Annotated in this window: 55 protein-coding genes (1 of these 55 running past the window's edge); 24 read left to right on the plus strand and 31 right to left on the minus strand. The window is 71.5% G+C overall.

Features of this window, described 5'->3' with window-relative positions:
* Nucleotides 1-126 precede the first annotated feature (126 nt).
* A complete protein-coding gene (locus tag AC069R_RS23470) occupies nucleotides 127-888 on the minus strand; it encodes a G1 family glutamic endopeptidase (protein WP_478768769.1) in 762 nt (253 codons plus the stop codon).
* A 208-nt stretch (nucleotides 889-1096) separates the two neighbouring features.
* Entirely contained in the window at nucleotides 1097-3055 is a 1959-nt protein-coding gene (locus AC069R_RS23475) for an AMP-dependent synthetase/ligase (protein ID WP_478768770.1), read from the minus strand.
* A 231-nt stretch (nucleotides 3056-3286) separates the two neighbouring features.
* On the opposite strand from AC069R_RS23475, the gene AC069R_RS23480 reads away from it, so the two are divergent.
* A complete protein-coding gene (locus tag AC069R_RS23480; protein ID WP_478768771.1) occupies nucleotides 3287-4138 on the plus strand; it encodes a MaoC family dehydratase in 852 nt (283 codons plus the stop codon).
* 58 nt (nucleotides 4139-4196) lie between these two features.
* Nucleotides 4197-5060, plus strand: coding sequence for a prolipoprotein diacylglyceryl transferase (lgt, locus tag AC069R_RS23485; protein ID WP_478768772.1), 864 nt, complete (start codon nucleotides 4197-4199; stop codon nucleotides 5058-5060).
* On the opposite strand, the gene AC069R_RS23490 is transcribed toward lgt, so the two are convergent.
* The 9 genes from AC069R_RS23490 to AC069R_RS23530 form a co-directional block, all read right to left on the minus strand.
* The gene (locus tag AC069R_RS23490; protein WP_478768773.1) at nucleotides 5047-5709 is read right to left on the minus strand and encodes a TetR/AcrR family transcriptional regulator; all 663 of its coding nucleotides are present in this window, start codon (nucleotides 5707-5709) and stop codon (nucleotides 5047-5049) included. The two genes, lgt and AC069R_RS23490, sit on opposite strands and share 14 nt — an antisense overlap.
* A gap of 80 nt (nucleotides 5710-5789) precedes the next feature.
* Nucleotides 5790-6089 (minus strand): DUF4229 domain-containing protein, encoded by a 300-nt coding sequence (locus tag AC069R_RS23495; RefSeq protein ID WP_478768774.1) that lies wholly within the window; start codon nucleotides 6087-6089, stop codon nucleotides 5790-5792.
* 91 nt (nucleotides 6090-6180) lie between these two features.
* Nucleotides 6181-6705, minus strand: a complete 525-nt coding sequence (locus tag AC069R_RS23500; protein ID WP_478768775.1) for an N-acetyltransferase family protein — start codon at nucleotides 6703-6705, stop codon at nucleotides 6181-6183.
* A gap of 16 nt (nucleotides 6706-6721) precedes the next feature.
* The gene (locus AC069R_RS23505; RefSeq protein ID WP_478768776.1) at nucleotides 6722-7372 is read right to left on the minus strand and encodes a UdgX family uracil-DNA binding protein; all 651 of its coding nucleotides are present in this window, start codon (nucleotides 7370-7372) and stop codon (nucleotides 6722-6724) included.
* Nucleotides 7373-7429: 57 nt separating this feature from the next.
* The gene (mqnE, locus tag AC069R_RS23510; protein ID WP_478768777.1) at nucleotides 7430-8593 is read right to left on the minus strand and encodes an aminofutalosine synthase MqnE; all 1164 of its coding nucleotides are present in this window, start codon (nucleotides 8591-8593) and stop codon (nucleotides 7430-7432) included.
* 38 nt (nucleotides 8594-8631) lie between these two features.
* Complete coding sequence (locus tag AC069R_RS23515; protein WP_397984626.1) at nucleotides 8632-9087, minus strand: Lrp/AsnC family transcriptional regulator; 456 nt, start codon at nucleotides 9085-9087, stop codon at nucleotides 8632-8634.
* A gap of 109 nt (nucleotides 9088-9196) precedes the next feature.
* The gene (locus AC069R_RS23520; protein WP_397984627.1) at nucleotides 9197-9844 is read right to left on the minus strand and encodes a UbiX family flavin prenyltransferase; all 648 of its coding nucleotides are present in this window, start codon (nucleotides 9842-9844) and stop codon (nucleotides 9197-9199) included.
* 97 nt (nucleotides 9845-9941) lie between these two features.
* Nucleotides 9942-10844 (minus strand): menaquinone biosynthesis prenyltransferase MqnP, encoded by a 903-nt coding sequence (mqnP, locus tag AC069R_RS23525; protein ID WP_478768778.1) that lies wholly within the window; start codon nucleotides 10842-10844, stop codon nucleotides 9942-9944.
* Nucleotides 10841-12292: a menaquinone biosynthesis decarboxylase gene (locus AC069R_RS23530; protein ID WP_478768779.1), complete on the minus strand. Its 1452-nt coding sequence runs from the start codon at nucleotides 12290-12292 to the stop codon at nucleotides 10841-10843. Before AC069R_RS23530 ends, mqnP begins: the two co-directional genes overlap by 4 nt.
* A gap of 92 nt (nucleotides 12293-12384) precedes the next feature.
* Here AC069R_RS23530 and AC069R_RS23535 point away from each other — a divergent pair, with 92 nt between their 5' ends.
* The 4 genes from AC069R_RS23535 (at nucleotide 12385) to AC069R_RS23550 (ending at nucleotide 18557) form a co-directional block, all read left to right on the plus strand.
* A complete protein-coding gene (locus tag AC069R_RS23535) occupies nucleotides 12385-12954 on the plus strand; it encodes a hypothetical protein (RefSeq protein WP_478768780.1) in 570 nt (189 codons plus the stop codon).
* Nucleotides 12955-13386: 432 nt separating this feature from the next.
* On the plus strand, nucleotides 13387-14793 hold the full coding sequence (locus AC069R_RS23540) for a condensation domain-containing protein (protein ID WP_478768781.1): 1407 nt from the start codon (nucleotides 13387-13389) through the stop codon (nucleotides 14791-14793).
* A 105-nt stretch (nucleotides 14794-14898) separates the two neighbouring features.
* Nucleotides 14899-16983 carry a hypothetical protein gene (locus tag AC069R_RS23545; RefSeq protein WP_478768782.1) on the plus strand — a complete coding sequence of 695 codons (2085 nt, stop codon included), beginning with the start codon at nucleotides 14899-14901 and terminating at the stop codon, nucleotides 16981-16983.
* Nucleotides 16984-16994: 11 nt separating this feature from the next.
* Nucleotides 16995-18557: an ABC transporter substrate-binding protein gene (locus AC069R_RS23550; RefSeq protein ID WP_478768783.1), complete on the plus strand. Its 1563-nt coding sequence runs from the start codon at nucleotides 16995-16997 to the stop codon at nucleotides 18555-18557.
* Nucleotides 18558-18570: 13 nt separating this feature from the next.
* On the opposite strand, the gene AC069R_RS23555 is transcribed toward AC069R_RS23550, so the two are convergent.
* The 8 genes from AC069R_RS23555 to hemL form a co-directional block, all read right to left on the minus strand.
* On the minus strand, nucleotides 18571-18987 hold the full coding sequence (locus AC069R_RS23555) for an SRPBCC family protein (RefSeq protein WP_478768784.1): 417 nt from the start codon (nucleotides 18985-18987) through the stop codon (nucleotides 18571-18573).
* Nucleotides 18988-19012: 25 nt separating this feature from the next.
* Complete coding sequence (ccsB, locus tag AC069R_RS23560; RefSeq protein ID WP_478768785.1) at nucleotides 19013-20110, minus strand: c-type cytochrome biogenesis protein CcsB; 1098 nt, start codon at nucleotides 20108-20110, stop codon at nucleotides 19013-19015.
* A complete protein-coding gene (gene resB, locus AC069R_RS23565; protein WP_478768786.1) occupies nucleotides 20107-21819 on the minus strand; it encodes a cytochrome c biogenesis protein ResB in 1713 nt (570 codons plus the stop codon). Before resB ends, ccsB begins: the two co-directional genes overlap by 4 nt.
* A 3-nt stretch (nucleotides 21820-21822) precedes the next feature.
* The gene (locus AC069R_RS23570) at nucleotides 21823-22584 is read right to left on the minus strand and encodes a cytochrome c biogenesis CcdA family protein (RefSeq protein WP_478768787.1); all 762 of its coding nucleotides are present in this window, start codon (nucleotides 22582-22584) and stop codon (nucleotides 21823-21825) included.
* Between the two features lies 1 nt (nucleotide 22585).
* Entirely contained in the window at nucleotides 22586-23176 is a 591-nt protein-coding gene (locus AC069R_RS23575) for a TlpA family protein disulfide reductase (protein WP_478768788.1), read from the minus strand.
* Nucleotides 23177-23293: 117 nt separating this feature from the next.
* Nucleotides 23294-24544, minus strand: coding sequence for a polysaccharide deacetylase family protein (locus AC069R_RS23580; protein ID WP_478768789.1), 1251 nt, complete (start codon nucleotides 24542-24544; stop codon nucleotides 23294-23296).
* 525 nt (nucleotides 24545-25069) lie between these two features.
* Nucleotides 25070-25726, minus strand: a complete 657-nt coding sequence (locus tag AC069R_RS23585) for a histidine phosphatase family protein (protein ID WP_397987210.1) — start codon at nucleotides 25724-25726, stop codon at nucleotides 25070-25072.
* Between the two features lie 53 nt (nucleotides 25727-25779).
* Nucleotides 25780-27096 carry a glutamate-1-semialdehyde 2,1-aminomutase gene (gene hemL, locus AC069R_RS23590; RefSeq protein WP_478768845.1) on the minus strand — a complete coding sequence of 439 codons (1317 nt, stop codon included), beginning with the start codon at nucleotides 27094-27096 and terminating at the stop codon, nucleotides 25780-25782.
* Between the two features lie 1373 nt (nucleotides 27097-28469).
* Between hemL and AC069R_RS23595 the strand changes: the two genes are divergently transcribed.
* From AC069R_RS23595 to AC069R_RS23620, 6 genes are all read left to right on the plus strand, one after another.
* A complete protein-coding gene (locus AC069R_RS23595) occupies nucleotides 28470-28907 on the plus strand; it encodes a hypothetical protein (RefSeq protein ID WP_046417215.1) in 438 nt (145 codons plus the stop codon).
* Nucleotides 28908-29468: 561 nt separating this feature from the next.
* On the plus strand, nucleotides 29469-29912 hold the full coding sequence (locus AC069R_RS23600; protein ID WP_478768846.1) for a hypothetical protein: 444 nt from the start codon (nucleotides 29469-29471) through the stop codon (nucleotides 29910-29912).
* Nucleotides 29909-30553 (plus strand): hypothetical protein, encoded by a 645-nt coding sequence (locus AC069R_RS23605; RefSeq protein ID WP_478768790.1) that lies wholly within the window; start codon nucleotides 29909-29911, stop codon nucleotides 30551-30553. The genes AC069R_RS23600 and AC069R_RS23605 overlap by 4 nt, the downstream gene beginning before the upstream one ends.
* Before the next feature lie 7 nt (nucleotides 30554-30560).
* On the plus strand, nucleotides 30561-32237 hold the full coding sequence (locus AC069R_RS23610; protein ID WP_478768791.1) for a cell envelope integrity TolA family protein: 1677 nt from the start codon (nucleotides 30561-30563) through the stop codon (nucleotides 32235-32237).
* A gap of 27 nt (nucleotides 32238-32264) precedes the next feature.
* A complete protein-coding gene (locus AC069R_RS23615; protein ID WP_478768792.1) occupies nucleotides 32265-32678 on the plus strand; it encodes a DUF4279 domain-containing protein in 414 nt (137 codons plus the stop codon).
* Between the two features lie 10 nt (nucleotides 32679-32688).
* Entirely contained in the window at nucleotides 32689-33138 is a 450-nt protein-coding gene (locus tag AC069R_RS23620) for a hypothetical protein (protein WP_478768793.1), read from the plus strand.
* 30 nt (nucleotides 33139-33168) lie between these two features.
* Here AC069R_RS23620 and AC069R_RS23625 read toward each other — a convergent pair whose 3' ends face one another.
* A complete protein-coding gene (locus AC069R_RS23625; RefSeq protein ID WP_478768794.1) occupies nucleotides 33169-33636 on the minus strand; it encodes a flavoprotein in 468 nt (155 codons plus the stop codon).
* Nucleotides 33637-33932: 296 nt separating this feature from the next.
* Here AC069R_RS23625 and AC069R_RS23630 point away from each other — a divergent pair, with 296 nt between their 5' ends.
* Nucleotides 33933-35054, plus strand: coding sequence for a serine/threonine-protein kinase (locus tag AC069R_RS23630; protein ID WP_478768795.1), 1122 nt, complete (start codon nucleotides 33933-33935; stop codon nucleotides 35052-35054).
* Between the two features lie 226 nt (nucleotides 35055-35280).
* Here the strand turns inward: AC069R_RS23630 and AC069R_RS23635 are convergent, their stop codons facing one another.
* Nucleotides 35281-35898: a peroxiredoxin-like family protein gene (locus AC069R_RS23635; RefSeq protein WP_478768796.1), complete on the minus strand. Its 618-nt coding sequence runs from the start codon at nucleotides 35896-35898 to the stop codon at nucleotides 35281-35283.
* A gap of 69 nt (nucleotides 35899-35967) precedes the next feature.
* Between AC069R_RS23635 and AC069R_RS23640 the strand changes: the two genes are divergently transcribed.
* Nucleotides 35968-36582: a TetR/AcrR family transcriptional regulator gene (locus tag AC069R_RS23640; protein ID WP_478768797.1), complete on the plus strand. Its 615-nt coding sequence runs from the start codon at nucleotides 35968-35970 to the stop codon at nucleotides 36580-36582.
* Nucleotides 36583-36592: 10 nt separating this feature from the next.
* On the opposite strand, the gene AC069R_RS23645 is transcribed toward AC069R_RS23640, so the two are convergent.
* Entirely contained in the window at nucleotides 36593-37360 is a 768-nt protein-coding gene (locus tag AC069R_RS23645) for an MBL fold metallo-hydrolase (RefSeq protein WP_478768798.1), read from the minus strand.
* Nucleotides 37361-37500: 140 nt separating this feature from the next.
* On the opposite strand from AC069R_RS23645, the gene AC069R_RS23650 reads away from it, so the two are divergent.
* The gene (locus AC069R_RS23650) at nucleotides 37501-38175 is read left to right on the plus strand and encodes an ABATE domain-containing protein (protein WP_478768799.1); all 675 of its coding nucleotides are present in this window, start codon (nucleotides 37501-37503) and stop codon (nucleotides 38173-38175) included.
* Nucleotides 38176-38299: 124 nt separating this feature from the next.
* On the opposite strand, the gene AC069R_RS23655 is transcribed toward AC069R_RS23650, so the two are convergent.
* A complete protein-coding gene (locus AC069R_RS23655) occupies nucleotides 38300-39130 on the minus strand; it encodes a M55 family metallopeptidase (protein ID WP_478768800.1) in 831 nt (276 codons plus the stop codon).
* A 98-nt stretch (nucleotides 39131-39228) separates the two neighbouring features.
* Between AC069R_RS23655 and AC069R_RS23660 the strand changes: the two genes are divergently transcribed.
* Nucleotides 39229-39504, plus strand: a complete 276-nt coding sequence (locus AC069R_RS23660; protein WP_397984647.1) for a hypothetical protein — start codon at nucleotides 39229-39231, stop codon at nucleotides 39502-39504.
* Between the two features lie 110 nt (nucleotides 39505-39614).
* On the plus strand, nucleotides 39615-41441 hold the full coding sequence (locus tag AC069R_RS23665) for a phosphatidylglycerol lysyltransferase domain-containing protein (protein WP_478768801.1): 1827 nt from the start codon (nucleotides 39615-39617) through the stop codon (nucleotides 41439-41441).
* 22 nt (nucleotides 41442-41463) lie between these two features.
* Here AC069R_RS23665 and AC069R_RS23670 read toward each other — a convergent pair whose 3' ends face one another.
* The 4 genes from AC069R_RS23670 to AC069R_RS23685 all read right to left on the minus strand — a co-directional run bounded on the left by AC069R_RS23670 (nucleotide 41464) and on the right by AC069R_RS23685 (nucleotide 45494).
* A complete protein-coding gene (locus tag AC069R_RS23670) occupies nucleotides 41464-42876 on the minus strand; it encodes a sensor histidine kinase (protein ID WP_478768802.1) in 1413 nt (470 codons plus the stop codon).
* On the minus strand, nucleotides 42877-43593 hold the full coding sequence (locus tag AC069R_RS23675) for a response regulator transcription factor (protein ID WP_397987214.1): 717 nt from the start codon (nucleotides 43591-43593) through the stop codon (nucleotides 42877-42879).
* Nucleotides 43594-43722: 129 nt separating this feature from the next.
* Nucleotides 43723-44388 carry an FMN reductase gene (locus AC069R_RS23680; protein WP_478768803.1) on the minus strand — a complete coding sequence of 222 codons (666 nt, stop codon included), beginning with the start codon at nucleotides 44386-44388 and terminating at the stop codon, nucleotides 43723-43725.
* Nucleotides 44385-45494: an LLM class flavin-dependent oxidoreductase gene (locus AC069R_RS23685; RefSeq protein ID WP_478768804.1), complete on the minus strand. Its 1110-nt coding sequence runs from the start codon at nucleotides 45492-45494 to the stop codon at nucleotides 44385-44387. The genes AC069R_RS23680 and AC069R_RS23685 overlap by 4 nt, the downstream gene beginning before the upstream one ends.
* A 105-nt stretch (nucleotides 45495-45599) precedes the next feature.
* Between AC069R_RS23685 and AC069R_RS23690 the strand changes: the two genes are divergently transcribed.
* From AC069R_RS23690 to AC069R_RS23700, 3 genes are read left to right on the plus strand one after another with little or no spacing between them, the layout of a single operon-like run.
* A complete protein-coding gene (locus AC069R_RS23690; RefSeq protein WP_478768805.1) occupies nucleotides 45600-45941 on the plus strand; it encodes a YnfA family protein in 342 nt (113 codons plus the stop codon).
* Between the two features lie 49 nt (nucleotides 45942-45990).
* Entirely contained in the window at nucleotides 45991-46767 is a 777-nt protein-coding gene (locus AC069R_RS23695) for an SDR family NAD(P)-dependent oxidoreductase (protein WP_478768806.1), read from the plus strand.
* On the plus strand, nucleotides 46767-46946 hold the full coding sequence (locus AC069R_RS23700) for a hypothetical protein (protein ID WP_478768807.1): 180 nt from the start codon (nucleotides 46767-46769) through the stop codon (nucleotides 46944-46946). The genes AC069R_RS23695 and AC069R_RS23700 overlap by 1 nt, the downstream gene beginning before the upstream one ends.
* Nucleotides 46947-46956: 10 nt before the next feature.
* Here the strand turns inward: AC069R_RS23700 and AC069R_RS23705 are convergent, their stop codons facing one another.
* The 3 genes from AC069R_RS23705 to AC069R_RS23715 all read right to left on the minus strand — a co-directional run bounded on the left by AC069R_RS23705 (nucleotide 46957) and on the right by AC069R_RS23715 (nucleotide 48915).
* Nucleotides 46957-47271 (minus strand): hypothetical protein, encoded by a 315-nt coding sequence (locus AC069R_RS23705; protein ID WP_478768808.1) that lies wholly within the window; start codon nucleotides 47269-47271, stop codon nucleotides 46957-46959.
* Complete coding sequence (locus AC069R_RS23710; RefSeq protein ID WP_478768809.1) at nucleotides 47259-47549, minus strand: hypothetical protein; 291 nt, start codon at nucleotides 47547-47549, stop codon at nucleotides 47259-47261. Before AC069R_RS23710 ends, AC069R_RS23705 begins: the two co-directional genes overlap by 13 nt.
* 172 nt (nucleotides 47550-47721) lie before the next feature.
* Nucleotides 47722-48915: an RtcB family protein gene (locus tag AC069R_RS23715; RefSeq protein ID WP_478768810.1), complete on the minus strand. Its 1194-nt coding sequence runs from the start codon at nucleotides 48913-48915 to the stop codon at nucleotides 47722-47724.
* A 271-nt stretch (nucleotides 48916-49186) separates the two neighbouring features.
* Between AC069R_RS23715 and AC069R_RS23720 the strand changes: the two genes are divergently transcribed.
* From AC069R_RS23720 to AC069R_RS23730, 3 genes are all read left to right on the plus strand, one after another.
* On the plus strand, nucleotides 49187-50005 hold the full coding sequence (locus AC069R_RS23720; protein WP_478768811.1) for a DUF3558 domain-containing protein: 819 nt from the start codon (nucleotides 49187-49189) through the stop codon (nucleotides 50003-50005).
* Between the two features lie 128 nt (nucleotides 50006-50133).
* Nucleotides 50134-50997: a DUF3558 domain-containing protein gene (locus AC069R_RS23725; protein ID WP_478768812.1), complete on the plus strand. Its 864-nt coding sequence runs from the start codon at nucleotides 50134-50136 to the stop codon at nucleotides 50995-50997.
* Nucleotides 50998-51115: 118 nt separating this feature from the next.
* Nucleotides 51116-52438, plus strand: a complete 1323-nt coding sequence (locus AC069R_RS23730) for a DUF2637 domain-containing protein (protein WP_478768813.1) — start codon at nucleotides 51116-51118, stop codon at nucleotides 52436-52438.
* Nucleotides 52439-52488: 50 nt separating this feature from the next.
* Here the strand turns inward: AC069R_RS23730 and lysS are convergent, their stop codons facing one another.
* A complete protein-coding gene (gene lysS / locus AC069R_RS23735) occupies nucleotides 52489-54228 on the minus strand; it encodes a lysine--tRNA ligase (RefSeq protein WP_478768814.1) in 1740 nt (579 codons plus the stop codon).
* 210 nt (nucleotides 54229-54438) lie between these two features.
* On the opposite strand from lysS, the gene argS reads away from it, so the two are divergent.
* Nucleotides 54439-55441, plus strand: partial view of an arginine--tRNA ligase gene (gene argS / locus AC069R_RS23740; RefSeq protein ID WP_478768847.1) — the 5' portion only. Its footprint extends 773 nt past the window's final position; the window shows 1003 of its 1776 coding nt (coding positions 1-1003); it begins with the start codon at nucleotides 54439-54441; the stop codon falls past the right edge of the window.

The raw sequence follows: 55441 nt of genomic DNA on the forward strand, positions 1-55441 counted from the left end.
CTCCCCCTCCCCCTCCCCCCCCCCCCCCTCCTCCCCCCCTCCCCCCCCCCCCCCCCCCCCCCCCCCCCCCCTCTGCCCCCCCCCCCCCCCCCCCCCCCCCCCCCCCCCGGTGGTGCGGGGTCCGGGTCAGCTGTGGTTGTAGGTGACCGAGAAGTTCTCGCCGCCGCTCAGCGCGGAGGTGGTCGCCTTGGTGGTGCTGCCCGAGGCCATGTCGATCTTGTCCGGCGAGTAGTTGCCGATCGCCTGGCCGTTGGCGGTGGCGCCGGTGAAGCTCGCGGTGCCGAAGTTCGACAGCGGCAGCACCCCGGTGGAGCTGGACGGCGCCTCGGCTATGACCTCGGCGGAGGCGTTGGACAGACCGCTCTGCGTCTTGGTGGTGGTCTTCGTCCAGCCCTTGGTGGTGTCCTTCAGGGTGAGCGTGTACGTCGAGCCGCTGCGGGTGATCGTGGAGGTGAAGTGGTCACCCGCGCTCACCGCGTTGCTGTAGTTGACGGGGTACGCCGGGTACATCTCGTACCAGGACGAGTACACCGCCCGGCCGCTGGAGCAGTCCGCCTCGGTGCCCGTCTGCTCCACGGAGTTGCTGCCGTCGCCGTCGATGCCGATCCAGAACGACGAGTACGTGGTCTTGCTGGTGCAGCTGACCGCCGGCTGCACCCAGCTCGCGGAGACGCTGGTGAACGTCGTACCGGTCGCCGCGTAGCCGGCCCAGTTGGAGCTGGTGCTGTTCCTGATGCCACCGACCAGGTGGTGGCTGGTGATGTGACCGCTGACCGGGGTCATGCGCAGCGCCGGCGCGGCGACGGCGGCCGCGGGGGAGGTCGCCAGTGCCGACAGGACGGCGGCGGCGACGGCTGTGGCTGCGGTGAGGCGGATCGTGGCAGACATGCTGCTCCTTATCGCGGGTCTCGCGGTGCAGACGTGACTGGCGGCCACCAGTGGGGGGAACGTGCGCCCGTGGTTGTCAGTGTGCAGTCAACACGCGTCCCGTTGTCACCCGGCATCCGGGTTTTCACAGCAAAGGTCCTGCCAAGAACCTTCTACAAAAGGAGTGTTGAAGGAGAAACCGACCAGGGGCACAGGGCGACGGCGCCGCTCACGACCCGTCGTACAGCGCCTCCACCTCCCGGCCGAAGTCCGCGAGGATCCGCGCGCGCCGGAGCTTCATGGAGGGCGTGAGATGGCCGGCCTCCTCCGTGAAGTCGACGGGCAGGACGGTGAAGCGGCGGATCGACTCGGGGCGGGAGACGAGCCGGTTGGCGTCGTCCACGGCGCGCTGGAGCACGGCCCGCAACTCGGGGTCGTCCGCGACCAGTTCGGGCGGCACCGGGTGCTTCCCGTTCATCCGCCGCCAGTGCACGATGCCCTCGGCGTCGAGGGTGAGCAGGGCCGCGACGTACGGGCGGTCGTCGCCGACCAGGATCACCTGGGAGATCAGCGGGTGCTGGCGCAGCCAGTTCTCCAGCGGGGCGGGGGCGACCGACTTGCCGCCGGAGGTGATGAGGAGTTCCTTCTTGCGGCCGGTGATGGTGAGGTAGCCGTCGTCGTCCAGCTCGCCCAAGTCCCCGGTGTGCAGCCAGCCTTCGCGGGTGGCGGGGACGACACCGCCGGCCGCCGGGTCCCAGTAGCCGCGCAGCACGTGGTCACCGGAGACGAGGATCTCCCCGTCCGCGGCGATCCGCACCCGCGTGCCGGGCAGCGGCCAGCCCACGGTGCCCAGCCGGGGTTTGAGCGGGGGCGTGACGGTCGTCGCGCCGGTGGTCTCCGTGAGGCCGTACCCCTCGTAGACCTCGATGCCCGCACCGGCGTAGAACGCGGCCAGGCGGCGCCCGAGCGGGGAGCCGCCGCAGATGACGTGCCTGACCCGGCCGCCCAGCGCCGCGCGGATACGGCGGTAGACGAGGGGGTCGTAGAAGCCGCGCTGGGTCTTCAGCGCGCGGCCGGGGCCGCCGCCGGTGCCGCTCTGGCGGGCCTGGACCGCCTCTCCGTAGCGCCGGGCGACAGCGGCGGCGCGGTCGAAGACCGTCCCCCGGCCGCTCGACTGGGCCTGTGCGCGGGCCGAGTTGAAGACCTTCTCCAGCATGTAGGGGATGGTCAGCAGGGCGGTGGGCCGGAAGGCGGCGAGGTCGGGCAGCAGGTCCGCGGCCTTGAGGCTGGGCGCGTGGCCGAGGCGGACGCGGGCGCGGAGGCAGGCGATGGCGACCATGCGCCCGAAGACGTGCGAGAGGGGGAGGAAGAGGAGGACGGACGGGTCGTCGTCGTGCTGCCGGAAGACGGGGTGGAGGAGTTCGATCGCGTTGTCCACCTCGGCGAAGAAGTTGCCGTGCGTCAGGGCGCAGCCCTTGGGGCGGCCGGTGGTGCCGGAGGTGTAGACGAGGGTGGCCAGCGTGTCGGGCCCGAGCATGCCGCGCCGCACCCCGGTCTCGCCCTCCGGCACCGGCGCCCCCGCGTCGGCCAGCCGCTCCACGTGCCCCTTCTCCATGACCCACAAGTGCCGCAGATCCGGCAGGTGTTGCAGCTCGGGACCGAGCGCGGCGGCCTGGGCGGCGGTCTCGGTCACCAGGGCGACGGCGCCGGAGTCGTGCAGGATCCACCGGGTCTGGAAGACGGAGGAGGTGGGGTAGACGGGGACGGTGACGAGGCCCGCGGCCCAGGCGGCGAAGTCGAGCAGCGTCCACTCGTACCTCGTACGCGCCATGATCGCGATCCGGTCGCCGGGCGCCAGCCCCTCCGCGATCAGCCCCTTGGCGACGGCCAGCACCTCCCCGGCGAACCGCGCGGCGGTGACGTCCGCCCAGCGGCCGTCTCCGAGCCTGCGGCCGAGCACCACCGCGTCCGGGTCCCCGGCGGCGTTGTCGAACGGCAGGTCGGCCAGCGACCCATGGGTCACCGGCGCCGCGACGGGCGGTACGACGGCCTCCCGTACGGCCCCGTCGAGGCGCCGGGTGTGGGGCGCGACGAGCAGCGGGCGGCCGTCGTAATCGACGGCGGGTACCGGGGGGTTGATGGGGTGGAGGGGGGACACGTGCGGCTCCTCGGGCGGGCGGCGAGGCATGCACCGGCGCCCGGAGCGCGCGGCGAACGAGCTGAGGTGCTACCGCCGGTCAGGCGAGTGATCGTACGGGCCCGTCGTGGGGGTTTCGTGCGGTTTCGGGGTTGGTCCGGGGACGGGGCTGTGCGGGGCTGTGGCAGCTTCTGTCGCAGCTTCCGGCACTGGCCCACCTCGGCTTACCTGCGGTAACTTTACCGCCGGGCAAGCGATCTGTTCCCGTCTCCGGGGGGTTTGATGCCGACCGTCCTCGACCGGCCACCGGCGCTGGGGCCGCTGCTGCTGGCCGGCGCGGTGCGCTCGCTGGGCAAGCGGCCGTCGGCGGGGGTGCCGTACCCGGACACGCGGCTGGTGCTGCGCGGGGTGCGCGCGGAGCCGGACCGGCTGGCGCGGTACGCCCGCCTGTGCGGCTTCCCCGCCGCCGGCACCCTCCCCCTCCCCTACCCCCACGTCCTCGCGTTCCCCCTGGCCATGCGGCTGCTCGGCGCGCGGGACTTCCCGCTCCCGCTGCCGGGGCTGGTGCACACCTCGATCACGCTCGCCCGGCACGCGCCGCTGCCCGCGCGGGAGTCGTACGAACTCACCGTGTACGTCTCGGGACTGGCCCCGCACCGGCGCGGGACGGAGGCGACGGTGGTGACGCGGGCGCGGCGGGAGGGGGAGTTGGTGTGGGAGTCGACGAGTACGTATCTGTGCCGGCACGGGACGGGGATGGACGGTACGCTCGCGGCCCTTCCAGGCCCTCCCCCTGCGGAGGCGGCTCCGCTCCCGGCCCTCGCCGAGTGGTCCCTGCCCGCGAACCTGGGCCGTGCCTACGCCGCCGTCTCGGGCGACCGCAACCCCATCCACCTCACCCGCCTCACCGCCCGCCCCTTCGGCTTCCGCCGCGCCATCGCGCACGGCATGTGGACGGCGGCGCGGTGCGTGGCGGAGCACGGGGACGCCGGGTCGGCACGGGTGGAGTTCCGGGCGCCGGTGCCGCTGCCGGGGGTGGTGCGGTACGGGGCGTCGGCGGAGGGCGACCGGTTCGAACTGCGGGGCGGGGACGGCCGGGTGCAGGTGTCGGGGACGGTCGGCGGGGTGCCGTAGAAGGGTGGAGGGCTGGTCGGGGCGGCCGGTAAGAGACGCCCCACGTACCCTCGTCCCCATGCTGCTAGCCGCCATCCCCTCCCCCTCGGTGAACGGTTTCCACCTCGGGCCCCTGTACATCCACTTCTACGGCCTGATGTACGTCGTGGGTATCGGTCTCGCCGTCCACCTGGGCCGGCGCCGCTGGCAGGCCGCGGGCGGCGACCCGGCGCTGGTGGAGGACGTCGCGATCTGGGGCGTGCCGTTCGGCATCCTCGGCGGCCGGATCTACTTCGACCTGACGACACCGGCGGCCATCCCCCCGCACTGGTGGGGCCCGGTAGCGGTGTGGGACGGCGGCCTGGGCATCTGGGGCGGCGTCGCCCTGGCCACGGCCGTCTGCGTGTGGCGGCTGCGGCGGGCCGGTGCCTCGGTCCCCGGCATGATGGACGCGCTGGCCCCCTGCCTGCTGATCGCGCAGGCCATCGGCCGGATCGGCAACTACTTCAACCAGGAGCTGTTCGGCGGCCCGACCAGCCTCCCCTGGGGCCTGGAGATCGACCCCGCGCACCGCCCCGCCGGCTACCTCCAGAACGCCACCTTCCACCCCACCTTCCTCTACGAACTGATCTGGGACCTGCTCCTCGCGGCCGTCCTGATCCGCCTGGGCCGCAGCGGCCGGGTCCGCCCCGGCGGCCTGTTCCCCCTGTACGTCACCGGTTACTCCGCCTTCCGCATCTTCGAGGAGTCGCTGCGCGTCGACTACTCGCAGTACTTCCTGGGCCTGCGCCTCAACTTCTACATCGCGTCTCTGACGGCCCTGGCCGGCCTGGTGTGGTTCGTCCTGCTGCAACGCCGCAGGGCGCCGCGGGAGGCGGACGCGGAGATCGCGGAGCCCGCGGAGACCGGGGAGACGGGGGAGACGGGGGTCAGGGCCGGCTGAGCGGTGCCACGCCCGGCGGGGCCCAGCGGTTGCCGGACATCAGGTTGCCCAGCCCGGACCAGGCGAAGTTCATCAACGTCTCGGAGGCCTGGGCGGCGGTGGCGGACGGGGTGGCGTTGGTCCAGTCGGCCAGGGATTCCGCCGAGCCGACCAGGGCGACGGCGAGGCCGGCGAGTTCGCGGGCCGGGAGGTCGCGGGAGTGCGGGGACTCCTGGGCGGCGGCCGCGATCAGGCGGGTGACGAACGCGGTCATCTCCGCGCGCAGGGCGTCGGCCTCGGCGGCGAACCCCGGACCGTGGGTGCGGGCCTGGAGGTGCAGGACGGTCCAGCCGTCGGGGTGCTCGGCGGTGTAGGCGAAGAACGCCCGGACGCCGTCCCAGAGTTGGCGGTCGGCGGGCGAGGAGGGGCGGACCGCCGCGCGCACGGCCCGCGTCAGGGCGGCGGCCTCGCGGCGGATGCACGCGGTGAAGAGGTCGTCCTTGGAGTGGAGGTAGAGGTACACCAGCGGCTTGGAGACGCCCGCGAGTTCGGCTATCTCGTCCATCGACGCGGCGGTGTACCCGTGCCGGGCGATGATCCGCACGGCGGCGTCGAGCATCTGCCGCTCGCGCTCCGCCCTCGGCATCCGTCTGGTCCTGCCGCCGCTCATGGGGGCAAGACTAGAGGGACGCCGGAACCGCGACCCGGCCTTTGACGATCTTGATATTCCTGGCAGCCGTCAACAGGTGGCTACGACGGCTGGCTCTGGGCCCGCGCGGCGTCGTCGGCGATGTCCTCCTGGCTGCGGTTCGCCTCCAGGTTCGCCTTCATGCGGTCGACCCGGCCGACGACCTTCATCGAGGCGCGGTCCCGCTCCTTGCGCAGCGCCACCCAGCTGATCGGCGCCGAGACGACCAGGGCGAGCAGGGCGATCCACAGGCCGTTGGAGTTGCCGAAGCCGCGCGGGAAGATGCCGGAGTAGACGGCTCCCCAGACGACCAAGAGGCAGCCCGCGAAGATACCGAGGCGCATCAGCGTGTAGCGGAGCATCTCAATCCACTCGTCCGATTCCAAAAGGGGTCATCGTCCAGTGAAGCACGCCGCGCGGGCGATCATGCAGCGGGGTCGGCGGGCCGGGCGGTCACCCGAGCGGCAGCAGCATGAAGATCTCGTCGCGGTCGTCGCCGGGGGCGACGCGGACGGCGCCGGGGACGCGGCCGACCTCCTTGTAGCCGCAGGAGCCGTAGAACCGCTCCAGCCCGTGGCCGCCCCGGCAGGACAGGCGGATCGCCTCGATGCCGGCGGTCGCGCGGGCCGCGTCCTCGGCGGCGGCCAGCAGGTCGCGGCCGTACCCCTTGCCCTGGTGGCGGGGGTGGACCATGACGGAGTACAGCGAGAGCCAGTGGGCGGCCAGGTGCTGCGGGTTCCCGGTGAGGAACGCGGCGGCGAGGGTCGTACCGTGCTCGTCCTGGCCGACGAGGAGCCGGGTGCGGCCCTCGGCCATGTGGACGAGGTGACGCACCAGCTCGGGCCGTATCTCCTCCCGGTCGACGGGGGCGACGAAGCCGACGGCACCGCCGGCGTTCGTCACGTCCGTCCAGAGGTCGAGGAGGCCGTCGCGGAGGGCGGGGGTGAAGGGCGGTTCCAGGGTGAAGGTAAGGGACACCGGGGCAGTGTAATCATTACCCCAGGGTGCGGGCGGCGATTTTCAGATCGGCGAGAAAGCCCTGATAGGCGGCGTCGCGGTCGTCGGCGCGCAGCACGGACGACGGGTGGACGGTGGGGAGCAGGCGCTCGGGACGGCCGTGGATGTCCCGCTCGATGACGGTGCCGCGGACCTGGCCGACCCGGAAGGCGGAGCCGAGCAGCGCCTTGCCCGCGGTGGCGCCGAGGATGATGATCAACTCGGGCTCCACGAGCGCGAGTTCCCGCGCCAGCCAGGGGGCGCAGGCGGTCATCTCGCGCAGGCTGGGGGCGCGGTGGATCCGCCGCTTGCCGGGCTCGGTCTGGGCGAACTTGAAGTGCTTGACCGCGTTGGTGACGTACGCCTGCGCCGGGTCCAGGCCCGCCTCTTCGAGCGCCTTGTGCAGCAGGTGCCCGGCCGGCCCCACGAAGGGCCTCCCCTGCCGGTCCTCCTGATCACCAGGCTGCTCCCCCACGAGCATCACCCGCGCGCCCTCGTCCCCCTCCCCGAACACGGTCTGCGTCGCGGGCCCGTGCAACGGACACCCCCGGCACCCGGCCGCCGCCTTCCGCAACGCCCCGAGCCCACCGCTGGCCGGCACGAAGGGGGCGGCGGTGTAGGCGTCCTCGGGGGCGGGATCGGGGGCCATGACCGCCGGGTACCCAGGGGGCGGGGGCGGCGAACGGAGGGGGTCCGGTCGGGGTGGTCAGAGGCGCATCGGCTGGGGGGCGTCGCGGCGGGCCGGGTCGGCGGGGGCGTACTCGCGGATGATCTCGTAGCGCGTGTTGCGTTCCACCGGGCGGAAGCCGGCGTCGCGGATGAGGTCCAGAAGGTCCTCGCGGGTCAGCTTGTTCGGGGTGCCGTAGTTGTCCGCGTCGTGGGTGATCTTGTACTCCACCACCGAGCCGTCCATGTCGTCCGCGCCGTGCTGGAGGGCCAGCTGCGCGGTCTGGACGCCGTGCATGACCCAGAAGACCTTCACGTGCGGGACGTTGTCGAACAGCAGCCGGGAGACCGCGAAGGTCTTCAGCGCCTCCGCGCCCGTCGCCATCGTCGTCCGCGCCTGGAGCCGGTTGCGGACCTTGCCGTCCTTCATGTCCACGAAGTCGTGCTGGTAGCGCAGCGGGATGAAGACCTGGAAGCCGCCGGTCTCGTCCTGGAGCTCGCGCAGGCGCAGGACGTGGTCCACCCGGTGGCGGGGCTCCTCGATGTGGCCGTACAGCATCGTGGCCGGGGTCTTCAGACCCTTCTCGTGCGCCAGCCGGTGGATCCGGGACCAGTCCTCCCAGTGGGTCCGGTGGTCCACGATGTGCCGGCGGACCTCCCAGTCGAAGATCTCCGCGCCACCGCCGGTCAGCGACTCCAGCCCCGCGTCGATCAGCTCGTCCAGGATCTCGGAGGCCGAGAGACCGGAGATCGTCTCGAAGTGGTGGATCTCCGTCGCCGTGAACGCCTTGAGCGAGACGTTCGGCAGGGCCGCCTTCAGCTCGCGCAGCGACCGGGGGTAGTAGCGCCACGGCAGGTTCGGGTGCAGCCCGTTGACGATGTGCAGCTCGGTGAGGTTCTCCGACTCCATCGCCTTCGCGAGCTTCACGGCCTCCTCGATCCGCATCGTGTACGCGTCCTTCTCCCCCGGCTTGCGCTGGAAGGAGCAGTACGCGCAGGAGGCCGTGCACACGTTCGTCATGTTCAGGTGCCGGTTGACGTTGAAGTGCACGACGTCGCCGTTCTTGCGCGTCCGCACCTCGTGCGCCAGACCGCCGAGCCAGGCCAGGTCGTCCGACTCGTACAGCGCGATGCCGTCCTCGCGGGTCAGCCGCTCACCGGAGCGGACCTTCTCCTCCAGCGCGCGCTTGAGCCCGACGTCCATGCCAACACCTTTCTACGACAGCTCGGCCTACGGTATCCCTAGACCTCTTCGGGCAGCTCCCCGACCCGGTTCTCCCACTTCGTGGACAGCACGATGGTGGTACGGGTGCGCGAGACGCCCTTGGTCCCGCTGAGCCGGCGGATGATCCGCTCCAGGCCGTCCACGTCGGTCGCGCGCGCCTTGAGCATGAAGGAGTCGTCGCCGGCGATGAACCAGCAGTCCTCGATCTCCTTGAGGTCCCGCAGCCGCTGCGCCACGTCCTCGTGGTCGGCCGCGTCGGAGAGCGAGATGCCGATCAGGGCGGTGACGCCGAGGCCGAGGGAGGCCGCGTCGACCGTGGCGCGGTAGCCGGTGATGACACCGGCCGCCTCCAGCCGGTTGATGCGGTCGGTGACGCTGGGTCCCGACAGTCCGACGAGGCGCCCCAGCTCCGCGTAGGAGGCCCGGCCGTTCTCCCTCAGGGCCTGGATGAGCTGCCTGTCCACCGCGTCCATGCGATCGAAGCCTTCCGCTGAAGAGTTCTCGAGTGATGAGGGGTAGAGCGCTACTGCTGGGTGGTGCCGATGCCGGGTGCCGCCGCTGCCGAGTGGTGCCGGGTGCCGCTCACTGCCCGCTGCCGCCGCCCAGTTCACCGCGCCAGCGCCGGTACAGCCCGTGCTCGACGCCCGCCGCGTCCAGCACCCGCCCGGCGACGAAGTCCACCAGGTCCTGGATGTGCGTGGCACCCGCGTAGAAGGCGGGCGAGGCGGGGACGACCGAGGCGCCGGCGTCGTCCAGGGCGACGAGGTGCCGCAGGGTCTGGCCGTTCAGCGGGGTCTCCCGTACGGCGACGACGAGCGTCCGGCGTTCCTTCAGGGTGACGCTCGCCGTGCGCTGGAGCAGATCCTTGGACAGCCCCAGCGCGACCCCCGCCACACAGGCCGTGGAGGCGGGCACGATGAGCATGCCCTTCGCCGGGTACGACCCCGAGGACGGGCCCGCCGCGAGGTCGCCCGCGCTCCAGTACCGCACCCCGCTGACGTCCGCGTCGAAGGTCCCCGGCTTGCCGTCGGCGCCACGGGCCAGCCATTCCCGCAGGTCGTCCTGCCAGTGGGCGTCCCGGAACGAGATCCCCGTCTCGTCCAGCAGCGTCAGCCGGGAGGCCCGGCTGACCACCAGGTCCACGGCCTCCCCCGCCGCCAGCAAAGCCCGCAGCACGGCAGCCGCATACGGCGTCCCGGAAGCACCGGACACCCCCACGATCCAAGGCACGCGCCGCGTTTCTCCTGCGTTCACACCTTGAGCGTACCGGCGCGCCCGGCCGGGACCGGGCCGGGTGGGGGGCAAGCCGGGGGCGCGGGCGCCCGGTTCAGACGGTCAGGCCCCGCACCAGCAGGTCCAGCAGGGCACACACGAAAAGGGCGATCCCGATGAAACCGTTGACGCTGAAGAAGGCCCGGTTGAGCCGGGACAGGTCGTGCGGGCGCACGATCCAGTGCTCGTACAGGAACGCGCCGGCCACGATCACCAGGCCAAGCCAGAAGAAGGCGCCCGCGTGGGTGGCGAGGGCGTACCAGACGAACAGCGCGGTGGTGACCGTATGGCAGGCGCGGGCGCCCCGGATGGCGGCCGGGATGCCGAAGCGGGCCGGGACCGACTTCACACCGATGGCGCGGTCGGTCTCCACGTCCTGGCAGGCGTAGATCAGGTCGAAGCCGCCGATCCAGACGCCGACGGCGAGGCCCAGGATCACCGCGTCCCAGGACCAGCTGCCGGAGATCGCCAGCCAGCCGCCGATGGGGCCCATGGCCTGGGCGATCCCCAGGATGGCCTGCGGGAAGTTCGTGAACCGCTTCCCGTAGGGGTAGACCACCATCGGGATCACCGCGATGGGCGCGAGGGCCAGGCAGAGCGGGTTCAGGAGCGCCGCGGCGCCCAGGAAGACCACCAGCGCGACCAGCGCGCCGGTCCAGGCGTGCCGTACCGACATCGCGCCGGTCACCAGCTCGCGGTGGGCGGTGCGCGGATTGCGGGCGTCGATCTCCCGGTCGATGATCCGGTTCACGGCCATCGCGAAGGTGCGCAGGCCGACCATGCAGACGGTGACCAGGAGCAGCCGGACCCAGTGGATGTTCCCATCCAGCTCGTACATCGCCGTCAGGGCGGCGATGTAGGCGAAGGGGAGCGCGAAGACCGAGTGCTCGATCATCACCAGGCGCAGGAAGGCGCGGGTGCGGCCCGGCCGCGGGATCGTCGGGGCAGCGGTGCTCACAGTCCGTATTCCTTCCAGCGGCGGTCGACCAGGGCCGCCGTATCCGGGTCCGACAGGACCATCTCCGGCCACCCGCCGTCGCGCGTGTAGCCCTCCTCCGGCCATTTCCGGGTGGCGTCGATCCCGGCCTTGCCGCCCCAGAACTGCTGGTAGGAGGCGTGGTCGAGGTGGTCGACGGGGCCTTCCACGACCGTGAGGTCACGGGCGTAGTCGGTGTTGCCGAGGGCGCGCCAGGCGACCTCGTGCAGATCGTGGACGTCGCAGTCGGCGTCCACGACCACGATCAGCTTGGTGAGGGACATCATGTGCGCCCCCCAGACGGCGTGCATGACCTTCTGCGCGTGCTTCGGGTACTTCTTGTCGATCGAGACGATCGCGCAGTTGTGGAAGCCGCCGGCCTCGGGCAGGTGGTAGTCCACGATGTCCGGGATGATGATCTTCAGCAGGGGGAGGAAGAAGCGTTCCGTGGCGCGGCCGAGCGGGCCGTCCTCCGTGGGGGGCCGGCCCACCACGATCGACTGGAGCAGCGGGCGCTTGCGCATCGTCACGCAGTCGATCTTCAGCGCGGGGAACGGCTCCTGGGGCGTGTAGAAGCCGGTGTGGTCGCCGAAGGGGCCCTCGGGCAGCATCTCGCCCGGCTCCAGCCAGCCCTCCAGGACGACCTCGGCGTTGGCCGGGACCTGGAGCGGGACGGTCTTGCAGTCGACCATCTCGATCCGCTTGCCCGCGATGAACCCGGCGAACAGGTACTCGTCGATGTCGCCGGGCAGCGGCGCGGTGGAGGCGTAGGTGACGGCCGGAGGGCAGCCGAAGGCGATGGCCACGGGCAGCCGCTCGCCCCGGCGCGCGGCCACCTGGTAGTGGTTGCGGCTGTCCTTGTGGATCTGCCAGTGCATGCCGATAGTGCGCTTGTCGTGGCGCTGGAGGCGGTACAGGCCGAGGTTGCGGACACCGCTTGCGGGGTCCTTGGTGTGGGTCAGGCCCAGGTTGAAGAAGGAGCCGCCGTCCTCGGGCCAGGTGAACAGCGCGGGGAGCCGGTCGAGGTCGACGTCGTCGCCGTGCAGCACGACCTCCTGCACGGGCGCTTCCTTGATCTTGCGCGGCGGCACGTGCGCCATCGCGCCCAGCTTGCCGAACGCCTCGCGCACGCCGACGAAGCCGTGCGGCAGCTCGGGGCGCAGCAGCCCGCCGATCTTCCCGGAGATCTCGTCGTACGACGTCAGGCCCAGCGCCTTCAGGAGGCGGCGGTCGCTGCCGAAGACGTTCATGGCCAGCGGCATCGCCGAGCCCTTGACGTTCTCGAACAGCAGCGCCGGGCCGCCGGACTTCTGCACCCGGTCGACGATCTCCCCGATTTCCAGGTAGGGGTCGACCTCGGCCTTGATGCGCTTGAGGTCTCCCTCGCGCTCCAGGGCCCGGAGCAGGGAGCGAAGATCGTCATAAGCCATGCCCCCCAGTATCGGCCACCCACCCCGCGCTCCCTGTCACCGGGCCCGGCCCGCGACCGGGTGCCGCTTCCCGTGCCGATCCCGGACAGGTCGTGCGAACGGATGTCCGGGTGCTGTGCTCTGGCCATGTACCTGCGCACTGCGGCAACCCTGATCACCGCGACCGTCATCGGGCTCACGGGCGTTCACACCGCCTCGGCAGCGGCGATCCGGGCCTCGGTGTCGCCGTCCGCGACAGCGGCAGCACCGCGGACGGCCCCCTTCAGCGGGGCGCGCCCGTCGTCGTCACGTCCGATGTCGACCTGACCTCGCTGGCCGCGGACGGCGACGGCGGCTTCACCGTGACGTCCCCGGCGTTCACCAAGGACGTGACCATGGAGATGCCGAAGAACAGCTTCGGGCAGGGCCAGGGCAGCATCAGCTGCGACACCGCGCCGGGCAGCTACCCGGTGGACATCGGCGGGCCGCACGCGAAGTCCGCGGCGATCGGCGACCGGGGCCACCTGACCATCAGGGTCGGGGACGACCACGGCCGGTACTGCGGTCAGGCGGCCGCGCCCTCCAGCCACATCGGCACCATCGCCGCGGGCGTCGGCGGCGCGACAGCCCTCGCCGCGGTGGGCTGCCTCGCCGTGCGCCGCCGCAGGACCGCGAACACCTGACCCCGCAAGGGCGCGACCCCGGCCGACGGCTGCTGTCCCGGTGCGCCGTGTCCAGGTCACGCACCACCGCGAGGTCCGCCGCCGCCCGCAGCAGCAGCCGTGGTGGCGGACCACGGCGGCCGGGCGTCCCTGTCGTCGGGGAGCGGCCAGCACCTGCTTCCCGGCGGCGTAACGGCCCTCGTGCACACCGAGATGGGGCCCAGGCCGTCGTCCATGTGCCGGTAGTCCGTGAACGGGCGCGCGGTTCCCCGCGACCCCCGGCTGAGTCGCCCCGGACGGCGTCGCATGGTCACCGTCCGTTAATCACTTCCCCGTTCGGCCTGCCACCCGTTCCGTTGAAATGGCAGCGACGGGCATGTCTCCGCCGCCTCCCACGGCATTGCCTTGGAGGGGGGCCCTATTCAGCAGGGCCCCTTCTTCGATGGGAGACGCGTGCGAATCACTGACATCCAGCGCTGCGGGGTACGGCCGGGACGGCTCGTCGAGTGGACGCTGAGCCCGGCCACCGTGGCGGCGGCGACCCGGCTGCCGGAGGACTCCCGGCCGCCGGCCTACATCCAGGAGTCGCACATCCGGACCGCCAAGTGCGTACGGGACGACGGGCTGTTCGTGCCGACCTGGCTCGGCACCGCCTTCGACCTGCCGGGCCCGGCCGACCTCGACGCGCTCCAGGAGGCCCTGCGCTCCTGGACGCTGCGGCACGAGACGCTGCGCAGCGGCTTCCGCTGGGCCGGTGACGAACTGCGCCGGTTCACCCTCGACCCCGCCGACGTCTCCCTGCACCGGGAGGACGCCGGGGAGTTCACCGACGCGGACCGGCTCGTCGCCCGTCTCCAGGACCGGTTCGACGCCGTCGCCGACGCCCTGCGCTGGCCGAACCTCATCTACACCGCCGTCGTCCGCGAGGACTCCACCAGCGTCTACATGGCCTTCGACCACAGCAATGTGGACGCCTACTCGCTGACCCGGATCGCCGCCGAGGTGCACGAGCTGTACACCGCGATCACGGAGGGACGGCCGGCCGACTGCCCCCCGCCCGCGGCCAGTTACGTGGACTTCTGCGAGATCGAGCGGGCCGACGCGGACCGGCTGGACGGCGGGCACGACATCGTGGCGCGCTGGCGGGAGTTCATCCGGCGCGGCGGCGGCACCCTGCCCGCCTTCCCGGTGGACCTCGGCCTCGCCCCCGGCGATCCGCTCCCCCGGCAGGCGATGCTGTGCGATCCGCTCGCGGACGCGGAGACGGCGGCCGCGTTCGAGGCGTACTGCCGGCCCTACGGCGGAAGCCTGGTCGGCGTGCTCGCGGCGACCGCGCTCAGCGTGCAGGAGCTGGGCGGGCAGTCGGTGTACCGGACGGTCGTACCGTTCCACACCCGTGTGCGCTCGCGCTGGACCGACTCGGTGGGCTGGTACGTGGGCGGCGCCCCCATCGAGGTGCCGCTCACCGGCACCCGCGGCTTCCCCGACGTCCTGCGAGCCGTACGCGCGGAGCTGGGCGCGGCCCGCAAGCTGGCCCGGATGCCGCTGGCGCGGGTCCTCGCGCTGCTCGGCACGGACTTCCGGCCCACCTCGCCCGACCTGTACTCGATCGTCTCCTACGTCGACACCCGCACGGTGCCCGGCGCCGACCGCTGGACGGACATGCGGGCGCACGCGCTGCTGCGGGTGTCGTACGGCGATCAGGTGTGCGTCTGGGTGAACCGGCAGCACGAGGGGCTGTGGCTGGCCAGCCGCTACCCGGACACCGACGTCGCCGCGAAGAACATGCGGCTGTACGTGGAGCGGCTGCGGGACCACATCGCCTCGGCGGGCCACGGCCGGCTGTCCGCGGTGTCGTGAGCGCAGCGCGGTGCCGTGCGCACACATCGTTACCCAAACGGGCACCACTGGCCCTGGCACCGAGCAACTACCCCTTTCTACACTGCTGTTGAGGGGGGAGATGCGGTGCACACACGGTTGCACGGGCGGGGGGCACTCTTCGACGCGGATCCGGCCGGCCTGGCGCCGCGCCTGGTGGGGCTGGTTCCCGGACACCACCGCGCCCATCCGCCGGAACACCCGGACGGACCCCCCTTCGTGGTGCTCACCGGCGCTCGGGGGCTGGGCAAGAGCGCGGTGCTCGGCGCGCTGCGGGACGCCTACCAGGGGCATACGCCGGTCGCGCTGATCGACTGCGCGGCGCGCCAGTTCGCCGAGCCGCCCGGCGGCCGGCCGGCCGACTCCTGGTCGCCGACGGCGCAGGCGCTGCTGGTGCTCGCCGAGCAGCTGGCCGAGCCGGTGACCGGCGCCGGGCGGATCACCTTCCCGCGCCTGATGTCGGGCCTGGTCGCGGTGGCCGCGGGCGGCTGGGGCGACGCCGACTCGGAGCGCATCCGCCGGGAGGTCGAGCGGATCCTGCTGCTGAACGAACGGGGCGCGAAGTTCGGCGCGTTCGCGGGCAAGTGGGCGGGCAAGGTCGCGGCGAAGGTGGTCGCCGCCGCCACCGGCGCGGGCCCGCTGGTCTCGGGCGCCATCGAGGCCACCCTGGAGTCCGTCGCCGAGGGGTTCACCGGACACCGGCACCAGAAGGCGTCCGAGTGGTACCGCTCGTACCCGAACGCGGGCGGCAACGCGCAGCGCGGGCTGATCCTGCTGTCCCAGCACTTCCGGGACGGCGACGGCTCGCGCGAGCACGCGGAGCGGTACCTGGTGCGGGCGCTGCTGGCCGACCTCGGCGAGGCGTACACCGGGTTCATGGCGAAGATGCAGCGCCTGGGCCGCCCCCTGGTGCTGCTCGACAACGCCCAGACGGCGCCGGGCCCGGAGCTGACCGCGGCCGTGCTGCGCGACCGCGCCGAGGGCACCGGCGACCGGGTGGTGTTCGTGGCCGCCCGGCGCGGCGAGGGCCGCGCGGAGCTGCCGGGCGCCCGGCGCAGGCAGCTCGCGGAGGTCGCCCGGCGCACCGACTGGACGCCGGACGCGTCCCCTTCCTCGCGGGCGCTGCTGGTCGCGCTGCCGCCGCTGAGCGCGGACGACACCCTGCACATCGTCGGCGCGCTCTGCTCGGACACCGCCGTGCCCGCCCATCTCCCGGCCGCCGCCCACCGGTTGACCGGCGGCAATCCGCTGGGCGTGGTGCTGCTCGCCGAGGCGGCCGCGCAGCACCTGCCCGAGGTGACCTCGCTGGGCGGACTGCTCACCGCGGAGTTCCGGCCCGCCGAGGACCGGCCGGGCTCGCCCGTCCACCAGGCGCTGCTCGACCGGCTGGTGCCGGCCGCCTACCTGGAGGAGCTGACCGTGCTGGCCGCCGCCCACGACCACGGCTCGGCGTGCGCGCTGGCCGCGGCGCTGCTGCCGGACACCTTCGGGCCCGCCGACGTACGGGCGCTGCAGACGCTGCTCGCCGAGGAGGGACTGCCCGTCGTACCGGGCCAGTTCGTCGGGGACCCGTTCGTGCGGACGCTGCTGCTGCTGAGGCTGCATCTGCGCGACCCGGACCACGCGTCGTGGCGGCGGGCGCACGAGACGCTGATCGAGCACTACGCGGAGCCGGAGCAGGCGCCGTACCGGCTCTACCACGAACTCGCGCTCGGGGACGCCGAGTCGGCGGTGGCGCGGCTGCGGGACGACTTCGCGGGCGCCGACATCCGGGGGTGGCTGCGCACCCTGCGCTTCCTCGCGGCCGCGCCCTACTTCCACGCGCACGACGCCGAGGGCCACGACTCCGGCGGGCGCGGCGACCGGCGGGCCGCGGTCGCGCTCGGGGTGACGGACGCCGGGTATCCGCTGCCCGAGGGCGTGGACGCCGTACTGCACCTGCGGGTACGGCGGTTGCTGCACGCGCTGTGGGAGCTGACCGATCCGCTGGTGCTGCCGGATGCGAAGGTGTGCGACCGGCTCCGCTTCGAGCTGGAACAGCTGTCCAATCTGCGCCCCGCCGCGGGCGCGCTGCTGTGGCGGGCCTCTCGGGACTGGCCGGCCGCCGCGCTGGCCGGGCGTCCGATCCAGGGCCCGGACGATCCTGAGGACGACGGTCGCGGGGAGGCCTGATGGCGGGGGGCATGGGGACCTGGGTCAGAGAGCATGTGTGGGAGATCCCGCTGCGCCGGTATCTCTCCCTGCTGCTGGCCGCGGTCCTGGTGGCGGGCGGGGTCTTCGGGGTGCGCACCCTGACGCACGACGACCGGCGGTGCGCGCCGGGGGTGTCCCGCCCCGCGGGCAGCGACGAGTGCGTGGGCGTGGCGACCGGGGTGTACGACTTCGGGCAGCCCCGGTTCCACCAGGTGGTCGAGGCGATCGGCCGGGAGAACAAGAGCCTGAGAAGCGGTGGTTACGTGACGGTGGCGCTGATGCTGCCGTTCACCTCCACCTCGCCGACCAATCTGAACGACATCGAGCACCAGCTCCAGGGCGCCTATCTCGCGCAGTACTCGGCCAACCACGACTCCAACGGGCAGTCCCCGCAGATCCGGCTGCTGCTCGCCAACTCGGGCACCGGCACGGACAGCTGGCGGCCGACGGTGGACCAGCTGGAGGGGATGACCCGGAGCGCGGACCGGCTGCGGGCGGTGGCCGGCATAGGGCAGAGCACCGACCCCAACCAGGCGGCCGTGGCGGCGCTGACCAAGCTCGGCATCCCGGTGATCGGCTCCTCCATCACCGCCGACGAGCTGGCCAACGGGCAGCGCGGCAGGAAGCAGGACCCCTACCCCGGCCTCGCACGGGTCGCGCCGACCAACACCGACGAGGCCCGCGCGCTCGCCTCGTACACCAAGGCCAGGGCGAGCCGGGCGAACGAGGACAAGGCCATGCTGGTCTACGACAAGCCGGGCGACCCGTACACGAACTCGCTCAAGCAGTCGTTCGCCACGCTGATGAACGGCTCGCCGTACCAGCCCGTCCTGGAGCAGCCGTTCACCCCGCCCGCCGACCGCAGCCAGGAGGGCACCACCGCGAACACCTTCCGGCAGATCACCAACATCGTGTGCGACACCCCGCGGGACACCCACACGATCCTGTTCGCGGGCCGGCACACCCAGCTGCGGCAGTTCGTCAACGCGCTGGGCGACCGCGGCTGCATGGACCGCTCCTTCCAGGTCCTCACCGGCGACGAGGCCTCCTACCTCACCTACGAGAAGCAGCTGAACCGGGACGCCCTGCGGCACAACCTCACCGTGCTGTTCACCTCCCTCGCCCACCCGGACGCCTGGCTGAAGAACCCCCCGAAGACGGGCGGCTCCACGGCCGACTACCAGAAGCTCCAGGGGCTGCTGAAGACCGCCGCGCACAAGCCGGCCGGCCCGATCGGCCCGGTCGCGCTGGACGACGGCCAGCTGATCATCGGCTACGACGCGGTGCAGCTCGCGGTGCACGGCATCCGCGAGGCCGTGCCGGAGGGCCGCAGCATCCCGACCCTCCCGGACGTCGGCCTCCAGTGGCCGCAGGTCAAGGGCTCGCTGAAGGTGGCCGGGGCGAGCGGCTGGATCTGCCTGGACGAGCACGGCAACCCGTACGACAAGGCCGTGCCGATCGTGCGCCTGACCCCGGAGGGCGACTCGCAGTTCGTGCAGCTGGCCTGGCCGGAGGGGAAGCCGCCGGGCAAGGACTGTCTGCCGCCCGCGTGAGGACCGGCTCCGGCTACGTCCGGGACGCCGTACCCAATGCGACGATCAGTTGTTCGAATCTATGGCGCCAGTCCGTGTCCGAGGGGCCCTCGCCCTGGAACTCGTGGGTGAAGCGCAGCACGCACTCCGCCGCGCCGTCCCGCTCCAGATGGAACCGCAGCCGCCCGCCGCCGCCCTCGTCCAGGGTGTACTCGGCGACCCGGTCCACGTCCCAGGCGGTGACCCGGCCCGAGCCCAGGCCCCGCAGGGAGACCGCGCCGTCGAGACGGGGTTCGAGTACGCCGACGGCGGTGCACCACGCCCCGAGCCCCTCGGGGGTGGCCACCGCCGTCCAGACGTCTTCCATGGCCCTCGGGAGCCGCACCAGGAAGTGGAGTATGTGCGTGTTCCCGTGGGTCTGACTGGTGCCCTGTGCGATGGAACCGCTCATGACTCCAGTGTGGGCGAGCCTTCGCTCACACGCCCGCGTAGGAGTGCTTGCCGGTGACGAAGATGTTCACGCCGTAGAAGTTGAACAGCCAGCAGGCGAACGCGATCATCGCCAGGTAGGCGGCCTTGCGGCCCTTCCAGCCGGCCGTGGCGCGGGCGTGCAGGTAGCAGGCGTAGGCGACCCAGGTGATGAAGGACCAGGTCTCCTTCGGGTCCCAGTTCCAGTAGCGGCCCCAGGCGTCGCCCGCCCAGATCGCGCCCGCGATGATCGTGAACGTCCACAGCGGGAAGACGGCCGCGTTGATCCGGTAGGCGAACTTGTCCAGGGAGGCCGAGGCGGGCAGCCGCTCCAGCACCGAGGTGGCGAAGGAGCCCGGCTTGATCCCGGCCTCCAGCTTGTTCTCGTACGAGTCCTTGAACAGGTACAGGATGGTGGCGACCGCGCCGACGTAGAACACCGCGCCGCAGAAGATCGCGGTGGAGACGTGGATGTACAGCCAGTACGAGTGCAGGGCCGGGACCAGCTGGTCGCTGGCCGTGTAGAGCACGGTCACGGCGAGGCCGAGGAGCAGCAGCACCGTGGTGGTCAGGAACAGGCCCAGCCAGCGCACGTTCTTCTTCAGCGCCAGCAGCACCAGGTACAGGCCGACGGCCACCGTGGTGAACGTGATGCTGAACTCGTACATGTTGCCCCAGGGCGCCCGCCGCACCGAGGCCGCGCGGGCGGCCACACCGGCGAGCTGCACCAGGAAGGCCAGCACGGTCAGCGAGACCGCGATCCGGCCGTACATGTCGCCCTGGGCATCCCCGCCGTGCGCGCCGGGTCCGTCCGGCACGTCACGGGTGCCGGCCGCCGCGCGCACCACGACCTGCGGGCGCTCCAGCACGGCGGTGCCGCCGGCCTGCTTGACGGTGACGGCCGGGCCGGACCGCTGCTTGCCCTCGGCGGTGAGCGCGTTGGCCGTACGGGCCACCTTGCTCCGGCTGCCGAAGATCCACTCGGCGATGTAGGCGAAGAAGGCCAGCACGTACACGGTCATCGCGGAGTAGATGAGCGTGTTGCTCATGCTCGCGAGATGCTCGTTGGTCGCTGTGGCCAGCTCTGTTGCGGCGGCGAGAGTCACTTCTCAGCCCCTTCGGCAGGTACGACGTGAGGGTCGGGGGAGGTTGCGGGGGCGTCGTCCGGGTCGGGAGCCCCCGGCGCCTGGTCGTAGAGGATCCCGGCGAGATCGCCCAGCTCCTCCGGCAGCTTGGCGGACTCGCTGCGGCCGAGCCCGGCCATCTCGACCACGGTCACCCCGTCGGCACCGCGCACCGCCCGCACCCACACGCGGCGGCGCTGGATGAACAGGGACGCGGCCAGACCGAAGATCGCGGCGAGCGCGCCGGTCAGGGCCCAGACGCTGCCCGGCTCCTGGACGATCTCGAAGCCGGCCCACTGCTTCACGTCCTTCTCGAACGTGATGGAGCCGGCGCCGTTCGGCAGCTTCATGGTGTCGCCGGGCTTGAGCAGCTTCTTCAGCAGCTGGCCCTTGCCGTCCTTGAACGCCTTCATGTGGCTCGTGTCGAGCTGGTAGACGCTCTGCGGGATGCCCGCGTCCACGCCCAGGTCGCCGTGGTAGGCGTTGACCGCGAGCAGCGGGTTCAGCAGCGCCGGGAACTGCGACATCATCGTGCCGGACTTCGGGTCGAAGGTCGGCACGAAGAACGCCTGGAAGCCGAGCTGCTCGCTCTTGCCCTGCGGGTTCTTGTAGCCGTCCATCACCTTGACGACACCGTTGGAGGTGACGTTGCCGTCCAGCGGCAGCAGCGGCACCGCGTCGTGGTAGACCACGTTGCCCTTGCCGTCGCGGACCGTGACGACCGGGGCGTAGCCGTGGCTGACGAGGTAGACCTTGGAGTCGCCGATGTGCAGCGGCTCGTTGACCTTGATCGTGGTCGCCTTGCGCTTGCCGTACGCGCCGACGCTGTAGTCGATCTCCGCCTGGAAGGTGCGGGGCGTGCCGCGGTTGGGGCCGCTGGTCTCGTAGGTGCCGGTGAACTTCTTCAGGTCGAAGCTGAACGGCACCAGGTCGTCGCTCTGGAAGAGGCTGCCCGACTTCATGTCGTCGTACATCGGCAGCGCGTTGGAGAAGCCGTCGCCCTCCACCATCAGCTTGGTGCCGTCCGACTTGTACATCTGGCCCCAGGCGAAGGAGACCAGGAGCACGATCAGGGCGATGTGGAAGACCAGGTTGCCCAGTTCGCGCAGATAGCCCTTCTCGGCGGCGACCGCGTCACCCTCGGCGTGGGCGCGGAAGCGGCGCCGCTTCAGCAGCCTGAGCGCGGCCTCGCGGACCTCCTCCGGCTCCGCCGTGGTACGCCACGTCGTGTACGCGGGCAGCCGGGTCAGCCGCTTGGGCGCGCCCGGCGGCCGGCCGCGCAGCTGCCCGATGAACTGCCAGGCGCGCGGCACGATGCAGCCGATGAGGGAGATGAACAGCAGGATGTAGATCGCGGAGAACCACACCGAGCTGTAGACGTGGAAGAGGCCGAGCTTGTCGTAGACCGGCGAGAGCGTCTTGTGCGCCTTCTGGAAGTCGGCGACCTTGTTGATGTCGGCGCCGGACTGCGGGATCAGCGAGCCGGGGATGGCGGCCAGCGACAGCATCAGCAGCAGCAGCAGCGCGACCCGCATGGAGGTCAGCTGCCGCCAGAACCAGCGGATCCAGCCGACCACGCCCATGGCGGGCACGGCGGACAGCGACTCCTCGCGGGGGGCCGTGGACAGCTGGGACCCGGCGGCGCCGAGCTCCTCCTGGTCCTGGCCCTGGTCGGTTTCGGTCTTGCTCATCGATCAGATCCCCACAGTGAAGCCGGTGGACCAGGTCTGCATCTGCTGGACCAGGCTGTCCCAGGCGCCGGTCAGCAGCAGCACACCGGTCACGATCATCATCGTGCCGCCGATGCGCATCACCCACACATAGTGGCGTTTGACCCAGCCGAACGCGCCGAGCGCCTTGCGGAAGGCCACGGCCGCCAGGACGAAGGGCACGCCGAGGCCCAGGCAGTAGGCGACCATCAGGACGGCGCCGCGCACCGCGCTCGACTCCGACATCGCCAGCATGTTCACCGAGGCGAGGGTCGGGCCGATGCAGGGCGTCCAGCCGATCCCGAACAGCGCGCCCACTATCGGCGCGCCGAGCAGCCCGGTCGAGGGCCGCCGGTGGAAGCGGAACTCCCGCTGGGTGAACCAGGGCATCAGGCCCATGAAGAACACACCCATGAGGATCATGAAGACGCCGAGCACCTTGGAGAGCGTGTCCTTGTGCTCCTGGAGGGTCCAGCCGAACTGGCCGAACAGCGCCCCGCCGGAGACGAACACGGCGCTGAAGCCGAGCACGAACAGGGAGGCGCCGGCCACCATCCGCCCGCGCCGGGCGTCGGCCAGGTCGGTGCCGACGACCCCGGTGACGTAGGAGAGGTAGCCCGGCACCAGCGGCAGCACGCAGGGCGAGAAGAAGGAGACGAGCCCGCCGAGCAGGGCGACGGGGAGGGCGACCAGCAGCGCTCCGTGGAGCACCGTCTGGTTCGCGGCCAGCGTCACGGTCGTACCCACGTCACTTCTCCGCGAGGACCGGCTTGAGCATCTTCAGCAGCGAGGTGTCGTCCAGCGCCTCCAGGGCCCGCGCGGCGACCCTGCCGTGCCGGTCGATGACGAGCGTGGAGGGGATCAGCTGGGGGTTCAGCGTGCCCTTCTTGAAGCGCAGCATGAGCTTGCCCGTGGGGTCGTACAGGTTCGGGTACGTGATCCCGTGCGCCTTCTCGAAGTTGACCGCGGACGTCGTGCTGCTGTCGCGGGTGTTGACCCCGAGGAACTGCACGCCCTTGCCCTGGTACGCCTTGGACACCTTGGCGAAGTACTGGGCCTCTTCGCGGCAGGGGCCGCACCAGGAGCCCCAGAAGTTGACGACGACGACCTTGCCCTTGTAATCGGCCACGTCCGCCGTCTTGCCGTCGATGGTCGGCCCGGACAGGTCCGGGGCCGCGGTGCGCTTGCTCACCGGCACGGTGGAGATGCCGTTGTTGCCGGTGACGAAGTTGGTGTTGCCGCCGCCGCCCGAGACGCCTCCCTTACCGCACGCGGTAAGGGACAGGGCCGCGGTGACGGCCACAGCGCTGAGCAGGACGACGCGGCTACGGGTACTCATGTGAAAAGTTTCGCATGTCGCCCCCCGCGTTCTCGCGCACCCCCCTGCGGGGCGGAAAACCGCATTTCAGGAGCTATTTACACGGGACATTCCGGACGGCGGCCGACGGGTGGCGACTCAGGCCATGAACGTCTTCCAGCCACCCGTGGGCTGGTGCCCGACGTCCAGCGTGCGCAGCTTGGCGAGCACCTCCGGCTTCTGGACGTCGATCCAGTCCGTGAACTCCTTGAAGGACACCAGCCGCACGTCGGCGCCCTTGTCCCGCTGGGCCGCGATGTGCTTGAAGGCCTCCTCGACGGAGTCCATGTAGATGCCGCCGTTCCACTGCTCGAAGTGGTTGCCGATGAAGAACGGCGCCCGGTTGGTCTCGTACGCCCGCTGGAAGCCGGCGATGTACGCCGCCGCGGACTGCTTGCGCCAGCCGGGGTAGTTGTAGGCGGGCGCCTTGGTGGAGTTCACGGACTGGTTGGCGAGCATGTTGTAGTCCATGGACAGCACCTCGAAGCTGTGGCCGGGGAACGGCACGGCCTGGAGCGGGTAGTCCCAGATCCCCTGCCGCTTCACCGGCCACACCTGGCGGCCGCCCGGCGAGGAGGCGTCGTAGCGCCAGCCCAGCTCGCGGGCGGTGGGCAGCAGGTTGTCCTGGCCCAGCAGGCAGGGGGTGCGGCCGCCGGCCAGCTCCTTGTCGTAGTCGAAGGGGAGCGCCGGCAGGTCGTGCCAGCCGGTGTTGGTCTTCCACTCCTTGACGAAGGACTTCGCCTGCTCGATCTCGCTCTTCCACTGCTGTGGCGTCCACCACTTCACCGAGCCGTGCGTCTCGCCGCAGAAGTGCCCGTTGAAGTGGGTGCCTATCTCGTGGCCCTCCAGCCACGCCCGGTGGACGTTGGTGAGGGTGGCCTTGATGTGCTCGTCGGTGAGGTAGCCGATGGCGGAGGCGCCGCGCGGGTTGTTCGGGGGCTCGTACATCCGCTTCTTCGACTCGGGCAGCAGGTAGAGGCCCGAGAGGAAGAAGGTCATGTGCGCGCCGTGCTCCTTGGCGAGGTCCAGGAAGCGCGGGAAGAGGCCGTTGCCGACCTCGCCGGCGCCGTCCCAGGAGAAGACCACGAACTGCGGCGGGGTCTGGCCCGGCTCCAGCGGCTCGGGCTTCGCGGAGTGGCCCGGCTGCTTGCCGGTGAAGGAGGTGGAGCCGTCGCCGATCAGCTTGGCCGGCCGGTCCTGGCCGCCCTGCGCCTGACGGGAACCGCCCGCGTGCCCGTCGCCGTCCGAGGATTTGAGGCTTCCGCAGCCGGCCAGGGTGGCGGCGGCGGCCGCGCCCGCGCCGAGGCCGAGCATTCCCCGGCGGGAGAGGTTCCGGGTGACGGTACGCATGAAAGATCCCCGATTCGTCGCGCGTGCTGGTGGTCACTCAGACAGAGGGCGCGACGATCAGGGAGGTTCCGTTAATTCGTATGTTTTTCGCAATAGTCCCGGCAAAAGTGGGCTAAGCGACTTTTAACGGGCCGTCAGGTGACGGGGGGTTGGACCGGGGGGCGGGGCGTACCGGGGGCCGGAAGGCGGACCGGGGGGCCGGGGCCGGTCAGGCGGGCCGGGGGCCGGGGCCGGTCGGGCGCGCCGCGGGCCGGTGGGCCGGGGCCCCGTCAGGCCCGCCGGGGGGCGTGCCGGGGGTCGGAGGCGCGCTGGGGACCGGAGGCGCGCTGGGGACCGGAGGCGCGCCGGGGGTCGGGGGGCGCACCGGGCAACCGGGGTCCCCGGCAAGCCCGCCGAGGAACCGACAGGCCGGAGACCCGGCAAGCCCGCCGAGGAACCGACAGGCCGGAGACCCGGCAAGCCCGCCGGGGGGCCGACAGGCCGGAGGACCGTCAGGCCCGCCGGGGGCCGGGGCCGGTGGGGTGGTCAGGCGCCGAAGGCCTTTCCCTGGGTGCCGCCGCCCTTCTGCGGCTGGGCGCCGGCCCGCAGATGCGCGGGGACGAGATCGATGGCGGGCTCGCTGTAGCCGACGGACACGATCTTGTCGCCGAGGTAGGTGAAGCTCGTCAGGGACGCGAGGGTGCACTGCCGCTTGCGCGGGTCGTGCCACAGCCGCCGCCGCTCCACGTACGACCGTACGATCCACACCGGCAGCTGATGGCTGACCAGCACCGCCTCGTGCCCGCGCGCCCGGTCCTTGGCCGCGTTCAGCGCGCCCATCATCCGCACGACCTGGTCCACGTACGGCTCACCCCAGGACGGCCGGAACGGGTTGACCAGGTGCTTCCAGTTCCCCGGCCGCTGGAGCGCGCCGTCGCCGACGCCGAAGGTCTTGCCCTGGAACACGTTCTCGGCCTCGATGAGCCGCTCGTCCGTGTCCAGGTCGAGACCGTGCGCCTTGGCGATCGGGGCGGCGGTCTCCTGCGCCCGCTCCAGCGGAGAGGCGCAGACATAGGTGATGTCGCGCGGGGCGAGGTGCTCCGCGACCCGGTCGGCCATCTTCCGGCCCAGCTCGGAGAGGTGGTAGCCGGGCAGCCGCCCGTACAGCACGCCCTCGGGGTTCTCCACCTCGCCGTGCCGCATGAGATGGACGACCGTGACGTCCTTGGCGCTGCCGCTCACACTGTTCCCGATGGTCACGCGGTGGCCTCCGCAGCCGCACGGGCCGCCGCCGGAAGGGCGTCGGCGATCTTCTCCAGGGCCCGCTCGTCGTGGGCCGTGGACACGAACCAGGACTCGAAGGACGACGGCGGCAGGTAGACGCCGTTCGACAGCATCGAGTGGAAGAACGCGGTGAAGCGGTACGACTCCTGCCGCTTGGCGTCCTCGTAGTCGCGCACCTGCCGGTCGGTGAAGAACACCGAGAACATGTTGGACGCGTTCTGCAGCCGGTGCGCCACGCCCTCCTTGCTCAGCGCCTCGGTGACCAGCGACCGGAGCTGCGCGGAGACCGCGTTCACGGTGTCGTACGCCGCCTCGTCGAGCAGCCGCAGCTGGGCGACGCCCGCGGCGGTGGCGACGGGGTTCCCGGAGAGGGTGCCGGCCTGGTACACGGGCCCGGCGGGCGCGAGGTACGCCATCACGTCCGCGCGTCCCCCGAACGCGGCGGCGGGGAAGCCGCCGCCCATCACCTTCCCGAAGGTCATCAGGTCGGGCTTGACCCCGTCGACGCCGTACCAGCCGGCGCGGCTGGTGCGGAAGCCGGTCATGACCTCGTCGGAGATGTAGAGGGCGCCGTTCTTGTGGCAGGCGTCCCTGAGCCCCTGGTTGAAACCGGGGTCCGGCGGCACGACGCCCATGTTGCCGGGCGAGGCCTCGGTGATCACGCAGGCGATTTCGCCGGGGTGGCGGTGGAACGCCTCCTGCACGGCCTGGAGGTCGTTGTACGGCAGCACGATCGTGTCACTCGCCTGCGCACCGGTGACGCCGGGCGTGTCGGGCAGCGCGAAGGTGGCGACGCCGGAGCCGGCGGCGGCCAGCAGGGCGTCCACATGGCCGTGGTAGCAGCCGGCGAACTTGATGACCTTGGTCCGCCCAGTGAACCCGCGGGCCAGCCGGATGGCGCTCATGGTCGCCTCGGTCCCGCTGCTGACCAGCCGGACCTGCTCCACGGGCTCGATCCGGGCGACGATCTCCTCGGCGAGCGCTACCTCGCCCTCGCCGGGCGTGCCGAAGCTCGTACCGCGGGCGACGGCGTCCTGGACGGCGGCGACGACCTCGGGGTGCGAGTGCCCGAGGATCATCGGACCCCAGGAGCACACCAGGTCGACGTACTCCCGTCCGTCGGCGTCGGTGAGGTAGGGGCCGTTGCCGGACACCATGAAACGGGGTGTGCCGCCGACGGCGCCGAAGGCGCGCACCGGGGAGTTCACGCCCCCCGGCGTGACCAGGGAGGCACGGTCGAAAAGCGCCTGGGAGACAGGTGCTTCGTAGGGATAGGGCGTTTCGCTCAGTGCACTCATGACGTGCGGCTTCTCCGGCTTCTCGGACTCCGGTTGCGGGGTGACCTCCTCAGGGTAGGCCGCCCGCCCGGAACGACGGCGGCCCGCCCGCGGTTCCGCGCCGCCGCGGTCCGCCATCTGCGAGACTGAGACCTGACACACACAGCTCCTGGGCACGGAAGGATCAGGGACCGGGCGGATCCCCGTGGACTGTTGTTCCACCGCACGTTTCGGCGGGCGGCCGTGGGGGAGGTCACTGACACGATGATCGGGTTGCGCGGCGGGGGCCACGCGTCCTAGAAAAGCAGTCGGGTGGAGATATGCATCGCGGTGGCGGACTGGGCGAGGGGACCGATGACCTCGGTCCTCGACGTGCCCGGCGGGGAAGGCACCGGCGCGAAGCGGAGGACACGACCGAAGCACGTAGAACACAGGGTGCACCGGGTGAGCCCGAACGGTACGACCGGCAAAGCGACCGCCTGCACGACCAGCAGGCCGAGCGAACCGCCGACAGAGCGAAGGACTTCCCACGGGAGCCCCGCGGAGAACGCCCGGACTTCCCTCGGGGCGCGGCGGAGTTCCCTCGCGGCTCGGCGGAGCGGTCGGCTGACTTTCCGCGAGAGGTTCGGGCGGAGCGGCCGGTGGATTTCCCGAAGGACGCTCGGGGTGAACGGCCGGCGGACTTTCCGCGGGCGGTCCCGAGAGACCTTCGGGGAGAGGTGCGCGGGGACGCTCATGACGACGTCCGGGGCGACCTGCGTGGGGACCTCCGTGGGGAGGCCCGTGGGGACTTTCGCGGGGACCTCCGTGGGGAGGCGCGTGGGGACTTTCGCGGGGACCTCCGTGGGGAGGCGCGTGGGGACGTCCGCGGAGAGGCCCGTGGAGACTTTCGCGGGGAGGTCCGTGGGGACACCCGTGGGGACTTTCGGGGGAACCTCTGGGGGAGGCTTCGGGGAGAGCGGCCGTCCGGTCCCGCACGCACCCCGGACGCTCCCGCGGACCTACCCCGAGACCTGCCCCAGGCCCGTCCCGCGGAGCTACCCCGAGACCTGCCCCAGGCACGTCCCGCGGACCCTCCGCGAGACGTGCCGCCGACTCCTGCCGCGGACCCTCCGCGAGACGTGCCGCCGACTCCTGCCGCGGGCCTTCCGCGAGACGTGCCCCCGGCTCCTCCCACGGGCCGGTCGGAGTTCGTCCGGGATGCTGCGTCGACGCCTCCTGCGACGCCTCCCCCGGTCCACGCGGACTTCCCCCGCGAGCTCTCCTCGGACCTCCCCCCGGACCCTCCGGCGGAGCGGCAGCCCGGTCGCTCCGGCGGCCGTCGGCGTGCCCCCCGCGCCGATCGCGTCGGCGCCCTCGGGACGGGGAGCGGGAGTGGTGGCCGGGTGGGGGTGACGTACAAGTACTTCGGCGCACCGGACGGCGCGACCGCGGCCCGCGTCCCCATCTCGATGCGCCCCGAGGAACTCGGCGGCGACGAGCTGGGCATGAACGGCATGTTCACCAAGATCAAGCCGGAGACGATGGCCGCGATGGTCCTGACCGGCATCGAGGGCATCCCCCTGCACAAGGTCCCACCCCTCGAACTGGTCGTCCTGCACCCCGACTACGCGGTCGTCAAACTCCCGATGACCGTGGTCGACCCTTTGCGCGGCATCGGCGAGGAAGCCGTCGGCGCCGCGGCCTTCATCTGGTCCACCGTGCCGGACAGGGGCGGCCCACGGGACGCGTTCAACGTGTACCGACTCCTCCACGAATGGCAGGACTTCAGCCACCGGCTGCACGAGGCGGGCCATCAGGCGTACTGCCTGGTGTGGCCCTGAGCCCGGATTTGGTGGTGAGGGCGGGGCTTCCGGGCCCCGCCCTCGTGAAGGCTCCGTCGATCGCCTTGATGCCCCTGGCGGGGAGCTTCAGAGCAACGGCCGAGTTGGCCGACTGCGACTACCGCACTGTGGCCCGGTATGTGCAGCCCCGCCGATGCAAGAGCCTGGCCGAACGTCAGCAGCGGTCCGTCCGATCGACGAGTATCTACCGAAGATCGAGTAATTGGTGGTGAACTCACACGGCCGGCTCCGCGTGCCCATCGTGCACCGCCAGACGCGGCGATGGGCTTCGCAGGGCGAAGACCGGACCACGCGGCGGGCGCTCGCGGAGGACAAGGGACGGGTGGCGGCTGCCATGTCCTGGGTGGCGTACTCACTGTTGCCCTCCTTCCTCAGCGTGGCATCCACCCAGAGCTGTGCAGGGTGGGTGCTTTACGTTTCGTAAGCGCCAACTGTCCTCATCGACGCGCCGATGTGATGATTGGGATCGTGTCCAACAACGGGGAAGACAGTACGGCAGACGCACACAAACCGAGATCCCGATTGTCCGATTACGTGGACATGGACGTCCCGGCACCGGCTGAGCAAGGCCTGGAGCCGACTTCCGAGGATCACGAAGTAGCCGCGCGCAGGCGGCGGTTCGAGGAGCTATTGGAGGAGTTCCGGCAGACGGCGGTGCTGGTGCCGCTGGGTGAGGCGGATGGCCCGGACCGACAGCGGGGACTGCTGACGGCAGACTGGAACGGGGTGCGGTTCATCCTGGCGTTCTCCGATGGGCAGGCGCTTGCCCGTTACGCCCAGGCGCGGGGCGGGTTCGCCCGGGAGTGGACGTATCAGACGGTCCTCGGCGCGCGGCTGCTCGATGTGGCCGTACCCGCGGCCGGGGTGCCCTGTGGCGTGGCGTTGGACTGCGCGGACGGGCCGGACGGGATGGTGTTCCCGCCAGTGCGGGGTGTCGTGCCCGACCATGCGGCGGTGGATGTCGAGACGGGAGGTGCGGCATGACCAGCGGCGGGGGAAAGGACCTGAAGGCGGAGGGGCTCGCGCTGATCGCCAAGGGTCTGACCGAGGCGCTGGGCGAGCTGAAAGAACTGGGCATGGTGGGCGAGGCCGGGGCCGGGCGCGGCTTCAGTGACATCGCTCTGTCCGGGCTGGAACTCGGGCACGAAGGACTGACCGGGGAGTTCAAGTCGTTCTGCGAGCGCTGGGAGTGGGGCGTGCGGTCACTGATCAACGAGGGCAACGGGTTCGCCCTGAAGACAGGTCTGTCCGCGGGCACGTACTACGAGACCGAGCAATACGTCGAGGGCAGCTTCAAAGTCGTCGCCAACGCCGCGATCGGCAATCCGTATGCCTCCGAGGAGGACATCGAGAAGATGGGCTGGGGCGACATCGCCAAGTCCGGTGCGAGCGTGGACTACAGCAAGGAGTCCTTCGATCAGGCCCTGACCAACAGCGAGCAGGGCTGGAAGGACGCGGGCCGGGACGTGATGACCTCGCACACCCTGGGCCCGATGGGACTCAACCCCGAGAACCTGCACAGCGCGTTCGGCGTGTCGGACGAGGAGTACAACCAGTACCTGGACAACACGTTCGGACCCTCCCCCGAGGCCCGCGCCAAGGCTGCCGGACAGCAAGGGGGGTGACAGGCTGATGGGCATCCTCGGCGATATCGGCGACGGCCTCAACAGCGGTCTCAAGATCGGCGAACATCTCGTCGACGAGGGAAAGAAGAAGCTCGGCGAGGGCGTCGACTACGCCACGAACAAGCTGGGCGATGGCCTGGACTACGTCGGTCTCCACGACTGGGCCGACGATGTGGAGGACTGGGGCGACGAGGTTGCTTCGGACCTGGGCGCCACCCCTGGCGAACAACAGCTGAACCAGACCGAGGAACCGAACGAACTCGTCCACGGCAACCCTGACAAGATCCGCGAGAGCGCCAAGCACCTCAAGGACTTCAACGGCGCGTTCGAGAAGGTCAGTTCCGGTCTGAAGAAGGTCGACTCCTCCGGCTGGCAGGGCGAGGGCGGCGACGCGTTCCGGAAGAAGTTCGGCGTCCACCCCGCCAAGTGGGCGGAGGCGGCCGACGCCTGCGACAAGGCGGCTGGGGCACTGGAGTCGTACGCGTATACCGTCAAGTGGGCTCAGGGGCAGGCCAAAGAAGCCGTCGAGCTCTATAAAAAGGGCCGCAAGGCGTCCAAGGACGCGGCCGACGCGTACAACAAGAAGGTCGACGCCTACAACGCCAAGATCAAGGCGAACGAGGACCCGGGGCCGAAGCCCGCCCCCTTCCAGGACCCCGGCAAAGCCGACATCAAGGCGGCTGTCGACAAGCTCGCCGAGGCCCGCAGGCAACGCAACACGGCGGCGTCCGAGGCGCAGGGCAAGGTGAAGGCGGCTCTCGCGCACGCGCCCGCCGAGCCGCCGCCGCTGTCCCGGTTCGGCAACGACCTCGTCGACGGCTACCAGGCCGTCAACACCGAACTCACGCACGTCGTGGGCGGCGCGCTCAAAGGCACCGCGGATCTGCTCAACTTCGTCCGCGGCCTCAACCCCACCGACCCCTACAACCTCACCCACCCGGCCGCCTACCTGCAGAACGTCAGCATGACGCTCTCCGGCCTGGTCTCCACGGCCGCTCACCCCGAACGCGTCGTCCAGGCCGCCGTGGACGGCTTCAAGAAGGACCCGTCGGAGTTCGTCGGCCGCCTCATCCCGGAAATCATCGGCACCAAAGGCGCCGGCCTCGCACGTGGCGGACTGCGCATGGCGACGAAGGAGGGCCTGGAGTCGGCGGCGCAACGCGGAGTGCGGGAGGGCATCGAGCGTCAGGTCGCCCGAGGTTCCGGGGACCCTATGCCCGAGCGTGCCGATGTTATGCAGGCGCTGCGCGACTCCAACCCGCAGATAGTGAACAAGAAATGGCCGGACACTGATGGCCGCTACTACGCGGACCGGGTGCTCGCCGGTGGCCGGCCAGACGGCGAGAAAGTCTTCGCGGGGCACGGCTACATCGAATCTGGAGCCGGCGAAACCGTGGTCCCGGAGGGAACTTCGATTTCTTTCTACGTGCAACATGGCGAGCAACTTCCCGGCCTCAACGGTCTGACCGTCGAGCGAGGCGTGTACCCAGGGGGGTATTCGGAGACGTTTCATGCGGGCGAGCGAATTCCAAACTACACGTTGGCACCTCCCGTTTCGTCGGGCGCCGGCGGTTTCAGTGTGTTCGAAAATTCGACGACCGTCGGACAAAGAGCGCAACTAGGAGAGTTGCTGAAGCCCGGCATGGGAAATGTTCACTGGGCAGCTTGCCGTGAGATCAAGTAGAATAACTTGAATCGTGAGGAGCTATGTATGAATGTGGCGGAAAAGCGCTACTGGGTCTTGACTGAAGTCTCGCTCGTCATCAGGGGAAGAGACCTCCATCCCGAAGAGATCACACCCTTCCTCGCCATTGAGCCCACTGGGGTACGAAATCCGGGATTTAGCAAATGGGACCGCCCGGACGAGATCGACGGACAGTGGAGGGTCAGCTGCGACGAGCGCACCAGCCGGGACTTTCACGAGCAGTTGGACAGCATCCTTTCCATCGCGGAACGGAAGCGGACGGAACTCAGGCAACTGACCGAACGGGGACACGAGGTGGCGATCAACCTGTTCGGATTCTCCGGAAACGATTCCACCCTTGGTCTCCGGCCGGAAGAAATCAAGCGGATCGCACTCCTGGGGTTTCCGCTCAGGGTCGCAGCCAGTATGAACGAACGCTGAGAAAGTAATCATGGAAATGGAATCTGCGGTGAAATCGAAGCCTTGGGGTGACCTGAGCACATCCCTGGTTGTGTCAGGTCAGGAAGTTGACTCCACTTCCCTGCTTATTGCACTGCAACTCGCCGACAGCGAAGAGTTCTCTTCGCTAGAAGGCGTGGGCATCTATTCCGGCCCCGGCTGGGCCACGCTCACCATCGACGTGCGACGCTCGAAAAGCGCCGACGACCAGGCCGCGGAACTCATCGGGTTCCTTGCCCCCCGCAAGCCGGCACTCGACGCGTTGAAGGCAGCGGGAAAGTCGGTGAAGGTCGATGTGGCAGGCGTTGCCGAGTCAGGATCGGGCCTCAACCTCTCGCCAGACGTTCTTGCGGGTCTTGCGGAGCTGGGCCTTCCTGTCACTTTCACGACGGTCCGGGCATCCGGGGAGGACGAGGAAGACCCACTCGCCTGGCTCGGCTGAATCCGCGAAGAACCTGGCGTCCGTAACTGGTCACCACCTCCGCCCGTCCCCGGATAGGCGACCCCACGCGAACCCCATTGACCGCCCCCGGCGGGTGACTCGACTGCGCCGGGCGGCGTTCAGGTAGGGGAGGGCCGCGGTCGGGATGTCCATGCCGTGGGCCTCGCAGAGGATGCCCAGGGCCAGGGTGTCGGATATTCCGGCGGCCCACTTGTTGATCGTGTTGAAGGTGGCCGGGGCGACCGCGATGGCGTCCGCGGGAGGCAGCGGGCGGAGGTCGCCGGGCAGGCGCCAGGCGGAGCGGATCGGGTAGCCGGTCTGCGCCTCGACCGCCTGCGCGTCGAGGAAGCGCAGGCCCTGCGGTGTCGCGACGACGCCGACGTCCCAACTCGCCTCCTGCGCGGCGGTGATCAGCTTGCCGACGTCATGGGCGACACCCGCCGCGCACACGACGACGTACAAGAACGGCTTCTTGTCCCGATTGGTCGGTTCGGTCATCTGGGGGCTCCCGGTCGGCGGGCTGACGTGGTGCGGTTCAGGAAGCGTACGGCGGCGGTCGCGGATGTCCGGATGTCTCGGGATCGGGGGCGATGTCCGTGCCGTCCGGTGCCCGAGCGCGCCGCGAGTGCCCGTTCGGCCGGATACGCTTGGGCCGCTGCGGCACCCTCCCAACCGATCCGCTCCCGCGGTGAGTCACGGCCTGCGGCGATCCAGACGTCTTTGGGCATGAGGATGAAGAACACGTGCTTATAGCGGGCCGATACAGGCTGCGGGACACCATCGGGCGGGGCGCGATGGGGGAGGTCTGGCGGGCCTTCGACGAGACGCTCGGCAGACCGGTCGCCGTGAAGCTGCTGCTCCCCCACGACTCCGACCCCACCGCGTCCTCGCGGTTCCGGCTGGAGGCGCAGACCGCGGGGCGCCTCAGCCATCCGAACGTCGTCGGCGTCCTGGACTTCGGCGAGTTCGAGGGCCGGCTGTTCCTGGTGATGGAGCTGGTCGACGGGGGCAGCCTCGACGGGCTGCTCAGCGCCTCCGGGCCGCTGCCTCCCGAACGGGTGGCCCGCATCGCCGCGCAGGCCGCCACCGGGCTGGCCCTCGCGCACCGGCAGGGCATCGTGCACCGGGACATCAAGCCGGCCAACCTCCTGCTGGCCGCCGACGACACCCTGAAAATAGGCGACTTCGGCATCGCCCGCTTCTTCGACGACCCCAACTCCGCGCTCACCGCCACCGGTCAGATCGTCGGCACCAGCCTCTACCTCGCGCCCGAACGGGCCCTGGGCCGCACCGCCGGACCGGCGTCCGACGTGTACTCCCTGGGCTGTGTGCTCTACCAACTCCTCATCGGCAGGCCGCCGTTCCAGGCGGACAGCCCGCTCGCGGTGCTGCACCAGCACCTCGACGCCACCCCGGTGCCGCCCCGGCAGCTGCGCACCGACCTCTCGCCCGCCTTCGAGAACTATCTGCTCGGCCTGCTGGCCAAGGAGCCGGAAAGCAGACCCACGGCGGAGGAGGTGGCGGACTGGTTCGGGCGCGGGGCCTGGCGCGGCGCGCCGGAACCGCTGCCGGTCGCGCACCAGGGACACGGCCGGTCCAAGCCGTCCCTCGCCACCGGCCCGCGCATCGCCGTCCCCGCACGCCACGCCTCCACCCCCGTACGCCACACGCCCACCCCCGCGCGCCACGCCCCGGCCCCCGCGCACCGCGCCACCGCGCCCCCCGCCCGGCCCTCCGCCGACGGCGCCTTCGCCCCCGCGGGGGACACCGAGTGGCAGACGAGCGTGCACCGTGCCGCCAACCGCCGCCCGCGCCTGCCGCTGCTGCGCCGCTCCCGGCTGCTGGCCGTACTGGGCGGCACCGGCCTCTTCGTGCTGGCGCTGCTCGCGGGCAAGGCGTGGTTCTCGCCCAGCTGAGCCCAGCTGAGCGGCCAAGGAGACCCGGAGCGGGCCGCCTGAGACCGGGCGGGGCGGGCAGGGTGGGACGGGCAGGGACGCCGAGGCAGTGGGCCGGGAACGGTTCGGGGGGTACGACGGCCACCCCGAGCGCCCTGAAAAGACCTCTCAGGGCCGCCCCCCAAGACCCCCGGCGCCGCTCCTCAGAGTCCCCCCAAGACCCCCGGCGCCGCTCCTCAGAGTCCTCCTAAGATCCCCCGGCGCCACTCCTCGACACCCTCGCCTCCCGCGCCCGCCTCAGCACCTCGTCCACCGACCACTGGTCATACGCGTGCTCGCCATAGCGCGCGGCGACGATCCCGCCCCCGGCGTCGATCAGGAAGTCCGCGGGCAGTCCCAGCCGACCCCCGTGCGGCTGGGCTGCCGGTGCGTGTTCCCGGCCCCGTGGGATCGTCCACGCGCTGCGCAGCACCGCCCGCAGCACCGGGCCCCAGACCCGCGGGTTCAGCAGGGCCCGCGGCGCCGACTCCACGCCGAACTCGGCGTACAGGCGCTCGTCCGGGTCGGCGACGACCGGGAAGGGCAACTCGCTGACGTGCGCCCGCAGTTCGTCGGCGGGTGAGTGGAAGAGGACCACCTCGCGGACGCCGGCCGCGCTCAGCTCCGCGTGCCGCCGTACGACCGACCGCAGATGCAGATTGCACACCGGGCAGCCGGCGAAGCGCCGGAACTGGAGGTGGGTCAGCCGGTCCGGGTCGGGGTCGGGGAGGTCGAGGGGCGGGCCCGTCACCGGGACCAGGGTGCGCGGGGTGATCGAGGCGCCGGGGGCAAGTCGCCCGCCGGGCAGGGCAGTCGGCATCGACATCGGCCTCCTTGGTAGGCGTATGCCGTACACCTACGAGTGTTAGGTGTATGCCGTACGCTGTCAATCGCCATGCCCCGACCCCGCTCCCTGAGCCACGACCGACTGGCCGCCGCCGCGCTCGCCGTCCTCGACCGCGAGGGCCTCGCCGCGCTGTCCATGCGCGCGGTCGCCGCGGAACTCGGCCTGAGCACGATGGCGCTGTACCGGTACGTCCGCGACCGCGGCGAACTGGAGCTGCTGGTCGTGGAGTTCGTGCTCGCGGCGGTCGACACCAGCGCGCCGGACGCCGGGCTGCCCTGGCGGGAGCGGATCGGGATCCTGGTGCGGCGGATGCGGGACACGCTGAGCGCGCACCCCGCCGTCGTACCGCTGACCATGACCCACCGGCACCACTCGCTCGCGCTGCTCCGCTGGTCGGAGACGGTCCTCGCGGTCCTCACCGGCGCGGGCTTCGACGGCGAGGACCGGGTCATCGCCCTGCGCGGCCTGGTCGCCTACGTCAACGGCGCCCTGCAACTGGAGCACCTGGGCGCCCTCTCCGGCGCGGGCACGACCGTCATCTCGGAGCTGTCCCCCGACGACTTCCCGCTCATGGCCGCCACGGCACGCAGCGCCCAACGGGTCGACGCGGAAAGGGAGTTCTTCGGCGGGCTGGCCGTGCTGCTGCGCGGGCTGGGCGACTGAGCCGCACGGCTCAGGCCGGCTGGAGCCGGTCCGCCAGACCTGCCGCTTCGAACGCCGTCTCCACGTCCCGCCGCGTCTCCGTGAAGTGCGCCCAGCTGTCGACGTGGGCGGCCACCACCCGCCGCGCGCCCAGGAGCCGAGCGGCCACGGCCGCGCCCTCGCCGTCGAGGACCAGGAGCGCGTCGTCCAGGGCGGCCAGCCGGGGGGCGCCCGCGAAGAGGACGGCGGTGTCGACGGGCGCGTACCGGGCGGCGATCTCCTCGACCAGGCCGAGGGAGGCGTTGTCGCCGCTGATGTAGACGGTGGGCAGTCCGGCGCCGGTCAGCAGGAAGCCGGTGACCTCGCCGACGAGCGGTTCGCAGCCCTCGGGGCCGTGCAGGGCGGGCGCGGCCGTGACGGTGACCGTGCCGCCGCCGGGGCGCGGCAGTCCGACGGACTCCCAGGGCGCGAGGGGTTCGGCGGTGCCGCCGAGCCGGGCCGCCGCCGCCGGGGTGGTGAGCGTACGGGGGACGTCGGCGAGCAGCGCCCGGCCGGAGTGGTCGAGGTTGTCGGCGTGCTGGTCGTGCGAGAGGAGGACCACGTCGATCCGCCCCAGTTCGGCGGGTGTTGTGGTCGGCGGGGCGGTCTTGGTCAGGGTGCGGCCGGACGGGGACGGGTAGTCGCCGGGGCCGTCGAAGGTGGGGTCGGTCAGGAAGCGCAGGCCGCCGTACTCGATGAGGACGGTGGGACCGCCGAGGACGCGGACGGGGATGTCGATGGAGCGGGCAGCAGCGGCCACAGCCACTCTCCTCACGGTTGGTGATGAGTTTATCCGTGAGGAACGGTAGCCCTTTCTCACGGATGTCGGCAAGGCCTACCATGAGGCCCTGGGTACGGCGTCCGGAGCGGACGGCGTGTGGAAGCACAGAGGGAGAGACCATGACCGGGAGCGGGACGGAGGCCGTGCGGCCAGTCGACGAGCCGCCCGTGACCCCGGCCCCCGGCGCGCGGGAGTATCCCTCGCTCGACCTCGCCGACAGCGTGATCGCGCTGCCCGGCGGCCACTTCACCGACTTCCTCGGCACGCCCGCCGCGGCGAACCGCTGGCTCGCCGCGCACGCCCTCGCGCCCGGCGACGCGGGCCTGCGGGAGACCTGCGCGGCCCAGCTGCGCTCCCTGCGCGAGCACGTACGGTCGCTGATCGCCGCGCGCGTCGAGGGACAGGCACCCCCGGCCGGCGCCCTGAACGCCGTCAACGACGCCCTCACCCGCGCCCCCGCGGCCGAACTGCTGCGCTGGTCCCCCGAGCGGGGCCTGCACCGGGCCGCCGCCCACCCCACCACACAGATCCTGGACCACGCCCTGGCCGCGCTCGCCGCCGACGCCGCCCGGCTGCTCACCGGGCCGGACGCCGACCGGCTCACCGCGTGCGGCTCCCCGCCGTGCAACCGGTACCTGCTGCGGCGCGGCCGACGCCACTGGTGCTCCACCCGCTGCGGCGACCGCGCCCGCGCGGCCCGCGCCTACGCCCGCCGCACCGCCCGCCCGGCCGGACCCGGCCGGGAAGCGGCGGCCGGCCACGAGACGGCAGCCGACGGCACCCCGCCCACGTGACCGGCCCGGCTCACGCAAAATGCCCGGCGCACGCCACCACCCGGCCCCCACGAAGAACCCACACGAAGAACCCACCCGAAGAACCGGTCCACGCCAACGGCCCGGCTCACGCCAACCGCCCGGCTCAGCAGTACGGCGCCTGCCCCGTCAGCGACGCCGCCACCCTCGTCCACACCCCGAACTGCCGGTACAGCGAGGGGAGTCGGCCGGACGCCCGGATCGTGCGGCCGTCGTCCGCCGTGACTCCGGTCAGGCCGAGCAGGGTCGTGGCGACGGCGGTGGACTGCCAGCGGACGGTGAGGGTCGCCTCGGCCGCGGCGGGGGCCGGGCGGGGCGGGAGCTGGGTGAGGGCGGCCGCCACCGTGTCCTCGATCGCCTTGTGGGCCTCGGCCGCGGGGCGCAGCTCGGCCGCGAAGCGGTCGTGGGCGTACTTCACCGGCACCGCGGCCACCGACGGGTCCCACTCCGTCATCTCCGCGCACGCCGTGTCGTCACCCGTGAGGGCCACCACCGGCACGCCCAGGGCCGCCGCCGTGGCGTGGGCGAGGCCGATCTCGCCGACCGGGCGGCCGTCCAGCCACATGTCCTCGATCTCATGGCCCATGAAGCTGTGGCTGAGCACGCCCGGAACGCCGGCGCGGGCGTGATAGCCGACGCAGACCATCGCGTCGTAGTCCTCCGTCAGCCCCTCCAGCATGCCCATCGGCTTGGGCTTGCCGCGCACCAGCCGGGCGGCGGGGTGCAGGTCGTCGGGGCGCAGGTTGCGCATCGGGCCGTGGGCGTCGTTCACGAGGACGTCGCGCGCGCCGGCCGCCAGCGCGCCGCGCACCGCCGCGTTCACGTCCTCCGCCATCATGGAGCGGCCCCGCTCGTAGTCCCGCCCGCCCGGCTGGACGTCGTCGGCGTCGACGAGGCCGGTGATGCCTTCCATGTCCGCACTCACGTACACACGCATGGCACCGACCCTAACGGACCCTACGTATTGTAGGTTCCCAATCGGCCACTGCCACAAGGCCGTTCATACACCTGTTCCGCCACGTCACCGGGGGATTCATGCAGGACACGGAGACGGCGCCCGGCGGCGAGGTCTGCGCACGCAGCCTCGCGCCGACCCTCGCCGTACTCGTCGTCAGCCTCTTCGTCGCCGCCGTGGGGGTGTACGAGCTGTGCGGCTTCGGACTGCACAGCCTCGACCGGCGCCCGCATCTGTTCAGCGACGGGCTCGCCACCGGCGGGGTGATCGTCGCGGCGGTGGCCGCGGGGGCCGCGGTGGGGAATCTGGCGTGGATACTGGCCTCCGCCCGGCGCGGCTCGGAAAGGGCCGGGTAAGAAGCGGGCCCGGTACGCTCCTGTTCCAGACCGATACCGGCGCATATTTCCCTACACGCTGTAGGGTCTCGCCGTAGTCCCGTCCCCCTTCCCCAAGGTGACCAGTCACCATGCCCGCTCCGCAGTCGGCCCAGTCGACCGTCCCCGCCCCGCACGCCCCCGCCGAGCGCCCTTCGCGCCGCCCGTTCCCGCCGATCACGCCCAGCCCCCGGCTGCGCGCCGCGGCGGCCTCGGCCACGGTGTGGTACCTGCGGTTGATCGCCGTGCTCAACGTCCTCGCGGTCCTCTCCCTGCCGTTCCGCCAGGAGGTCCACGAGCACAACACCAGCAAGCTCTTCAACCACGAGCACCCGCACCGCCACGTCGGCGCGTTCTTCACGCCGTACCTGGCCACCGGCGGTCTCGTCTCGGCCGCGCTCGCGATCTTCCTGATGCTGGTGATGCGGCGCCGCAAGCGCGCCGCCTGGCTGACCAACATCGCGCTGGCCGGGCCGCTGTTCGCGGTGTACGTCGTCGGGCTCATCACCCGGGACCGGTACGCCGACCACGTCTTCAACTGGGTCTCCGCCGGTCTGACCGGCCTGTTCGTGGCCGCCCTGCTGATCGGCAGGCGCGAGTTCAACGCGGTCGGCGACCCCTCCAACCCGAAGCTGGCGCTGGCCGTCGGCGCGGGCGGGCTGCTGGCCACCGGCGGCCTCGGCACCCTGCTGGTGCACGCCACCAACAAACTGCCCGGCGCCAATCTCACCGACGAGATCGTCTACACCTATCTGCGCGGCATCAGCGTCGGCGTGTTCGCCGACCGCATCGACCATGTGCACGCGCCCCGCTGGACCGACATCACGGTCAACGCGCTGCTGGCCGGGGCCTTCTGCCTCGTCCTGTACGCCTGCTTCCGCTCCCCGCGCGGCAAGCAGCTGCTCACCGCCGCCGACGAGGAGCGGCTGCGCGCCCTGCTCGACAAGCACGGCGCCCGCGACTCCCTCGGCTACTTCGCGCTGCGCCGCGACAAGGCCGCCGTCTTCTCCCCCAGCGGCAAGGCGGCGATCACCTACCGCGTCGTCGGCGCCGTCTCCCTCGCCTCCGGCGACCCGATCGGCGACCCCGAGGCATGGCCCGGCGCCATCGACGCCTGGCTCGCCGAGGCCCGCAGGCACGCCTGGATCCCGGCGGTCATGGGCGCGAGCGAGGAGGCCGGCACCGTCTACGCCCGGCACGGCCTCGACGCCCTCGAACTCGGTGACGAAGCCATCGTGGACATCGCCGACTTCACCCTCGAAGGGCGGCCGATGCGGGTGGTCCGGCAGGCCCACAACCGGGTCAAACGGGCCGGCTACACGGTGCGCATCCGGCGCCACGAGGACATCCCGGCCGACGAGATGGCCGTCCTCGTCGACCGCGCCGACCACTGGCGCGACGGCGCCACCGAGCGCGGCTTCTCCATGGCCCTGGGCCGCCTCGGCGATCCGGCGGACGGCCGCTGCGTGATGCTGGAGTGCCGCGACGCCGACGGCCAGCCGCGCGCCCTGCTCAGCTTCGTACCCTGGGGCGAGCACGGCCTCTCCCTGGACCTGATGCGCCGCGACCGCGACTGCGAGAACGGCCTGATGGAGTACATGGTCGTCGAACTCCTGCTGCGCGCCAGCGAGTTGGGGGTACGACGGGTCTCGCTGAACTTCGCCATGTTCCGCTCGGTCTTCGAACGCGGCGCCCGTCTCGGCGCCGGTCCGGTGCTGCGGCTGTGGCGCTCGATCCTCACCTTCTTCTCCCGCTGGTGGCAGATCGAGTCCCTGTACCGGGCGAACGCGAAGTACCGGCCGGTGTGGGAGCCGCGGTTCCTGCTCTTCGCCAAGTCCAGCGACATCCCGCGCATCGGGCTGGCGAGCGCGCGGGCGGAGGGGTTCCTCACGCTGCCGGGGATGGGCGAGCGGTCGTAACCGCCCTTGGGCGGGGGCCCGGTCAGCCCCCGCCGACCGTGAACCCGATCACCGCGCCCCCGCCCTCCCGGCGGTACGCGAACGGCGCTCCCCCGTGCGCCATCGCCACCTCGCGCACGATGGACAGCCCGAGCCCCGAGCCCGGCAGGGAGCGCGCGTCGGCGGCCCGGTAGAAGCGGTCGAAGATGCGGATCAGGTCGCCCTCCGCGATGCCCGGCCCCCGGTCCAGGACCTCCACCCGGACGGTTCCGGGCCGGGCCGGGCCCATGACGTGCACCTCGATCGGCGCGTGGCCCCCCCGGTCGAACTTGGCCGCGTTCTCCACCAGGTTGGAGATGGCCCGCTGGAGCATTCCGGGCCGCCCGTCGGTCGTCGTGTCGCCGCTCGCGCGCAGCACGATCTCCCGTCCGGTGCGCCGCGAGGCGAGCCCCACCACGTCCTCCGCGATATCGGCGAGATCCACCCGCTGCGGCGGCTCGGTGTCCGACTGCCCGGCGGCGAGATCAACCAATTCGTTGACCAGGTCGGTGAGTTCCCGTGCCTCCTGGGTGAGGTCGGCGACCAGGTCGTCGCGGGTGCCCGGCGGCAGCTCGTCGATGCGGCGCAGCAGCGAGATGTTCGTACGCAGCGAGGTGAGCGGCGTGCGCAGCTCGTGCCCCGCGTCCTGGACCAGGCGCCGCTGGTCCTCCTCCGACTGCGCGAGCCGCCCCAGCATCCGGTCGAAGGCCCGCCCGAGCCGCCCCACCTCGTCGAGGCCGGCCACCGGCACCTCGATGCCCAGGCGCCGGGTGCGGGCGACGTCCTCGGCGGCGGAGGTGAGCACCACCAGGCGCCGGGTGATCCGGCGGGCCAGCCACCAGCCGAACAGCCCGGCCGCGACCACCACGGCCGCCATCAGGATCAGCGTCCGCTGCTGGAGCGTGCGCAGCAGGTCCTCGGTGTCGCTGAACTCCTGCGCCACCTGCACCGCGCCCCGCCCGTCGCCGAGCGAGACGGTGGCGATGCGGTAGAGGTCGTCGCCGACCTGGACGTCCTTGTGCTCGACCGCCTTGCCGGCCGTCCGCGCGAGCGCCATCGCCCGGTCGTGGGAGGTGACGGGCAGCGACGGGTCGCCGTGGTCGACGATCTGGCCCTGCGCGCCGAGCACCTGCACATCGGTGCGGGCGGGCCGGACCAGGTCGTGGCCGGGCCGGGAGGAGGAGAAGTCCTCCGGCACCATCCGGTGCTGCCGCACCTCGTCCCGTACGTCCTGCACGACCTGGGCGAACACCGTCTGCTGGTCGACCCGGACCAGCCGGGCCGCGGAGCCGTACGACACGATGCCCACGAGGATCGCGACGGCCGCGGTGACGGCGGCGAAGGAGATCGCGAAGGTGGTGCGCAGGGAGACCAGCTTGGGCCGGCGCCGGGCGAGCGTCCGGCGCAGGCGGCCCACTCAGTCCTCCCGCAGCACGTAACCCACGCCGCGCACCGTGTGGATCAGCTGCGGGGCGCCGGGCTCGTCCAGTTTGCGGCGCAGATAGCCGACGTAGACGGCGAGGTTCTTGGAGCCGGGCCCGAAGTCGTAGCCCCAGATCCGGTCGTAGATCGTGGAGTGGTCGAGGACGATGCCGGCGTTGCGCACCAGCAGTTCGAGCAGTTCGAACTCGGTGCGGGTCAGCTCCAGTTCCCGCCTGCCGCGCCAGGCGCGGCGGGCCTGGAGGTCCATGCGGACGCCGGCGGCCTCCACCTGCCGGTCGGAGAGCTGGGGCTCGCCCCGGCCGCCGCCGTCGCCGCCGGCCGGGCCCGCGGGGACCGGGCTGGTGCGGCGCAGCAGGGCGCGCAGCCGGGCGAAGACCTCCTCGACGTCGAAGGGCTTGACCACGTAGTCGTCGGCGCCGGCGTCCAGGCCCGCGATCCGGTCGGCGGTCTCCACGAGGGCGGTGAGCATGAGGATCGGGGTGCGGTCGCCCTCGGCACGCAGCACACGGCAGACCTGGAGGCCGTCGATGCCCGGCATCATCACGTCCAGCAGGAGGACGTCCGGCGGGGTCTTGTGGGCCTGTGCGAGTGCCTCGACACCGTCGGCCACCGCCGTCACCTCGTACCCTTCCAGGGTCAGGGCACGTTCGAGGGCGTGGCGGATGGCGCGGTCGTCTTCGGCGAGGAGCACAGTCTGGGGCACGGAACCAGTCTGCCAAGGCCGCCGGCGGTTCGGCGGGGCAGGCTGGGCCTACGATCACCCTTTTTACCGCGCTCTCACCATGGGGCGGGCAACGGGCGCGGCTCGCCTACCGTCTTCTCACCGAACGGGGTGGGGAAGCGGCCCGGTGATCCCCTCACCATCGGGCGCGGCACCATTCTGGCTGATCGCGCGGTTCCCCGCGCCGCTCCGGGGCGCTCGCAGTGCCGCCGGCTGTTCGGCGAAGGGGACGACACCCGCCTCCTTTCGCCGCTCCGTCTTCGGCATCAGCGCGGCCAGTTCCCGTGCCGCGCGCTCGATCCGCTCCGGCAGTCCCTCCCCGCCCCAGTCCTCCGAGGCGGCGTAGACACCGGTCGGTACGACGACGGCCCGCAGGTGGGAGAAGAGGGGGCGCAGGGCGTGGTCGAGGACCAGGGAGTGCCGGGCGGTGCCCCCGGTCGCGGCGATCAGCACCGGCTTGCCGGCCAGCGCGTCCCTGTCGAGCACGTCGAAGAAGGACTTGAACAGCCCGCTGTACGACGCGCTGAACACCGGTGTGACGACGATCAGCCCGTCGGCCCCCGTCACCGCGTCCTGCGCGGCGGCGAGCGCCTTGTCCGGAAACCCGCTGGTGAGGTGGTGCGCGATCGCGACGGCCAGCTCGCGCAGCTCGATCACCTGAAGGTCCACGGGCGTCCGGTCCGCCACCGCCGCCGCGAGCCGGTCGGCCAGCAGCCGGGTGGACGAGGGGACACTCAGTCCCGCCGATACGACGACGAGCTTCACGCGGCACTCTCCTGCTTCCCGTGCGTGTCGTTCTCTTCCTTCGCGGCCAGCAGCGACCGGTGGGTCGGCGCCTCCGGAACCCCCGCCGGGCGGCCCTTCGCGAACTCCTCGCGCAGCACCGGCACGACCTCCTCGCCCAGCAGGTCCAGCTGTTCCAGGACGGTCTTCAGCGGCAGCCCGGCGTGGTCCATCAGGAACAGCTGGCGCTGGTAGTCGCCGACGGTCTCGCGGAACGCCAGGGTCCGCTCGATCACCTGCTGCGGGGAGCCCACCGTGAGCGGGGTCTGCTCGGTGAAGTCCTCCAGCGAGGGGCCGTGGCCGTACACCGGGGCGTTGTCGAAGTACGGCCGGAACTCGCGCACCGCGTCCTGCGAGTTGCGGCGCATGAACGCCTGGCCGCCGAGGCCGACGATCGCCTGCTCGGGGGTGCCGTGGCCGTAGTGGGCGTAGCGCGCCCGGTACAGCTCGACCATCCGCCGGGTGTGCCCGGCCGGCCAGAAGATGTTGTTGTGGAAGAAGCCGTCGCCGTAGTACGCGGCCTGCTCGGCGATCTCCGGGGAGCGGATGGAGCCGTGCCAGACGAACGGCGGCACGCCGTCCAGGGGCCTCGGCGTGGAGGTGAAGCCCTGGAGCGGGGTGCGGAAGGTGCCCTCCCAGTCGACGACGTCCTCGCGCCACAGCCGGCGCAGCAGGGCGTAGTTCTCGATGGCGAGGTCGATGCCCCGGCGGATGTCCTTGCCGAACCAGGGGTAGACCGGGCCGGTGTTGCCGCGGCCCATCATCAGGTCGACGCGGCCGTCGGCCAGGTGCTGGAGCATCGCGTAGTCCTCCGCGATCTTCACCGGGTCGTTGGTGGTGATCAGCGTGGTGGACGTGGAGAGGATCAGGTTCTCGGTGCGCGCGGCGATGTAGCCGAGCATCGTGGTCGGGGACGAGGGCACGAACGGCGGGTTGTGGTGCTCGCCGGTCGCGAAGACGTCCAGGCCGACCTCCTCGGCCTTCAGCGCGATGGCGACCATGGCCTTGATCCGCTCGCGCTCGGTCGGCGCCCGCCCCGTGGTGGGGTCCGGTGTGACGTCACCGACCGTGAAGATCCCGAACTGCATGGCCGCTCACCCTCCAAGTGGTTTATTGTTCAACTACATGGGGGCCAACGGTACCCCGCGCCCGGATATTCCGGCACCGGCCCCCCGGCATGCCAAGCTGCCGCCATGACGACGATCCTCCGTTCCGCCGCCCTCTTCGTCCTCGCCGCGATCTTCGAGATCGGCGGGGCCTGGCTGGTCTGGCAGGGGGTGCGGGAGCAGCGCGGGTGGTTGTGGGCGGCCGGCGGGGTGCTCGCGCTCGGGGCGTACGGCTTCGTCGCCACCTTCCAGCCGGACGCGCACTTCGGGCGCATCCTCGCGGCGTACGGCGGGATCTTCGTGGCGGGCTCGCTCCTGTGGGGCGCGATCGCGGACGGCTACCGGCCCGACCGCTGGGACATCGCCGGGGCGCTCGTCTGCCTCGGCGGAATGGCGCTGATCATGTGGGCCCCGAGGAACGGCGGCTGAGCCTCGCCTACATTGGACGGAGCCGACCGTCACACCCGAGGAGCAGCCCATGGCCACGACCGCCCCGTCCGCCGCCTCCCGCATCGCCGTCGTCACCGGTGCGAGCAGCGGCATCGGCGCCTCGACGGCCCGGCAGCTCGCCGCCGCCGGCTACCGCGTGGTGCTCACCGCCCGCCGCAAGGACCGTATCGAGGCCCTGGCGGAGGAGATCAACGCGGCGGGTCACGCGGCGACGGCGTACCAGCTGGACGTGACGGACCGCGCGGCCGTGGACGAGTTCGCGACGGCCTTCACGACCATCGGCGTCCTGGTGAACAACGCGGGCGGCGCGCTCGGCGCCGACCCGGTGGCCACCGGCGACCCGGCCGACTGGCGCACGATGTACGAGACGAACGTCATCGGCACCCTGAACCTCACCCAGGCCCTGCTGCCCAAGCTGGAGGCGAGCGGCGACGGCGTCGTGGTCGTGGTCTCCTCCACCGCCGGACACGCGACGTACGAGGGCGGCGGGGGCTACGTCGCCGCCAAGCACGGCGCCCATGTGCTCGCCGAGACGCTCCGCCTGGAGATCGTCGGCCGCCCGGTGCGCGTCGTGGAGATCGCGCCCGGCATGGTCAGGACCGAGGAGTTCGCGCTGACCCGCTTCGGCGGCGACGCGGAGAAGGCGGAGAAGGTCTACGCGGGCGTGGCCGAGCCGCTGACCGCGGACGACGTGGCCGAGACGATCACCTGGGCGGTGACCCGGCCCAGCCACGTCAACATCGACCTGCTGGTGGTGCGCCCGCGCGCCCAGGCGTCCAATACGAAGGTGCACCGGGAGCTGTGATGACCGAAGAAACCGCCGGCGCGCCCGCACCCCTGACCCCCGGCGAGGAGTTCGACCAGCGCCGCCTCGCCCGCGAGAAGCGGGACGAGCGCAAGGTCTGGTACTTCCTCGCCTACTTCCTCTTCGGCATCCACCTCGTGGCGTTCGTCATGATCTACGCCGTGCGGCACGGCAAGTAGACGCACCGGGTCAGCGGGCCGCCCGCCACGCCGGGTCGTCCACGATCACCGCGTTCGCCGGGATGATCTCGACGTCGTCCTCGTCCTTCTGCCGGACGTACTTGGTGGTGGCGTACGCCCGCTTGCCCGCGCCGACGCACTTGGTGGCGAGGTTGCCGAACCCGTCGGGGAAGTTGTAGACCTCGGCGGGCGAGTCCTCCCCGGCGCGGCCCGCCACCGGGGCGTCCGCCTTGCCGCGCTCCTCGTAGTGCTGCCGGGAGCAGCCGCTGAGCGCCAGCGCCGCGCAGATCCCCGCCACGGCGAGGCGCGCGCTCAGCCGGCGCATGCCTTGTCCTCCACGATCTGCACGTTCGACGGCCCGCTGGCGTTCGTCGTCACATACGCCCGGAACCCGTGCCCCACGCACTTGGTGGCCAGGTTCCCGAAGCCGTCGGGCATGTTGTAGACCTCGGCGGGCGTGTTGTCCCCCGCCCGCCCCTGCACCGGCGCGTCGCCCTTGCCGCGTTCGTCGTTGTACTTCTGCGAGCAGCCCGCCAGCAGGCCCGCCACGATCACCACCAGACCCGCGGCCCGGATCGCCCCGCCTCTGCGCACTCGGTTCATCGGCCGTCCCTCCCCAGAGAGTTCCCGTGAAACTGCCGCGCGGTCGATGCCCGCGCTGGTGCCCGCACCTGAGGACAGCGGAGGGGACCGGTATGGTTCCGGCCCCCACTGGCCCCCACCGGCCCCCACCGGCGCCCGCCGCCCCGAGCCCCCGCCCCGGCGCCCGCCGTCCTCAGCCCTTGACGCAGACGACCTGCTTCAGCTTCGCCACGACCTCCACCAGGTCCCGCTGCTGGTCGATGACCTGGTCGATGGACTTGTAGGCGCCCGGAATCTCGTCCACCACACCGGAGTCCTTGCGGCACTCCACGCCCCGCGTCTGCTCCTCCAGGTCCTTGGCGGTGAAGCGCCGCTTGGCCGCGTTGCGGCTCATGCGCCGGCCCGCGCCGTGCGAGGCGGAGTTGAAGGAGCTGTCGTTGCCCAGGCCCCTGACGATGTACGAGCCGGTGCCCATGGAGCCCGGAATGATGCCGAGGTCACCGGAGCCGGCCCGGATCGCGCCCTTGCGGGTGACCAGCAGGTCCATGCCGTCGTACCGCTCCTCCGCCACATAGTTGTGGTGGCAGGAGATCTCCGGCTCGAACAGCGGCTTGGCCTTCTTGAACTCCTTGCGGATCACGTCCTTCAGGAGCGCCATCATCAGGGTGCGGTTGTATTTCGCGTACTCCTGCGCCCAGAACAGGTCGTTGCGGTACGCCGCCATCTGCGGGGTGTCCGCGACGAACACGGCGAGGTCGCGGTCGACCAGGCCCTGGTTGTGCGGGAGCTTCTGGGCCACGCCGATGTGGTGCTCGGCCAGCTCCTTGCCGATGTTGCGGGACCCGGAGTGCAGCATCAGCCAGACCGCGCCGGTGGTGTCGGTGCAGACCTCCACGAAGTGGTTGCCGCTGCCGAGCGTGCCCATCTGCTTGATGGCGCGTTCCTGGCGGAAGTGCACCGCCTCGGCGACCCCGTGGAAGCGCCCCCAGAACTCGTCCCAGCCGCTGGTCGGCAGGGCGTGGAAGCCGCCGGGGTCGACCGGGTCGTCATGCATGCCCCGGCCCACCGGGATCGCCTGCTCGATCTTCGAGCGCAGCCGGGACAGGTCGCCCGGCAGATCGCCGGCGGTCAGCGAGGTCTTCACCGCGGACATCCCGCAGCCGATGTCCACCCCGACCGCGGCCGGGCACACCGCGTCCCGCATCGCGATCACCGAGCCGACCGTGGCGCCCTTGCCGTAGTGCACGTCCGGCATCACGGCCAGGCCCTTGATCCACGGCAGCGTCGCCACGTTCTGGAGCTGGCGCAGGGCGCCGTCCTCGACCGTGGCCGGGTCGGCCCACATCCGGATCGGCACCCGCGCGCCCGGCATCTCCACGTACGACATGACTTCCTCGTCCCCCCGGACTCGACAACAAGAACAACTGAAACAACAAGAACAGTGATAACAAGAGCAGCGATAAAGGGTTAAAAGCAGCAATAAGGAAAAACAGCGCCCAGCGCGGCGAAAGGGGACCGCGGACCGGCATCCACGGCGGCGCGTGCGATACACATTGTCTCCAGGCCAGCCCCCGCCGCGGCAAGCGAATAACCAGCGGGGACACTGAGGCGACCATCGCGCGCATCCTCGGAGCGCAGCCGTCGGAAGGAGCCCGCCCGTGCAGCGGAAGGCGTACGTAACCGGCACCGCCGCCCTGCTCGCGGCGCTGCTCGCGGGCTGCTCCGGCGGCTCGGGCGGCGGCGGGGCGGCGGACGACGCCAACCCCGGCGACGCCGGCACCGCCGCCGCCGCGGCCCAGCCCGGCCGCTACCGCACCCTCCCCGAGCCCTGCGGCGCGGTGAGCCACAGCACCCTCGACGCGCTGCTGCCCGGCATCAAGCAGATCGCCGACCCCGACCAGCGGGACAAGGCGTACCAGGGCGAGGCGGAGCTGACGTACGACACCGACCGCAAGGTCGGCTGCCGCTGGAAGGTCCCCTCCGCCGACGCCACCGACCGCCTTTCGGTCGACCTGGAGCGCGTGGTGTCGTACGACAACACGGTCAGCGACGACGACCAGGCGCGGGAGCTGTTCGAGCAGAAGGAGTCGGCCGCCGGTCTGCCCGCCGCGAGCGACACCTCGCCCTCGCCCAGCCAGAGCGGCGGCACCTCGCCCTCGGACACCCCGTCGCCCGGCGGCTCCCCGAGCGGCACCTCCTCCGCCTCGGACTCCCCCTCGGGCGCGCCGGGCCCCGATCTCCAGCCGCGCACCCTCTCCGACCTCGGTGACGAGGCGTACCTCGACGACAAGCTCGGCACGTCCGGTGCGACCGCCGCGCAGCGGACGGTGACTGTGGTGTTCCGCACGTCCAACGTCGTCGTCACCATCCAGTACGAGGAGCAGCCGATGGCCGCGGGCGCGGCCCCCGACAGCAAGGAAATGCAGGACAAGGCCCGGAATCTGGCCGCCAAGCTGGACGACGCGCTGGGCAGCTGATCCGCTCGCGCACTCCGCGCGCACCCGGCCGCAAAGGTCCCGGACGGCAACCGCACAGCTCCTTCACCGCGTACGGTGGGGCCCCGCAGGAACCCGCACGAACACCGAGCGTCATGAGTGAAGGAACCATGCAGCGAGTCAAGCGAGACGACCGTGCCCGGCTGGAACAGCGAAACAGGCGGCTGCGCCGTGCCCTTGTCTGCGCGGCGGCACTCCCCGCGGTACTGATCACCGCGGCCTGCTCCTCGGACTCCGGCGATTCCAAGCCCAAGAGCGGCTCCACCGGCGCCTCCAGCCCGGCGGGCGACAGCGCCGCGCCGTCCGCCAGTTCCTCCCCGACGGTGGCACCGGCGGCGTACAAGACGCTGCCGGACGCCTGCAAGGCGCTGTCGAAGAAGACCCTGGGCGACATGGTGCCGAAGGCCGACAGCTCGGGCAAGAAGGGCAGTTCGGACGAACCGTCCTCGCGCGGCTCCTGCTCCTGGAGCAGCCTGAGCAACAACGGCGTCAAGGGCTCCCAGTTCCGCTGGCTGAACATCTCCCTGCTGCGCTTCGACTCCGACGCCACCCGCGGCGCGGCGAACACCCAGGCGCACGAGTACTTCGTCAACCAGGTCAAGGACGCCCAGTCGGTGAGCGGCGCCAAGAACGCCAAGGTCGCCTCCGTGTCCGGCACCGGCGACGAGGCGACGTCCGTGCGCTACGACCTGAAGAAGACGGAGGGTCTCTTCAAGCAGGAGACCCTGGTGGCGCGGGTGGAGAACGTCGTCGTCACCCTCGACTTCAACGGCGCGGGTCTCGCGGGCGACAAGACCCCCGACGCCGACGACCTCGCCACCTCCGCGCAGAAGGCCCTCAAGGAGGCCGTGAACTCGGTTTCCGCGGCCAACAGCGGTTCCGGGTCCGGCAGTTCGTCCGGGAGCCCGTCCGGGAGCCCGTCCACGAAGCCGTCCGGCAAGCCCTCGTCGTCCGCGTCCGCCGAAAAGAGCTGACCGAACGGGCTTACGCCGACCGGCGCCACACGCGTCGCACGCGTGTGCCACCCTGTTGCGCGCAACAACAGGCAACGGGAGGGGAGTACGAGTGGCCGCGCCACCGCAGCTGACTCGGATGCACCGGATACTCATCGGCGTGGTCGTGGGCGGTGCCCTGATCATCGCGGGCATCGGCTTCGCCGGTTCGTACGCGGCCGTCCGTGAGCTGGCCCTGAAAAAGGGCTTCGGGAACTTCGCCTATGTGTTCCCGGTCGGCATCGACGCGGGTATCTGCGTCCTGCTGGCCCTGGACCTGCTGCTGACCTGGATCCGCATCCCCTTCCCGCTGCTGCGCCAGGCCGCCTGGCTGCTGACGGCGGCGACGATCGCGTTCAACGGCGCCACCGCCTGGCCCGACCCGCTCGGCGTCGGCATGCACGCGGTGATCCCGATCCTGTTCGTCGTCGCCGTCGAGGCGGCCCGGCACGCCGTCGGCCGGATCGCGGACATCACGGCCGACAAGCACATGGAGGGCGTCCGGCTCACCCGCTGGCTGCTCTCCCCGCTGCCCACGTTCCTGCTGTGGCGCCGCATGAAGCTCTGGGAGCTGCGCTCCTACGAGCAGGTGATCAAGCTGGAGCAGGAACGTCTCGTCTACCAGGCCCGGCTGCGCTCCCGCTTCGGCCGCGCCTGGCGCCGCAAGGCCCCGGTGGAGTCCCTGATGCCGCTGCGCCTGGCGCGCTACGGCGTCCCGCTCGCCGAGACCGCCCCGTCCGGCCTGCTGGCCGCGGGCATCGAGCCGGTGCTCCTGTCCCCGGCCGCCCCCGCCCCGGAACTGACCGCGGGGACCGCGGCGGCACCGGCGGCGGACGCGGTACCGGTGGCGGCGGGGGCCGTACCGGCGCCGGCCGCCACCGCGGAACCGGCCGCCCGGCCGGCCGCCACCGGCCCGGCACCCGCCCCCGCGCCCACCGCCACGCCCACCGCACCGGCCGCCGCGCCCCACCCCGCCCAGGCCCCCGCGCCGGAGGAGGCGAGCCCCTGGTTCCAGGCGCCGCGGGAGGTCGAGTACCACGGCGGTTACGACCCCTCCTTCGAGCCGCCCCCGGACCCCCAGTACGACCCCGAGGAGCAGTACGAGGACTGGTACGAGGGCCAGCCCCCGGAGCGCTTCCAGCAGCCCTCCCCCGAGGAGACCGGCAGCTTCCCCATCCCGGTGGGCCCGCACCGCACCCGCGAACTGGGCGAGGGCGGCGGCACCCCCGCCGCCGAACCGGACGAGGACGCCTTCTACCAGGTCTTCCGGCAGTCGATAGACGGCAGTTACCCCACGCCCCACATCCTGGGCGAGAACATCCAGGCGACCTACGGCACCCAGCTCAGCCCCGCCGAGCTGAAGTCCCTCGCCGCCCGCCTCCAGCGCCACGAGGTGGAGCTGGAGGAGGACCACATCGCCTGACACATGAGCGAGGGGCCCTCCCGCAGGAGGGCCCCTCGCTCATGCGCGGATCACTGGCCGAGCAGCGTCCGCACCCGCTCCTGTCCCACCGCGAGCAGCAGCGTGGGCAGCCGGGGACCGGTGTCCCGGCCCACCAGCAGCTGGTACAGCAGCGCGAAGAACGTCCGCTGGGCGGTCTTGATCTCCGGCGGCAGCTCCTTGGGCGTCGCGTCCGCCGAGAACCCGGCCTGCACCTTCGGCACGCCGTAGACGAGGTGCGTCAAGCCGTCCAGCGACCAGTGCTCGGCGAGGCCGTCGAGCAGCAGCCGCAGCGACCGCTGGGACGCCTCGTCCAGCGACTTCAGCAGCTCGGCGTCCGGCTCCTCGCGCACGATGGTCCGCTGGTCGGCGGGCACGTGCGTGTTGATCCAGGCCTCGGCCTTGTCGTACCGCGGCCGGGCCTCGGCCAGCGAGGACAGCGGGCGCTGCGGGTCCAGCTCGGAGAGGATCCGCAGGGCCTGGTCCTCGTGCCCGGCCGTGATGTCGGCGACGGACGCGAGCGTGCGGTACGGCAGCGGGCGCGGCGTCTTCGGCAGCTCGCCGGCCGCCGTGCCGACCGCGCGGGTGTACGCGGCCACGTCACCCGGCAGCGCCGAACCCTCGGCGACCTTTGCGGCGAGCTTGTCCCACTCGTCGTAGAGCCGCTGGATCTCCTGGTCGAAGGCGATCTTGAAGGACTGGTTGGGCCGGCGGCGGGCGTACAGCCAGCGCAGCAGCTGCGGCTCCATGATCTTCAGCGCGTCCGCCGGGGTGGGCACGCCGCCGCGCGAGGACGACATCTTGGCCATGCCGGAGATGCCGACGAACGCGTACATCGGGCCGATGGGCTGCTCGCCGCCGAAGATGCCGACGATCTGCCCGCCCACCTGGAAGGACGACCCCGGAGAGGAGTGGTCGACCCCGCTCGGCTCGAAGATCACGCCCTCGTAGGCCCAGCGCATCGGCCAGTCGACCTTCCAGACCAGCTTGCCGCGGTTGAACTCGCTCAGCCGGACGGTCTCCGTGAACCCGCACTCGTTGCAGGTGTACGACAGCTCGGTGGTGTCGTCGTCGTACGAGGTGACCGTCGTCAGGTCCTTCTCGCAGTTGCCGCAGTACGGCTTGTACGGGAAGTACCCGGCGCCGCCCGCGGAGCCGTCGTCCTCGGCCGCGGCGCCGGAGCCCTCCTCGGCCTCCAGCTCGGCCTCGTCCACGGCCTTCTGCTGCTGCTTCTTGACCTTGGGCTTGGTGCGGTACTGGGCGAGGATCGCGTCGATGTCACCGCGGTGCCGCATCGCGTGCAGGATCTGCTCGCGGTAGACGCCCGAGGTGTACTGCGCGGTCTGGCTGATGCCGTCGAACTCGACGCCCAGCTCGGCCAGCGATTCGACCATCGCGGCCTTGAAGTGCTCCGCCCAGTTCGGGTACAACGAGCCCTTCGGGGCCGGCACCGAGGTCAGCGGCTTGCCGATGTGCTCGGCCCAGGACTCGTCCACGCCCGCGACGCCCGCGGGGACCTTGCGGTAGCGGTCGTAGTCGTCCCAGGAGATCAGGTGCCGGACCTGGTGCCCGCGGCGGCGGATCTCGTCGGCGACCAGGTGCGGGGTCATGACCTCGCGCAGGTTGCCCAGGTGGATGGGGCCCGACGGGGAGAGCCCGGACGCGACGACGACCGGTTTGCCCGGGGCCCGGCGCTCCGACTCCTCGATGACCTCATCCGCGAAACGGGAGACCCAGTCGGTGGTCTCGGTGCTCTGAGCCACGATCGGCACGTCCTTCTTTCTCCATCGGGCAGCCGTGACGGTCGCACGGCTGACCGCTCCATTGTCCCAGCCGGGACCACTTCCGCGAAAACGCCTTTTCAACGCGTGGGACGCGCTCACCGGGCCCCCCGTTCACCGGCGGACCGGAAAATTCGTTTGGGCCCCCGTGGGATACTGGGCGTGACGATCCATCCCCACGAGGAGAACGGCACCTCACCTATGGCCTCGGTCACGTCCCTCAGCGACTCCGTCCGGCAGCAGCTCGCGTCCGCCCTCACGGCCACCCTGCCGGAGGCCGCCGGCGCGGACCCGCTGCTGCGACGAAGCGACCGGGCCGACTTCCAGGCCAACGGCATCCTGGCCCTCGCCAAGAAGGCCAAGGCGAACCCGCGGGAGCTGGCCACGCAGGTCGTGTCGCGGGTGACCACGGGCGCGGTGATCGAGGACGTCGAGGTCTCGGGCCCCGGCTTCCTCAACATCACCGTCGCCGACCGGGCGATCACCGAGAACCTCGCCGCGCGGTACACGGACGAGACCGGCCGCCTCGGCGTGCCGTACGCCCCCGAGCCGGGCACCACGGTGATCGACTACGCCCAGCCGAACGTGGCCAAGGAGATGCACGTCGGCCACCTGCGCTCCGCGGTGATCGGCGACTCCGTCGTCCAGCTGCTGGAGTTCACCGGCGAGACCGTGATCCGCCGCCACCACATCGGCGACTGGGGCACCCAGTTCGGCATGCTCATCCAGTACCTGGACGAGCACCCGCACGAGCTGGACCACAAGGCGTCCACCGAGGACACCGCGGCCTCCGGCGAGGAGGCGATGTCCAACCTGGACCGCCTCTACAAGACCGCGCGCAAACTCTTCGACTCCGACGAGGAGTTCAAGACCCGCGCCCGCCGCCGGGTGGTCGACCTCCAGGCCGGCGACCCGCACACGCTCGCCATCTGGCAGAAGTTCGTGGACGAATCGAAGATCTACTTCTTCTCCGTCTTCGAGAAGCTGGACATGGAGATCCGGGACGCGGACATCGTCGGCGAGTCGGGGTACAACGACATGCTGGCCGAGACCTGCCGCCTCCTGGAGGAGTCCGGCGTCGCGGTCCGCTCCGAGGGCGCGCTGTGCGTCTTCTTCGACGACATCAAGGGCCCCGACGGCAACCCGGTCCCGCTGATCGTCCAGAAGTCCGACGGGGGTTACGGCTACGCGGCCACCGACCTCT

It is taken from the genome of Streptomyces sp. NPDC043952, assembly GCF_056435325.1.

Excerpts from the sequence above, each read along its gene's own strand:
- AC069R_RS23470 (WP_478768769.1), bottom strand. The coding sequence starts at position 888 with ATGTCTGCCACGATCCGCCTCACCGCAGCCACAGCCGTCGCCGCCGCC.
- AC069R_RS23475 (WP_478768770.1), bottom strand. The coding sequence starts at position 3,055 with ATGCCTCGCCGCCCGCCCGAGGAGCCGCACGTGTCCCCCCTCCACCCC.
- AC069R_RS23480 (WP_478768771.1), top strand. The coding sequence starts at position 3,287 with ATGCCGACCGTCCTCGACCGGCCACCGGCGCTGGGGCCGCTGCTGCTG.
- lgt (WP_478768772.1), top strand. The coding sequence starts at position 4,197 with ATGCTGCTAGCCGCCATCCCCTCCCCCTCGGTGAACGGTTTCCACCTC.
- AC069R_RS23490 (WP_478768773.1), bottom strand. The coding sequence starts at position 5,709 with ATGAGCGGCGGCAGGACCAGACGGATGCCGAGGGCGGAGCGCGAGCGG.
- AC069R_RS23495 (WP_478768774.1), bottom strand. The coding sequence starts at position 6,089 with ATGCTCCGCTACACGCTGATGCGCCTCGGTATCTTCGCGGGCTGCCTC.
- AC069R_RS23505 (WP_478768776.1), bottom strand. The coding sequence starts at position 7,372 with ATGGCCCCCGATCCCGCCCCCGAGGACGCCTACACCGCCGCCCCCTTC.
- mqnE (WP_478768777.1), bottom strand. The coding sequence starts at position 8,593 with ATGGACGTCGGGCTCAAGCGCGCGCTGGAGGAGAAGGTCCGCTCCGGT.
- AC069R_RS23515 (WP_397984626.1), bottom strand. The coding sequence starts at position 9,087 with ATGGACGCGGTGGACAGGCAGCTCATCCAGGCCCTGAGGGAGAACGGC.
- AC069R_RS23530 (WP_478768779.1), bottom strand. The coding sequence starts at position 12,292 with ATGGCTTATGACGATCTTCGCTCCCTGCTCCGGGCCCTGGAGCGCGAG.
- AC069R_RS23550 (WP_478768783.1), top strand. The coding sequence starts at position 16,995 with ATGGGGACCTGGGTCAGAGAGCATGTGTGGGAGATCCCGCTGCGCCGG.
- AC069R_RS23555 (WP_478768784.1), bottom strand. The coding sequence starts at position 18,987 with ATGAGCGGTTCCATCGCACAGGGCACCAGTCAGACCCACGGGAACACG.
- resB (WP_478768786.1), bottom strand. The coding sequence starts at position 21,819 with ATGAGCAAGACCGAAACCGACCAGGGCCAGGACCAGGAGGAGCTCGGC.
- AC069R_RS23575 (WP_478768788.1), bottom strand. The coding sequence starts at position 23,176 with ATGAGTACCCGTAGCCGCGTCGTCCTGCTCAGCGCTGTGGCCGTCACC.
- AC069R_RS23580 (WP_478768789.1), bottom strand. The coding sequence starts at position 24,544 with ATGCGTACCGTCACCCGGAACCTCTCCCGCCGGGGAATGCTCGGCCTC.
- AC069R_RS23585 (WP_397987210.1), bottom strand. The coding sequence starts at position 25,726 with ATGCGGCACGGCGAGGTGGAGAACCCCGAGGGCGTGCTGTACGGGCGG.
- AC069R_RS23600 (WP_478768846.1), top strand. The coding sequence starts at position 29,469 with ATGGACGTCCCGGCACCGGCTGAGCAAGGCCTGGAGCCGACTTCCGAG.
- AC069R_RS23605 (WP_478768790.1), top strand. The coding sequence starts at position 29,909 with ATGACCAGCGGCGGGGGAAAGGACCTGAAGGCGGAGGGGCTCGCGCTG.
- AC069R_RS23610 (WP_478768791.1), top strand. The coding sequence starts at position 30,561 with ATGGGCATCCTCGGCGATATCGGCGACGGCCTCAACAGCGGTCTCAAG.
- AC069R_RS23615 (WP_478768792.1), top strand. The coding sequence starts at position 32,265 with ATGAATGTGGCGGAAAAGCGCTACTGGGTCTTGACTGAAGTCTCGCTC.
- AC069R_RS23620 (WP_478768793.1), top strand. The coding sequence starts at position 32,689 with ATGGAAATGGAATCTGCGGTGAAATCGAAGCCTTGGGGTGACCTGAGC.
- AC069R_RS23625 (WP_478768794.1), bottom strand. The coding sequence starts at position 33,636 with ATGACCGAACCGACCAATCGGGACAAGAAGCCGTTCTTGTACGTCGTC.
- AC069R_RS23630 (WP_478768795.1), top strand. The coding sequence starts at position 33,933 with ATGGGGGAGGTCTGGCGGGCCTTCGACGAGACGCTCGGCAGACCGGTC.
- AC069R_RS23635 (WP_478768796.1), bottom strand. The coding sequence starts at position 35,898 with ATGTCGATGCCGACTGCCCTGCCCGGCGGGCGACTTGCCCCCGGCGCC.
- AC069R_RS23640 (WP_478768797.1), top strand. The coding sequence starts at position 35,968 with ATGCCCCGACCCCGCTCCCTGAGCCACGACCGACTGGCCGCCGCCGCG.
- AC069R_RS23650 (WP_478768799.1), top strand. The coding sequence starts at position 37,501 with ATGACCGGGAGCGGGACGGAGGCCGTGCGGCCAGTCGACGAGCCGCCC.
- AC069R_RS23655 (WP_478768800.1), bottom strand. The coding sequence starts at position 39,130 with ATGCGTGTGTACGTGAGTGCGGACATGGAAGGCATCACCGGCCTCGTC.
- AC069R_RS23660 (WP_397984647.1), top strand. The coding sequence starts at position 39,229 with ATGCAGGACACGGAGACGGCGCCCGGCGGCGAGGTCTGCGCACGCAGC.
- AC069R_RS23665 (WP_478768801.1), top strand. The coding sequence starts at position 39,615 with ATGCCCGCTCCGCAGTCGGCCCAGTCGACCGTCCCCGCCCCGCACGCC.
- AC069R_RS23685 (WP_478768804.1), bottom strand. The coding sequence starts at position 45,494 with ATGCAGTTCGGGATCTTCACGGTCGGTGACGTCACACCGGACCCCACC.
- AC069R_RS23690 (WP_478768805.1), top strand. The coding sequence starts at position 45,600 with ATGACGACGATCCTCCGTTCCGCCGCCCTCTTCGTCCTCGCCGCGATC.
- AC069R_RS23695 (WP_478768806.1), top strand. The coding sequence starts at position 45,991 with ATGGCCACGACCGCCCCGTCCGCCGCCTCCCGCATCGCCGTCGTCACC.
- AC069R_RS23700 (WP_478768807.1), top strand. The coding sequence starts at position 46,767 with ATGACCGAAGAAACCGCCGGCGCGCCCGCACCCCTGACCCCCGGCGAG.
- AC069R_RS23705 (WP_478768808.1), bottom strand. The coding sequence starts at position 47,271 with ATGCGCCGGCTGAGCGCGCGCCTCGCCGTGGCGGGGATCTGCGCGGCG.
- AC069R_RS23710 (WP_478768809.1), bottom strand. The coding sequence starts at position 47,549 with ATGAACCGAGTGCGCAGAGGCGGGGCGATCCGGGCCGCGGGTCTGGTG.
- AC069R_RS23715 (WP_478768810.1), bottom strand. The coding sequence starts at position 48,915 with ATGTCGTACGTGGAGATGCCGGGCGCGCGGGTGCCGATCCGGATGTGG.
- AC069R_RS23725 (WP_478768812.1), top strand. The coding sequence starts at position 50,134 with ATGCAGCGAGTCAAGCGAGACGACCGTGCCCGGCTGGAACAGCGAAAC.
- AC069R_RS23730 (WP_478768813.1), top strand. The coding sequence starts at position 51,116 with ATGCACCGGATACTCATCGGCGTGGTCGTGGGCGGTGCCCTGATCATC.